Source organism: Pseudomonas sp. MF4836 (genome assembly GCF_002018875.1).
In the GTDB taxonomy this organism is placed as follows: domain Bacteria; phylum Pseudomonadota; class Gammaproteobacteria; order Pseudomonadales; family Pseudomonadaceae; genus Aquipseudomonas.
Genome location: NZ_MVOL01000027.1, coordinates 1 through 47,931 on the forward strand (window position 1 = coordinate 1; position 47,931 = coordinate 47,931).

Below are 47,931 nucleotides of genomic sequence, written 5' to 3' on the forward strand. Positions count from 1 at the left end.
GGGTAGGGTGGGCGATCTGGATCTCCAGGATCCACAGGCCGACGTTCGGGCACTCGTCGAAATCTCCCAGATCGCCCGCGCGGTAGATCGCGTGGGGAAAGTCACTGACGCGATGGCCCTTGATGTCCAGGTTCAGCACCCAGCCCATGGCGCTCGCCTGCTCTTCGGCGTAGCGGTAGAGTTCGGGGCCGGCCACCTGGTGGTTCTTCCAGTGGTCGTGCACGCGGTCGAACAGGGTTTTGGCCGCCGCCGCGCAGGCCTGCATCTCGGGGTCGTTGCCGGTGGTAAAGGTGGCACCGGAGTCGCCCTCGTGGCGATCCCAGACCACCCCCAGGTCAATAAAGAAAATATCGTTCTGCCCCAGCCGGGGATCGCCTTCGGAGCGTTGCTTGAAGGTCTTCAGGGTGTTTTCGCCAAAGCGAATCAGCAGCGGGTGCCAGATCCGCTCCATGCTCAGGTCCTTGAGAATCGCCAGTCCCAGCTCCCGGGCCTCTGATTCGAGCATGCCCGGCGTGATGCGCCTGGCCATCTCGGCTATCGCTTCCCAGGTCATGCGTTTGGCGTGGAGCATGCCTTCAAGGCTGTACGCCAGGCCCACGGCTTCTTTGCTTGTGGCGGTCATTCATCAGGTCTCGGTCGGGTGGGTCTTTTATAGTTCGTTATATATTTATCTATATAGCGATTACCTGGGTGGCGATGCAATCCCATTAGGTGTGGCCTGGGCGGAAGATCGATCTGCAACTAAAAGCCGGTGGCGCATGGCGTCTGCTTCCGGCGGCCTTATAATGGCTGCCTTTGCGTACATCAGCGGGCTGTAAGTTCTTGGCAAATATAGATAACGCGGCCGCCGAAATGGCGGCCGCAGGCTTTTTCAGAATCGCCCTGGGTGTTGAATACAAGGGTTCGCGCTATCGCGGCTGGCAGCGGCAGTCGTCCGGCGTGCCCACCGTGCAGGAAACCCTGGAGAAGGCCCTGTCCAAGGTGGCCGACTCCCCGGTAGTGCTGTCCTGCGCCGGACGTACCGATGCGGGCGTGCATGCCTGCGGGCAGGTGGTGCATTTCGACACCCAGGCCGAGCGCTCGCTCAAGGCATGGGTCATGGGCGCTAACATCAATTTGCCCCATGACGTCAGCGTCAGTTGGGCCCAGGTCATGCCGGCGCATTTTCATGCGCGCTTCAAGGCCATTGCCCGGCGTTATCGCTATGTGATCTACAACGATCAGATCCGCCCGGCCCACCTCAACGAAGAAGTCACCTGGAACCACCGCCCGTTGGATGTCGAACGCATGGCCGAGGCCGCGCGCTACCTGGTGGGCACCCATGACTTCAGCGCCTTCCGGGCCGGACAGTGCCAGGCCAAGTCGCCGATCAAGGAAATTCACCATCTGCGGGTTACCCGGCACGGCAAGATGATCGTCCTGGATATCCGTGCCAGCGCCTTTCTGCATCATATGGTGCGCAATATTGCCGGCGTGTTGATGACCATTGGCGCGGGTGAGCGTCCCGTGGAGTGGGCCGGGGAGGTGCTGGAGAGCCGCATTCGGCGTACTGGCGGGGTTACGGCGCACCCGTTCGGGCTGTATCTGGTGCAGGTCGAGTACCGGGATGAGTTCCAACTGCCGGAGCGATACATCGGGCCACATTTCCTCACCGGTTTCACCGAACTTGACGGCTGACGCTGGGAAAAGCATTTGCTACCATCCAGAACTTTTACGGATTTGCCCCGGGGTTTAAACAACATGACAGCCGTTCGCAGCAAAATTTGTGGGATTACCCGCATAGAGGATGCGCTGGCGGCGGTCGAAGCCGGGGCTGATGCCATCGGCCTGGTGTTTTACGCCAAGAGCCCAAGGGCGGTCACGGTGCAGCAGGCGCGGTCGATCATTGCCGCGTTGCCGCCGTTTGTGACCACTGTTGGGCTGTTCGTCAACGCCAGCCGTTGCGAGCTGGGGGAGATTCTCGATGCGGTGCCCCTGGATCTGCTGCAGTTTCATGGCGATGAGTCGCCGGCCGATTGTGATGGCTACCATCGGCCCTACATCAAGGCGCTGCGGGTCAAGGCCGGGGATGATATCGCCGGCCGTTGCGCGACCTATGCAAAGGCCAGCGGGATTTTGCTGGACACCTATGTCGAGGGCGTACCCGGTGGAACCGGTGAAGCCTTCGACTGGTCACTGGTACCGCAGGGCCTGAGCAAACCGATCATCCTTGCTGGCGGTTTGACTGCGCAGAATGTGGCCCGGGCGATTGCCCAGGTGCGCCCCTACGCGGTGGATGTCAGTGGTGGGGTGGAGCAGGGCAAGGGCATCAAGGACCAGGCAAAGATTCGCGCATTTATGCAGGCCGTGCGCGGCAGCAGTGAGTCGATGTGACGGCTGGCAGTCTGCCGCCGTCCATAACTCCACTGTACAAAACAGGTGGGCACTGTCTTCGGACAGGCCGAAGTCGAAGTGGCAACCGCTCTGTTGCGGGCTGTCGGGATGGCTGAGGAGCAGTTCGCTACAGGCAGGTCGAGCCTCGTGCTGACCGCGGTAGCGCACCGATCATCGCCGCACACATGAATTTAGCTCAAGGGCATACGCGGGGCTGCGAACCAGAGCGTTCGGGCCGCCGGTACTGGAGAAAGAAAGCATGAGCAACTGGTTAGTAGACAAACTGATCCCTTCGATCATGCGTTCCGAGGTGAAGAAAAGCTCGGTGCCTGAAGGTCTTTGGCACAAGTGCCCGTCCTGCGAGGCGGTGCTGTATCGGCCGGAGCTGGAAAAAACCCTGGATGTTTGCCCTAAGTGCAATCACCACATGCGTATCGGTGCTCGCGCCCGTATCGACATTTTCCTCGATGCCGAAGGCCGTGCCGAACTGGGCGCCGACCTGGAGCCGGTGGATCGCCTGAAGTTTCGCGATGGCAAGAAGTACAAGGATCGCCTGACTGCTGCACAGAAGCAGACTGGCGAGAAGGACGCGCTGATCTCCATGAGCGGCACCCTGCTGGGCATCCCGGTGGTGGTTTCGGCCTTTGAGTTCTCCTTCATGGGCGGCTCCATGGGGGCCATCGTCGGTGAGCGTTTTGTTCGTGCCGCCAACTACGCCCTGGAAAACAAATGCCCGATGATCTGCTTCGCCGCCTCCGGTGGTGCGCGGATGCAGGAAGCGCTGATCTCCCTGATGCAAATGGCCAAGACCTCTGCGGTACTGGCGCGTCTGCGCGAAGAAGGTATCCCGTTCATCTCCGTGCTGACCGACCCGGTCTACGGTGGTGTGTCGGCGAGCCTGGCGATGCTGGGTGATGTGATCGTTGCCGAGCCCAAGGCCCTGATCGGTTTCGCCGGTCCGCGGGTTATCGAGCAGACCGTGCGTGAAAAGCTGCCAGAAGGCTTCCAGCGCAGTGAGTTCCTGCTGGAACACGGCGCGATCGACATGATCATCGCCCGTCAGGAACTGCGCCCACGTCTGGGCAATCTGCTGGCGCAATTGATGGGGCTGCCGACGCCTGAGTTCGTCGCCGCGCCTGTCGAGCCGATCGTGGTTCCGCCGGCTCCAGCCAACCTATGACCCAACGTACCCTTGGCGAATGGCTCGCCTACCTCGAGCAGTTGCATCCGTCGGCCATCGACATGGGGCTCGCGCGCTCGCAAGAGGTAGCGTCCCGTATGGGATTGGGCAAGCCGGCGCCTCGGGTGATTACGGTGACCGGTACCAACGGCAAGGGTTCGACCTGTGCGTTCGTGGCGTCCCTGCTGCGAACCCAGGGTTTGCGAGTAGGGGAGTACAACTCGCCACACCTGTTGCGTTACAACGAGCGGGTGCAGATCGATGGCGTCGAAGCCAGCGATGCTGAGCTGTGCGAAGCCTTTGCCGCGGTCGATGCCGGGCGTGGCGAGATTTCCCTGACCTATTTCGAGGTGGGCACACTGGCTGCCTTCTGGCTGTTCCAGCGTGCCGGGCTTGATGCGGTGGTGCTGGAGGTCGGCCTGGGTGGGCGCCTGGACACGGTCAACCTGGTGGATGCGGATCTGGCGCTGGTGACCAGTATTGGTGTCGATCACGTTGACTATCTTGGCGATACCCGTGAGTCCGTGGCCTTCGAGAAGGCCGGGATCTTCCGCCAGGGCGCGCCGGCGCTGTGTGGGGATCTCAATCCGCCACAGCCTTTGCTGGACAAGGCGCGTGAGCTCAATTGCCCATTCTTCCTGCGTGGGCGCGATTTTGACCTGGGTATGACCGAGCAGCACTGGCAATGGCGCGGCCTCGATCTTTCGGGTGCCCCGGTGGAGCTGCACGATTTACCGTTGCTCGATCTGCCGATGGAAAACGCTGCCCTGGCCTTGCAGGCCTATTTGCTGACGGGGTTGCCTTGGCAGCCGGAGCGGATAGTGGCTGCCTTGCGCCAGACCCGGGTGGTCGGTCGCCTGGATCGTCGGCAGTTCGATTGGCAAGGCAAGCGCCTTAATCTGCTGCTGGATGTGGGCCACAACCCCCACGCCGCGCAGTATCTGGCCGAACGCCTGGGCCGTCGGCCGCTGGCTGGCAAGCGTCTGGCGGTGTTTGGTCTGCTGGCAGATAAAGACCTGGCTGGCGTGGTTGAGCATCTGCATCCGCAGGTCGAAACCTGGGCGGTGGCCCCTCTGGATTGCCCTCGGGCGCGTCCGGTTGCGGACTTGCAGGCGGCGCTGGAGAACCTTGGGGCTCGCGTAACGTCCTATGACAGCGTTGCTGCCGCTTTGGAAGGGCAGTGCGCGCTTGCAACGGCAGAGGATGAAATCCTGCTGTTCGGATCTTTTTATTGTGTTGCCGAGGCGCTTGAGTGGCTCGCCCGGCGCTCCACGGAGGAAGCTGCACATGGCTATGCTGGATAACGTCTACAAGCAGCGAATGGTTGGAGCTCTGGTTCTGGTGGCACTGGCGGTGATCTTCCTGCCCATGCTGTTTTCCCGCGAAGATGAGCAGCGTCATGTCAGCGTCGAGGCGCCTGCCGCGCCGCAAGCGCCTGTCATGCCTCAGGTGCAGGTCGAGCCGGTTGTGGTTCCCGAGCCGCAAGCGCTGCCCCAGGAGCCGATTCCGAGCGATGACGAGGTGGTGCAGCAGTCTGCACCGTCTGCGCCGATTGTGCCCAGTGCACCGGCGACCCCTGTTGCACCGCCGACAGCTGCGATCAAGCCAGCTCCAGCGCCGGTCGCGCCCAAGCCTACACCTGCTCAATCTGTTGCCAGCACACGGCCGGACACCAGCCAGAGCCGGATCGATGCCAATGGCCTGTCGGTGAGTTGGTCGGTGCAACTGGCCAGCCTGTCCAGCCGCGAAAGCGCTGAAAACCTGCAGAAAACCCTGCGCAGTCAAGGTTATAACGCCTATATCCGTTCCGCCGATGGCAAGAACCGGGTATTCGTCGGTCCGCTGATCGAGCGTGCCGAAGCTGATCGCCTGCGTGACTTGCTGGGTCGCCAGCAGAACCTCAAGGGGTTTGTGGTGCGTTTTCAGCCTGAGCGCGGTTAAGGCTATCTGCTTGATTTGAAAAGCACAGTGAATCGCAGCTTACCGACAGCCAAGCGCTCTGCTAAAATGCGCCGCCTTATCCGTCTGTAGGCTGCACTGTGCCATTTACCTGGGTTGATTGGGCGATCGTTGCAATAATCGCCATCTCCGCGTTGATCAGTCTGAGCCGCGGCTTCGTCAAAGAAGCACTGTCGCTGCTGACCTGGATTATCGCTGGAGTCGTTGCCTGGATGTTCGGTGGCTCACTGTCCGAGTACCTCGCCGGATACATCGAAACACCTTCGGCTCGCGTGATCGCGGGCTGTGCCATCATGTTTGTCGCCACCTTGCTGGTAGGCGCAATGATCAACTTTCTTATCGGCGAATTGATTCGCGTCACCGGCCTCTCCGGGACCGATCGATTTCTCGGCATGGCCTTTGGCGCCGCGCGTGGCGCGTTGCTGGTGGTCGTGGCGGTCGGGCTTTTGAGCCTGGGGCCGGTACAACAGGATTCCTGGTGGCAGCAGTCGCGACTGGTGCCACAATTTCTATTGGTTGCAGACTGGTCGAAGAACCTCATATTGGGGTGGAGCAGTCAGTGGCTGGCCAGCGGTATCAGCGTACCCGCTGATATTCCGTTCAAGGAGCACCTCTTACCGGCCAAAACGCCTCAGTAAGATGTGTTCAGTTCAGTTTCATTAAGTAGGGGTTGCGTCGCATGTGTGGCATCGTCGGTATCGTCGGTAAGTCGAACGTCAATCAGGCGCTGTATGACGCGCTAACCGTCCTCCAGCACCGCGGCCAGGACGCTGCCGGTATCGTGACCAGCCATGATGGCCGGTTATTCCTGCGCAAGGACAATGGTCTGGTCCGTGATGTATTCCATCAACGGCATATGCAGCGTCTGGTCGGCCACATGGGCATCGGCCATGTGCGCTATCCAACCGCAGGCAGCTCGACTTCGGCCGAAGCTCAACCGTTTTACGTCAACTCGCCGTACGGCATCACCCTGGCGCATAACGGTAACCTGACCAACGTTGAACAGCTGGCCAAGGAGATTTACGAATCCGACCTGCGCCACGTCAACACCAACTCCGACTCCGAAGTCCTGCTCAACGTGTTCGCTCACGAGCTGGCCCAGCGCGGCAAGTTGCAGCCGACCGAAGAAGACGTGTTCGCGGCCGTGACTGACGTGCACAACCGCTGCGTCGGTGGTTACGCAGTCGTGGCCATGGTGACCGGTTACGGCATCGTCGGTTTCCGCGACCCGCACGGCATCCGCCCGATCGTTTTCGGCCAGCGTCACACTGACGAAGGCGTCGAGTACATGATTGCCTCGGAAAGCGTTTCCCTGGACGTGCTGGGTTTCACCCTGATCCGCGACCTGGCACCGGGTGAAGCGGTCTACATCACTGAAGACGGCAAGCTGCACACCCGTCAGTGTGCGACCAACCCGCAACTGACCCCGTGCATCTTCGAGCACGTGTACCTGGCGCGCCCGGATTCGATCATCGACGGCGTCTCGGTGTACAAGGCGCGCCTGCGCATGGGCGAGAAGCTGGCCGAGAAGATCCTGCGCGAGCGTCCTGAGCATGACATCGACGTGGTTATCCCGATCCCGGATACCAGCCGTACCGCTGCGCTCGAGCTGGCTAACCACCTGGGTGTGAAGTTTCGCGAAGGCTTCGTGAAGAACCGCTACATCGGCCGTACCTTCATCATGCCGGGCCAGGCTGCGCGGAAAAAATCCGTACGCCAGAAGCTCAACGCCATCGAGCTGGAATTCCGCGGCAAGAACGTGATGCTGGTGGACGACTCGATCGTGCGCGGCACCACCTGCAAACAGATTATCCAGATGGCTCGCGAAGCCGGCGCGAAAAACGTCTACTTCTGCTCCGCAGCGCCGGCCGTGCGCTACCCGAACGTGTACGGCATCGACATGCCGAGCGCTCACGAGCTGATTGCGCACAATCGTTCGACCCAGGACGTAGCTGACCTGATCGGTGCCGATTGGCTGATCTACCAGGACCTGCCGGACCTGATCGAAGCGGTCGGCGGCGGCAAGATCAAGATCGAGCATTTCGACTGTGCAGTGTTTGACGGCAAGTACGTCACGGGCGACGTCGATGAGGCCTATCTGAACAAGATCGAAAACGCGCGTAACGATGCCTCCAAGGTCAAGACCCAGGCGGTCAGCGCGATCATCGATCTGTACAACAACTGATTCAGAGCATTTAGAAGACTTGAGGAGTAGGCGGCATGAGTCAGGATTGGGATGCCGGTCGGCTGGACAGCGACCTTGATGGCGTAGCTTTCGACACCCTGGCCGTACGTGCCGGCCAGCACCGTACGCCGGAAGGCGAGCACGGTGACCCGATGTTCTTCACCTCAAGCTATGTGTTCCGTACGGCCGCCGATGCGGCCGCGCGGTTCGCTGGCGAAGTGCCAGGCAACGTCTATTCGCGCTACACCAACCCCACCGTGCGTGCCTTCGAAGAGCGCATCGCCGCCCTGGAAGGTGCCGAGCAGGCGGTGGCCACGGCTACCGGCATGGCTGCCATTCTGTCGGTGGTGATGAGTCTGTGCAGTGCGGGCGATCATGTGCTGGTGTCGCGTAGCGTATTCGGCTCGACCATCAGTCTGTTTGAAAAGTACTTCAAGCGTTTTGGCATCGAAGTCGATTACGTGCCCCTGGCGGACCTGTCCGGCTGGGATGCGGCAATCAAGGCCAATACCAAATTGCTGTTTGTCGAATCGCCGTCCAATCCCCTGGCAGAGCTGGTGGATATCGCCGCGCTGGCCGAAGTGGCCCACGCCAAGGGTGCGATGCTGGTGGTCGACAACTGTTTCTGCACGCCTGCGTTGCAACAGCCACTGAAGCTGGGTGCCGACGTGGTGGTGCATTCGGCGACCAAGTTCATCGACGGCCAGGGCCGTTGCATGGGCGGCGTGGTGGCCGGCCGCGGTGAGCAGATGAAAGAAGTGGTGGGTTTCCTGCGTACCGCAGGGCCGACCCTGAGTCCGTTCAATGCCTGGATCTTCCTCAAGGGGCTCGAAACCCTCAGCCTGCGCATGCGTGCCCACTGTGCCAATGCCTTGGCGTTGGCGCAGTGGCTGGAGCAGCAGGATGGCATCGAGAAGGTGCACTACGCCGGCCTGCCAAGCCATCCGCAATACGAACTCGCCAAGCGTCAGCAGCGTGGATTCGGGGCGGTGGTCAGTTTTGAAGTCAAGGGTGGCAAAGACGGTGCATGGCGCTTTATCGATGCCACGCGCCTGATCTCTATTACCGCCAACCTGGGTGACAGCAAAACTACCATCACTCACCCGAGCACCACCTCCCACGGTCGCCTGGCGCCGCAGGAGCGTGAAGCGGCGGGCATTCGCGACAGTCTGATCCGGGTCGCTGTGGGTCTCGAAGACGTTGCCGACCTGCAAGCCGACCTGGCTCGCGGCCTGGCCGCCTTGTGATCGAGTTGTCCTCGCAGCAGGGCAGTGCCAATGGTCGCGTTGCGCTGGTCACCGGCGCGGCACGGGGCATTGGCCTGGGGATCGCCGCCTGGCTGATCAGCGAGGGCTGGCAAGTGGTATTGACCGACCTTGATCGCGCGCGCGGCGCCAAGGTGGTCGAGGTCATGGGGGAGAGCGCCTGCTTTATCGCCATGGATGTCTCGGATGAAAAGCAGGTGGCCCAGGGTGTGGCGCAAGTGCTTGGCCAGTTTGGTCGGCTCGATGCGCTGGTGTGCAACGCGGCGGTGGCCGATCCGCGCAATATCACCCTGGAAAGCCTCGATCTGGCGTACTGGAACCGTGTACTGGCGGTGAACCTCAGTGGGCCGATGCTGTTGGCCAAGCACTGTGCGCCTTACCTGCGCGCTCACGGCGGCGCCATCGTCAATCTGGCCTCGACCCGCGCCGGCCAGTCCGAGCCCGATACCGAGGCTTACGCGGCGAGTAAGGGTGGGTTGCTGGCCTTGACCCATGCCTTGGCTATCAGCCTGGGTCCGGAAATCCGCGTCAATGCGGTCAGTCCGGGCTGGATCGACGCACGTGACCCGGCAGCGCGCCGTGCGCAGCCGTTGAGTGATCTTGATCATGCTCAGCACCCCGCGGGCAGGGTCGGGACGGTCGAGGACGTTGCGGCGATGGTGGCCTGGCTGTTGTCGAAGAACGCCGGGTTCGTCACGGGCCAGGAGTTCGTGGTCGACGGCGGCATGACCAAGAAAATGATTTATCAGGAATAAGAGCAGCGACAAGCTTTTAGCTGCAAGCGGCAAGCAGGGGTGAGCAGTATCCCTTGTTGCTGCTTTTTCTTGCAGCTTGAAGCTAGCTGCTCTCAGCTGTTTTTGAAAAAAACTCCAACGCTGCTATTGACTTAGCTTCGGTATCTGCGTAAATTTCGCGGCCTCAACGAAGCAAAGGGTGATTAGCTCAGCTGGGAGAGCATCTGCCTTACAAGCAGAGGGTCGGCGGTTCGATCCCGTCATCACCCACCACTTCTTGAGTGTCTTTCGAAAGAAAGGCGGAAGCTTCCAAGGAAGCCTCCAACCGACGCGCAGCGGTAGTTCAGTCGGTTAGAATACCGGCCTGTCACGCCGGGGGTCGCGGGTTCGAGTCCCGTCCGCTGCGCCATATTTTCCAAGTCAGGTTCGCCTGGCTTGAGATTGAAAAGCCTCGAAGCTGATCAGTCCGACGATTTAAAAGGTTCAAATGGACGCAAGTCCAAGCGATACGCAGCGGTAGTTCAGTCGGTTAGAATACCGGCCTGTCACGCCGGGGGTCGCGGGTTCGAGTCCCGTCCGCTGCGCCATATCTGCCTCAAGGCCCACTGAACGCCTTGAAGCTACGAAGACGCCACAGGTGCTTCGGATTGATAGCAAAGACCCTGGTCGAAAGACCGGGGTTTTTTGTTTTCGATATTTGGAATGTCAGTCGCGTTTTTTGGTTCTGCCGCACACATGAAAACCCCGCCTGTTTGGCGGGGTTTTTTGTGGGAGTTTAGAAACCGTATTTGTCCCGCAGGCTGTAGTACCAGGCGCCCAGGGCGGTAAATGGAGTGCGCAGCAGCTGGCCGCCAGGGAAGGGGTAGTGCGGCAGGTCGGCAAAGGCATCAAAACGCTCTGCCTGGCCGCGCAGGGCTTCGGCCAGGACCTTGCCTGCCAGGTGGGTGTACGTCACGCCGTGGCCGCTACAGCCCTGGGAGTAATAGATGTTGTCGCCCAGGCGTCCGACTTGCGGCAGTCGCGAGAGGGTCAGCAGGAAGTTGCCGGTCCAGGCGTAATCGATCTTGACGTTTTGGAGTTGGGGGAAGGCCTTGAGCATCTTCGGTCGGATGATGGCTTCGATATTGGCCGGGTCGCGGGCGCCGTAGACCACGCCACCGCCGAAGATCAGGCGCTTGTCCGCAGAAAGGCGGTAGTAGTCCAGCAGGTAATTGCAGTCTTCGACGCAATAGTCCTGGGGCAGCAGGCTGTTCGCCAGTTCGTCGCTCAAGGGTTCGGTGGTGATGACCTGGGTGCCGCAAGGCATGGACTTTGCGGCCAGTTCCGGAATCAGGTTGCCCAGATAGGCATTGCCCGCGACGATGATGAACTTGGCCCTGACCTTGCCCTGTGGCGTGTGTACCACCGGATTGGCGCCGCGCTCGATGCGCAGGGCCGGGGATTGCTCATAAATAGTGCCGCCCAGGGACTCTACGGCTGCCGCTTCGCCCAGGGCCAGGTTCAGCGGGTGGATGTGCCCGCCACTCATGTCGAGCATGCCGCCCAGGTATTGATCACAGGCCACGACTTCGCGGATGCGGCGTTGGTCCAGCAGTTCCAGTTGGCTATGGCCGTAGCGCTCCCACAGGCGCTTCTGCGACTCCAGGTGGCCCATCTGCTTGCTGGTCAGGGCGGCAAACACGCCGCCGTCCTTCAGGTCGCACTGGATGTGGTACTTGGCCACGCGTTCGCGAATGATCCTTGCGCCCTCAAAGGCCATTTGCCCTAGCAACTGCGCCTGCTTGGGGCCGACGCTGCGTTCGATCACATCGATATCGCGGCTGTAGCTGTTGACGATCTGCCCGCCATTGCGGCCCGAGGCGCCAAAGCCGACCTTGGCCGCCTCCAGTACTGTTACGCGAAAACCGTTTTCCAGTAGAAACAACGCGCTCGACAAGCCGGTATAGCCGGCACCGATCACACAGACATCGGTTTCTACCTCGCCCTGCAGTGAAGGGCGTTCTGGCACGGCGTTGGCCGACGCTGCGTAATAGGATTCTGGGTAGGGAGTGTTCGCCATCCTGCAGCCTCTGTTTAATATATTTTACGAGTGCGCCGATCGTACCTGAGTTGAAAATCGGCTGCCAGCCGCTGATAAAGTCTTGCTCGCCACTAAAAAATTAAATAATTCGCATATTCATAGGCTTAGCTGCAAAAAAGGTGTTGACACCCCTCCGGAATTCCGTAGAATGCCGCCTCACAGCAGGCACGTAGCTCAGTTGGTTAGAGCACCACCTTGACATGGTGGGGGTCGTTGGTTCGAGTCCAATCGCGCCTACCAAACAAAATCCGCTCTGCTGGGCGGTCTAGAAGGGCTCACCGAAAGGTGGGCCCTTTTTTGTTGCCTGGGATTTGCAAAGCCCTCATTCATTGATTTCCCCATTGGCATTCACTACCAATCACCGGGATTGGAGCAGAGCCGCCTTTATGGCGGCTCTGGTCGATGGTGGTCAGTCCTGGGGGATGAATGTCGGGCCGGCAAACGACCTTACAGCGTTGCCCCGTTCGACCTTGTGGTGGGAGTCCCGGCGCTGCAGGCGCAGGGTGTTATGGGCTTCCTGCTCAAGGCCTGCGAGTCGCTGCTGAATCAGCAGCACTGCCAGGCGCTTGTTGTCGTGCTGGCTGCGCCCGGACTGGACCTTGACGCTGATCCCTGAAGCCAGGTGAGTGGCGCGCACCGCCGAGTCGGTCTTGTTCACATGCTGGCCGCCGGGTCCTGAAGAACGCATGGTTTCGAAGCGTATCTGGCTCTCCTGGTTACCTTGCGGGGCGTTGAAGACCTGGCCGGCGAAGAACCAGTTCTTGCGCTTGTGCCCGGGTCGGTAATGGCTCTTGCAGCTCCAGAGCAGGGTGCCGGTCCAGCGTCCGGCAAGCGCCGTGGCATTGTCGCCATCAAGGCCGACCAGTACCGACTTGCAGGTGCCGTTATGCCAGCCGGGTTCGCGCTCTATCACGCACAGACTGACCGCCTGGGTTTCGGCTTCGTCATGCAGCCTTTGCAGGGCCTTGGTCACGGCCAATTCACACTCGGCCGGCCCCTGTGCCGATGACAGCTGTAACAGAACCATCAGCAGCACCCTCGGCGTTTGTAGGTCAGCACCGGCTTGAGTCGCGCGATGATGTGCAGCAGGCCTGCGTCACGCAGGCTGCCGACCACGCTGTCGATGGCCTTGTAGGCTTCTGGAGCCTCTTCGTACATCAGGGCGCGATCTTCGCAGATCACTCGGCTGCCGAGGCTGGTGCGCTTGAGCTGATCGAAGCTGAAGCGCGCCGCCAGGCGACCCTTGCAGTCGCCGCGAATCCACTTCCTGCCGGCGCCATGGGCCAGGGAGTACAGGCTGCTGGCAAGCGGGATGGGCTGCACCAGGTAGCTGTAGTCACCGCGGGAGCCGGGGATGACCACCACGCCCTGATCGGACGGTGTGGCGCCCTTGCGGTGGATCCAGCCGGCTTCGCCGTCGACGCTGCCGGGCGATACCAGGTTGTGGTTGATATCCAGCGCGCTGCGGCCTTTCGCCCGCAGATTGACCAGGATGCGCTCCGCAATCAGCCGGCGGTTGGCTTCGGCAAAGCGCAGGGCTTCGTCATGGCGTTGCAGGTAGTCGACGCCGGCCGGGCTGTCGACGGCGATGCCGGCATGGCCGTGTTGTTCGACATGCCGGCGCAGAATGGCTTCGCCCAGGCCGCGCGAGCCGCTGTGGACCAGCATCAGCAGCGAGCGCCGGTCCAGGCCCAGGGTGTCCATGGCGTCGCTGTCATGGATCTCGTCGATCTGTTGCAGCTCGGCGAAATGATTGCCGCCGCCGATGGTGCCCAGGGAGTGTTCGTGGCCGGTGGCGGCCAGCGCCAACAGCGCCAGTTCCTCCTGCCATTGCTCATCCAGGGCGGTGTCGATGTTGCCGATTTTCTTTTCCAGCTTGTCCAGGTTCAACCGGGCGCTCGGGATGTCCGTCTGCCACAGCGTCATGCCGCAACCGATGTCATTGCCCACCAGTGCCGGGTAAAGGGTTTCGCTGGAAAAGAAGGCTGCACCTACCGGATAGCCGCGACCTGGGTGCAAGTCCGGCATGCCGACCACGCGGCGCATGCCGGGCAGTTGTGCAGTCGTTTGAAGTTGCTGGATCGCTTTGTCTTCGATCCAGGTGCTGTCGGAGGCGATAAGTGATACGCCGGCCGACAAATTGCGGATGCAATTGTCCATGTCCAATTCCTGATTGGAGAAAATATTCAGGTAAGTGGCAGGGCGGATCCGGAGTAAGCGAGGCGCTAGAAACTAGCGGGTATAGCGTTTAAACCAGGCACGTCCTGCAAAGAGCGATCAGGTATTTCATGGTGGATCTCCTTTGCGAAAGTGTGGGAAGGGCGCGCAGATTAATCCGCGTTCGCGAATCTGGCAATGGTTGTCGCGGATTTTTGTCGGTGGGCGGCTGTTCCGGGCGAGACCCGGGGTTGGAAAAGGGCACGTTTGGGATGGCGCAGGGTCCTAATCGTGTTGCGTCATGAATGAGGAATTCCATGGACAAGTTTGGAGAACGGTTGAAAGAGGAGCGCAAGGCGCTTGGTCTTTCCCAGCAGGAGTTCGGTGCCATTGGCGGGGTTGAGGCCAATGCCCAGGGTCGTTACGAGAGCGGCGAGCGGCTGCCCAAGTCGGATTATCTGATGGCGGTGGGGCGCAAGGGCGTGGATTTGCTGTATGTCCTGACCGGTGAGCGTTCGAAGCTGTCGGACGGCCAACTGAGTGCGGAGGAAAGCCGGATCATCGAGCATTACCGCAGCCTGGGCGAGGACGATCAGGAGGCCATTGCCCAACTGGCCTCATCCCTGGCGGAGTGCTGAGCGCGGGTCGCCAGGGGTTTTTCTGGCTGTGTGGTATCTGCCGGCTCCTGGGTGGGCGATACTCTCGGTTTTTCAGCACGAGGTAGCATCATGCGGGTGTTAATGGCGATGATCGCCGCGGCGTTGCTTGCGGGATGCGCGAGTTCGGCAATGAATGAAGCGCGCTCCAAGAGTCCTTCGCGGGTGCTCTCTTCGGCCAAGGCCGATCAACTGGTAGCGCAGTGCGTGCAGTTTGCCTGGCAGGACGAGGCGGTCTTCGGCGTCGATGCTGCTGCCTATCTGGAGCCACGCAAAGGCGGTGGGTACACGGTCTATACGCGTTCCGCGGAGTCCTTTGCCGATATCCAGGTGCAGGCTTCGGGCACCAGCGTCAGTTACTACGCGCTTCACGACGACTGGATCGCCAAGCGCAGGCTCGCGGCCCTGGGTACGTGCCTGTAACGCGTCGCAGGGCCCAAAGGCGTCTCGGTTGAGGCGCCTTTTTTATGCCTGATGCAATGGGGGGCTTCACCGCGTCATCTGTTGCGAAGTTTTAATCAGTTGTGAACATTGGTAAGCGAGGGCTGCGTAAACCGGGTCGGGGGTTGTAGGCTCGCCCCTCGAATTTACCTGAATGGACGCAGCCGATGTTTGTGATGAATGCCCTGGTTCCGGAGATGCTCGTCAGTGACTTGCAGCGGAGCCTGACGTTTTACCGCGATGTGCTGGGGTTCAAGGTCGAATACGAGCGTCCGGAGCACCTGTTTGCCTTTTTGTCGTTCCATGGCAGCCAACTGATGTTGGAGCAGGACGATGGCGAAGCGTCCCCATGGCACGTCGGCCCACTGGAGCAGCCGTTTGGGCGCGGTATGAACCTGTCGATCGAATGCCCTGACGTTGCGGTGTTGGTTCAAGCCCTGGCCGACGCCGGTTACCCATTGCGCAAGGAAATCGAGGAGCGCTGGTATCGCCACGATGCCCTGTTGCATGGGGAACTGAACTGTTTGCTGCTCGATCCTGATGGTTATCTGCTGCGCTTCACTCAGGACCTGGGGTTCAAGCCGGTGGAGGGCGGGGCTGCCTAGGAAAGCTGGCTGAAGGCTTTGCAGACCGTGTCGCGATTGGTTTTGTACTCAGCCTGCTGCACCGGAATGATGCCGAACTCATCGCTGATGATGGAGAGGGCGCGGTGCAGGAAGTCGACATTAGCCCTGGAGCGGAACGTGAAAATGCCACGCTTGACCTGGTACAGGCCTTCTGTGGAGCACGCGGCAACGGTTCTCATCGCATTCGGGTCATTGGTGATCAGCAGATAAGCGAACTCTTGCATCAAACTGCTCCTGGTTCATAAGGCATCGACTGGCGTCGTTGACGCTGGCTGACTCGCGTACGTGCGATAGCTGAAAGCTACTCCTGCGACAGTGCCATGCGTTACTGGGCATTTATACAAAGGTGGCTAATTGCCGGTGGTGCAGGCAGCCGCGTGCCTTGGGCGCAAAAGGACAGGGCCTTGCACTTTTCAGGTCGAGTTGCAGGAAGGGGGCGCTAGCGAAGCAGGGAGGGAATGAGACTGAGTCCAGCGCCAGCCATTGTGGTCAGACAAAGGGCTGGCAACTCATCAAGCTCAAGGTGTTTCGCGTTTGTCCGGAGCGGTAAGCCCGGCCTGGATCCGTTGATAGATCTCTTCACGGTGTACGGCTACGTCTTTGGGGGCGTTGATGCCGATCCGGACTTGCTGGCCGCTGACGCCCAGGATGGTGATCGTAATGTCGTCACCGATGTTTATGCTTTCACCGACTTTGCGGGTGAGTATCAGCATGAGCTTCTCCTTGATTGCGTAGTAGGGCACCTGATTTCAGACAGTGCAGATATCGGTCGTATGTATAGATTAGTGCGAAGTTCCACTGAGTGGGTGCCTCTTTTCTGACGCGCAGACGATGTATTAATTCCCAGGGTGCAACTATACAGAGGCGATAAACATGATTCTCCCTGTTTCGGCCTGTTTTTGTGGCAGTGACCTGGCAGCCGGCAGTGTTAAAATCGCCGCCTCAGAATTTTAAGGGGTAGGTTGTGCGCACAGTAGCGATGATGGTTGCGGTATTGGCCTTGGCTAGCTGCGGCGAAGGCAAGGTGGCAGACGCCGGCAATAAGCCCGCTGCGCCGGCCCAGGCCCAACAGGTACAAGAGGCGGCGACCCCGCAGTGGGACGTGCTGGTGGGTAGCGATCTGCCGCAGGCGGTGAGCGATATGACCGGCTGGCTGATCGAGCACGGCATCATCTCCAGCGTGGTGATGCAGGACGGCAAGCAATTGATTCTGGTTGGGCCGTTCAACTCCCAGGCTGAAGCCGAGGCGAAAAAGGCCGAGCTCGAGGAGAAGTTGGCCAAGGCCAAGAAGCGCAACGTCAATGCAACGGTGATCGAGCACCGGGCAACGCAGTGAGCTTGAAGGGGTTGACGACAGGCACGGTCGGCAACCTCGCCTGAAAGGTTGGATCCAGGCCTCGCAGAAGCGGCGAGGCCTTGGCGCTGAAGGCTAGCCGCAGGCTTTCAGATCCACCGGGCCAACAAAATCGTTACCGTGGCCCATCACGCAACCCACGCTTTGATTGCGCTGGCGTTCCCAGGCCTGGACCGGGTAGGTCTTGTTCCAGGCTTCATACAGCTGGCGGTCCTGCTTGGACAGGTTCAGACCGTATTGCTTGCTCATGTAGAAATAAGTACGGGCGATCATTCCGCGAATCGAAGGGCGCGGCATGACCTTCTTCGCCTTGAAATCGACCTGGGTCAGGCATGAGCCGTATTGCCCGGTTTTCTCCGGCAGCCAGCCAAAGCTGAAGTTATTGCGGTCGCCATTCACCTCGCCGATGCTCGGCACCAGGTTGTGCAGGTCTGCCTCGGCGCGCTGGTAGATCTTGTCGGTGCGGGTGCAGTTCTTGCGCCCGCCCTGTTGCCAGCATTGGCGCTGGTGGCCAATCTGCCAGGCCGGGACGATGTGCTCCCACTCGATACGGGCTGCGCGATTGGCGTTCTTGCGCGGTATGTAACCGCACGCCGCAAGGTCCACGCGATTGCCGTTGTATTTACAGCCACAGTAGAACTCGGTGGATTGCGGGGCGTAGAGCTTCCAGGCGACCTTTTTCGCTTGGCTGAACGTACTTGGCGCATCGGCCTGGGCATTGAGGGCAACGCAGAACAGCAAAAAAACCAGACAGCGGACAATCATCGACTCAATCTTCCTTCGGCACGACCCAGAAAATCTGCACGCCGCCGTCGTCCCGATAGGCCAGGGTGACATTGTCGTTTTCAGCAATTTCCTCCAATAGACGCGCCCATTCGTCCGCAGGCTCATCTTCAAGGCGGAAGATCAGTGCGGCTTTGGCCTTTTGTGCGGTAGGGGAGTTGATGATTTTTTGAACGCGTAGCCCCATCCGTTCGTAGGAGCCTGGCGGGGTATTGCTTGCAGCAGAAGACTTGGCCACGGAGTAATCCTTATTAAGCTGTACGTGCGTACAGTATTTAACTGTAGGCAATTTCGCAACTGCTTAAAATTCAAGAAAATCTTCTGACAGCACTTTTTCCGATTTGTCTGAAATCGTGGGGATTTTTTATTGCGGCGGGCGGGAGGAGGGGAGTGCCGCTTGCCCGGGCGTGCAAGCGGCAGGGTGCCCGACCAGGGAAGGTCGGGCGAGTGCTATCAGTACTCCCAGAACATCCGTTGCAGCTCTTTGCTGTCCTGAGTCTTGGTCAGGGCAACCATGGCCAGGATGCGGGCTTTCTGTGGGTTCAGATCATGGGCGACGACCCAGTCGTACTTGTCGTCAGGCTGTTCTGCGTTGCGCAGGACAAAGCCGCCGGCATTGACGTGGGACGAGCGAATGATCTGCACGCCATTCTTGCGCAGTTCCTGCAGGGCCGGCACAACCCGCGAAGACACCGAACCGTTGCCGGTGCCGGCGTGGATGATGGCTTTGGCGCCGCCTTGGGCCAGGGCTTTGTAGGCGGTGTCGCTCACGTTGCCGTAGCCGTAGGCGATTTCGACGTCAGGCAGGCTCTTGATGTTCTTGATGTCGAATTCCGAATCCATGGTGTGGCGCTTGGCTGGCAGGCGGAACCAGTAGGATTTGCCTTCGACCACCATGCCCAGTGGGCCCCATGGGCTCTTGAAGGCTTCGGTCTTGATGTTGATCATTTTGCTGACATCACGACCCGACTGGATCTCGTCGTTCATGGTGACCAGTACGCCCTTGCCGCGAGCGTTCTTGCTGCCGGCAACAGCCACGGCGTTGTACAGGTTGAGCATGCCGTCAGCCGACATGGCGGTGCCTGGGCGCATGGAGCCGACCACGACGATTGGCTTGTCGGTTTTTTCCACGAGGTTGAGGAAGTAGGCGGTTTCTTCCAGGGTGTCGGTACCGTGGGTGATCACGATGCCATCGACGTCCTTGCTATCGGCCAGTTCGGCGACGCGACGGCCCAGTTGCAGCAGGTTGTCGTTGGTGATGCTTTCGGAGGCGATCTGCATGACTTGCTCGCCACGTACGTTGGCCAGCGTGCTCAGTTCCGGAATCCCGGCGATCAGTTGTTCGATACCCACCTTGGCGGCCTGGTAAGTGGCGCTGTTGGCGGCGCTGGCGCCAGCGCCGGCAATGGTGCCGCCGGTGGCAAGGACCACGACGTTGGCCAGTTTCTGTTGGGTCTCGGCTTCTTTTGCTTGCAGTGCAGTAGGCAGGAGCAGGAGCAGGGCCAAAGCGCCCGGAACAAAGGTATTGAAGGCAGATTTCATTATTTTCTCTCTAGTGGTGAGACGGTGCTGGTGCAAGTTCATCTAGAAACACCCCGGCGGCAGATCTGAATGCCGTGGGGCGATGAGGAGGGAGCAGGATCTGTACCAGCGTCACATTGGCTCGGTAAGTATTTTAAGTTACTGATTTATATCAATTTTATTTCAGTTGTTATTTGGTCGACGTGGAACCTTGTCCGGGTTTCCGAACATTTGGCAAGTGCTTTGTTCGGCAATCCGAAAACGGCCCGTGTCCGCTAATAGCGTTTTGCCACAGGCTAAAGAATCGGCCTGGCCGGTCGATGCTGTTCAAAGGGTATTTTTTCAGGAGCTCATATGTCTTTTTCAGTCGGTTTCCCAAGTGCCGGTGCGATCACCATCAATGGCAAGTCGCCGGCCACCATCGACGCGTTGAGCAAGGCGACTGCCGATACGGCGTCACAGGTCCTGGGCACCGATGACCAGGACAAGGTCAAGGCGGGTGGGGCGTCGCAGGCCGAAGAAGGTTCTGCGCAAGGTTCCGATGGCGGTGGCAACAGCATCGCGGTGCAGATCCTGCTCAAGCGCATGCAGGAGTTGCAGGAGCAGCTCAAGCAACAACAGCAACAACTGGCAGCGGCCCAGGCGGCCAACTATCCGACCCCTGAAGCGAAGCAGACCATGGTGATGGCGGTTCAAGGTCAGATTGCCGATACCAATGGCGCGCTGCTGGACGTCTCCGGCCGTTTGGTCACGGAGCTGAGCAAAGGCTCATCCTCCGGCTCAGTGATTAGCACCACCGCCTGAAAAAGTGCCAGTGCCGACCCTCGAAAGAGGGTTTTCGGCATGTTGGAGCGGGGGTGTCGAGGATTCTCCGACGATAGGGTTATGCGTTGACAAAACGCTGTAGCGTTCGCATAGTTGATTTCCGCAAACGTTTGCGAGGTGTTCAAGGGGTGACTTTCATTCCTTGAAGCGCGCGTTGATTGCCGTTGTCAGCGGTGGCGATCGTCAAAGCTTCTAACCTTGCAGGCGCTGCTCACAATAATCATAAGATCGGAGTCAATCCATGAAGCTGCCATTTGCTGGACGTCTTCTCGCTGTCGCTATCCTGGCCGCGGCATCCGCTGCGCTTCCTTTCTCTTCGGCCTACGCCGATACCGCTCAAAAACCCAAGGTCGCCCTGGTCATGAAGTCCCTGGCCAACGAGTTCTTCCTGACCATGGAAGATGGCGCCAAGGCTTATCAGAAAGAACATCCCGCCGATTTCGACCTGGTCTCCAACGGCATCAAGGACGAAACCGACACCGCCAACCAGATCCGTATCGTCGAGCAGATGATCGTGTCCAAGGTCAACGCCCTGGTGATTGCCCCGGCTGATTCCAAGGCCATGGTGCCGGTGATCAAAAAAGCCATGGATGCCGGCATCACCGTGATCAACATCGACAACCAGCTCGATCCGGCAGTGCTCCAGAGCAAAAACATCAGCGTGCCTTTTGTCGGGCCTGATAACCGCAAGGGTGCGCGGCTGGTGGGCGAGTACCTGGCCAAACAATTGAAGGCCGGTGATGAGGTCGGGATCATCGAAGGCGTGTCCACCACCACCAACGCGCAGCAGCGTACCGCTGGCTTCAAGGACGCGATGGAGGCGGCCCAGGTCAAGGTGGTTTCCCTGCAGTCCGGTGATTGGGAAATCGACGCCGGCAACCGCGTGGCGTCGGCCATGCTCAGCGAGTACCCGAATATCAAGGCGCTGCTGGCCGGCAATGACAGCATGGCCGTCGGTGCGGTTTCGGCAGTGCGTGCAGCAGGCAAGGCGGGCAAGGTCCAGGTGGTGGGCTACGACAACATCAACGCGATCAAGCCGATGCTCAAGGACGGCCGAGTACTGGCGACAGCCGACCAGTTTGCCGCCAAGCAGGCGGTGTTCGGCATCGAGACTGCGTTGAAAATCCTCAAGGGCGAGAAGGTCGACAGCGGCACCAACGGCGTCATCGAAACTCCGGTTGAACTGGTCACCAAGTAGTCATTCTGGCGGCACAACGGCGTCCGTCCACAGGGGCGGGCGCATGGAGAGTTTCCTATGTCAGTTTCCGCTGCGAACGCTGTCCTGACGGTCAGCGGTATCGGCAAGACCTACGTCCAACCGGTCCTGACCGGCATCGATCTGACGCTGATGCGCGGTGAGGTGCTGGCACTGACCGGTGAAAACGGCGCCGGCAAAAGCACCCTGTCGAAAATCATCGGTGGCCTGGTCACGCCCACCACCGGGCAGATGCAGTTCAATGGCCAGGCGTATCGCCCTGGCAGCCGCACTCAGGCCGAAGACCTGGGTATCCGCATGGTCATGCAAGAGCTCAACCTGCTGCCGACCCTGTCGGTTGCGGAAAACCTGTTTCTCGACAACCTGCCCAGTCGCGGCGGATGGATCAGCCGCAAGCAATTGCGCAAGGCGGCGATCGAGGCCATGGCCCAGGTCGGGCTGGACGCCATCGACCCCGACACCCTGGTCGGCGAACTCGGCATCGGGCACCAGCAAATGGTGGAAATCGCCCGCAACCTGATTGGCGATTGCCATGTGCTGATTCTCGACGAACCGACCGCGATGCTCACCTCGCGGGAAGTCGAAATGCTGTTCGAGCAAATCACCCGCCTGCAAGCCCGGGGCGTGTCGATCATTTACATCTCCCATCGCTTGGAAGAACTGGCGCGGGTGGCACAGCGCATCGCGGTGTTGCGCGACGGTTGCCTGGTCTGTGTCGAGCCCATGGCCAATTACAACAGCGAGCAACTGGTCAACCTGATGGTGGGGCGCGAGTTGGGCGAACACATCGACCTGGGACCACGGCAGATTGGCGGCCCGGCGTTGACGGTGAAGGGGCTGAGCCGTTCGGACAAGGTGCATGACGTTTCCTTCAGCGTGCGCAGTGGCGAGATTTTCGGGATTTCCGGTCTGATCGGGGCCGGGCGTACCGAGCTGTTGCGTCTGATCTTCGGCGCGGATAAAGCCGACAGCGGTACGGTGGCCTTGGGAACGGCGGAGCAGGTGGTGAGCGTTCGCTCGCCTGCCGATGCGGTGGCCCATGGCATTGCCCTGATCACCGAGGACCGCAAGGGCGAGGGGCTGCTGTTGAGCCAGTCGATCGGAGCGAATATCGCCCTGGGCAACATGCCGGCTATTTCCAGTGCCGGGCTGGTCAACGGCCAGAGCGAGGCACGGCTGGCACAACGGCAGATCGATGCCATGCGTATCCGCAGCTCCGGACCGGCACAACTGGTCAGCGAGCTTTCGGGCGGCAACCAGCAGAAGGTGGTCATCGGCCGCTGGTTGGAGCGCGATTGTTCGGTGCTGCTGTTTGATGAGCCGACTCGCGGCATCGACGTCGGCGCCAAGTTCGATATCTATGCCTTGCTCGGCGAGTTGACGCGCCAGGGCAAGGCGCTGGTGGTGGTTTCCAGTGACCTGCGCGAGCTGATGTTGATCTGTGACCGCATCGGTGTGCTGTCCGCCGGGCGCCTGATCGACACCTTCGAGCGCGACAGCTGGACCCAGGATGAATTGCTTGCCGCCGCATTTGCCGGCTATCAAAAACGTGATGCGTTGCTCAATGAAGCGGCGCCTAGGAATGCACCATGAAAACTGCACCTGCAACCGGCAAGCGTGCTGGCAACTATTACGGCCTGGGGACTTACCTCGGCCTGGCGGGCGCCTTGCTGGTGATGATCATCCTGTTCTCGACCCTGAGCAGTCATTTTCTGTCCTATGACACCTTCAGCACCCTGGCCAACCAGATTCCCGACCTGATGGTGCTGGCGGTGGGCATGACCTTCGTACTGATCATCGGCGGCATCGACCTGTCGGTGGGTTCGGTGCTGGCCCTGGCGGCGTCGACCGTCAGCGTGGCGATTCTCGGCTGGGGCTGGAGCGTGCTGCCTGCCGCCTTGTTGGGCATGGCCTGCGCGGCGCTGGCCGGAACCATCACCGGTTCGATCACCGTGGCCTGGCGCATTCCGTCCTTTATCGTGTCCCTCGGCGTGCTGGAAATGGCCCGGGGCGTGGCCTACCAGATGACCGGTTCGCGAACTGCCTACATCGGCGATGCCTTTGCCTGGCTGTCGAATCCGATTGCCTTTGGCATTTCTCCCTCGTTTATCATTGCCCTGTTGATTATTTTCGTCGCCCAGGCAGTGCTGACGCGTACCGTGTTCGGTCGCTACCTGATCGGTATCGGCACCAACGAAGAAGCGGTGCGCCTGGCGGGGATCAATCCCAAGCCCTACAAGATCCTGGTGTTCAGTCTGATGGGGTTGCTGGCCGGCGTGGCGGCACTGTTCCAGATTTCACGCCTGGAGGCGGCGGACCCGAATGCGGGCTCCGGCCTGGAGTTGCAGGTCATCGCTGCGGTGGTGATTGGCGGCACCAGCCTGATGGGTGGGCGTGGTTCGGTGATCAGCACCTTCTTCGGCGTTTTGATTATCTCTGTGCTGGCTGCAGGTCTCGCGCAAATCGGCGCGTCTGAGCCGACCAAACGCATCATCACCGGCGCGGTCATCGTGATTGCCGTGGTGCTGGATACTTATCGCAGTCAGCGTGCACTTCGGCGGGTTTGATTCATGGCAACAATCAAGGATGTGGCGGCGCTCGCGGGGATTTCCTATACCACGGTGTCCCATGTAGTGAACAAGACGCGGCCGGTCAGCGAAGAGGTGCGGGTCAAGGTCGAGGCGGCAATCAAGCACCTCGATTATGTGCCCAGCGCCGTCGCGCGGTCGCTGAAGGCCAAGACCACCGCGACCATTGGTTTGCTGGTGCCCAACAGCCTCAATCCGTACTTTGCGGAACTGGCTCGGGGTATCGAGGATTACTGCGAGCGCAATGGTTACTGCGTGATCCTGTGTAATTCCGACGATAACCCGCACAAGCAGAGCAGTTACCTGCGGGTGCTGCTGGAGAAGCGCGTCGACGGGCTGATCGTCACCTCGGCTGGCGGCGACAGCGGGCTGGCGGAAGGCCTGGCTGCTGTGCGCACGCCCATGGTGATCGTCGACCGTGGGCTCGAAGGCGTGGATGCGGACCTGGTGCGCATCGATCACGAATACGGCGCGTACCTGGCCACTCGGCATTTGCTCGAACTGGGCCATCGCGATATCGCCTGCATTGGCGGCCCGGCCAATACCAGCGTGGCGCAGATGCGCCTGGCGGGGTTTCTCCGGGCATTGAAAGGGGCGGGGGTTGCGGTCCCGCCAGAGCGCATTCTGCAAAGCGATTTCACCAGTACCGGTGGGTATAGCGCTGCGGCGTTGCTGCTGCAGAACAACCCGCCAAGCGCCATTTTTGCCGGCAACGACATGATGGGCATCGGCGTGCTGCGTGCGGCGGCAGAGCGCAGTATCCGGGTGCCCAGCGAACTCTCGGTGATTGGCTTCGACGATATCCAGATGAGCCGTTACGTCTATCCCGCGCTGACCACCGTCGGCCAGTCGATCCTGCAACTGGGCGAAAAGGCCGCGGAGCTGCTGCTGCGGCGGATTGCCAAGCCAGGCCAGGCGATCGATCAGCGCATCGTTACACCCAACATTGTCTTGCGAGAGTCGACTGCACCGCTGGCCGGGGCATTCGCCGAATACCGCTGAACCGAATTGATGAGTACCGATGTATGTCAGCAAAAGTAGTGGTAGTGGGCAGCCTGAACATGGACCTGGTAACCCGGGCCGAGCGCCTGCCCCGAGGTGGTGAAACCCTGATTGGAAAATCCTTCGCCACGGTGCCCGGCGGCAAGGGAGCGAACCAGGCGGTGGCTGCGGCCCGGTTGGGCGCACAGGTGTCGATGGTCGGCTGCGTGGGCGACGATGCCTATGGCGAACAGCTGCGCGGCGCCTTGCTGGCCGAGACCATCGATTGCCAGGCGGTCAGCGTGATCGAGGGGGCCAGCGGGGTGGCGCTGATCGTGGTCGACGACAGCAGCCAGAATGCCATCGTCATCGTTGCCGGGGCCAATGCCCAGCTCGCCCCCGAGGTGGTGGCAGGGTTTGATGCAATCCTGCAGGCAGCCGATGTGATCATCTGCCAGCTTGAGGTGCCGTATTCGACTGTGGGTTTTGCCCTCAAGCGCGGGCGGGAACTGGGCAGGACCGTGATTCTCAACCCGGCGCCGGCCAGCGGGCCCTTGCCGGCTGAATGGTATGCGTCGATTGATTACCTGATTCCCAATGAGAGCGAGGCTTCGGCCCTGAGCGGCTTGCCGGTGAATTCCCGGGAGAGTGCAGAAGCGGCAGCCAGCCAGCTGATTGCCGCCGGTGCGGGGAAGGTCATCGTGACACTGGGGGCTCAGGGCTCGTTGTTCGCCGATGGCGCACGCTTTGATTACTTCCCGGCACCCAAGGTCGAGGCGATCGACACCACGGCGGCGGGTGACACCTTTGTCGGCGCATTCGCGGCGGCCTTGGCTGCCGGTAAAAGCGAAGCCGAGGCCATCAGTTTTGGCCAGGTCGCTGCGGCGTTGTCGGTGACCCGAGCCGGCGCGCAACCTTCTATCCCCACGCTGTCCGACGTCCAGGCGTTCTCTCCCTCATGAAAAAGACACCTTTGCTCAACGTCGCGCTGTCGCGTTTGGTTGCCTCCCTGGGGCATGGCGATATCGTGGTGATCGGCGATGCCGGCCTGCCGGTGCCGGCTGGCGTCGAGCTGATCGACCTGGCCTTGACCCACGGCGTCCCGGATTTCGTCACGACCCTGCGGGTGGTGCTCAGTGAAATGCAGGTCGAGAGTCATGTACTTGCCGAAGAGATCCTGCTCAAGCATCCGCCGGCCCTGCAGGCGCTGGATGAGTTGAGCACCAGTGGCGAGCTGGGCTCGCGAGAGCTGTTGAGTCATGAGGCATTCAAGGTACTCAGCCGCCGGGCACGAGCCGTGGTGCGCACCGGTGAGTGTCAGCCTTACTGCAATATCGCCTTGATCGCCGGGGTGACCTTCTAGCCAACCCGGCCTGTTATTTCTTCACGCACAAGGAGTGCGCCATGCACCGCTATGCTCAGCTACTGCACCATTGGCTTCGGAGTCTGCTGCTTTTGTCTTTGCTCACTGCTACAAGCGCCCAGGCGGCGGAAAAAATCGACCTGATCATCGACACCGATCCAGGGGCCGACGATGTGGTCGCCTTGCTATTCGCCCTGGCCTCACCCGAGGAGTTGCAGGTGCGTGCGCTGACCACGGTCGCCGGCAACGTGCGCCTGGACAAGACGTCGCGCAATGCTCGCCTGGCCCGTGAGTGGGCAGGGCGTGAAGAGGTTCCGGTCTACGCGGGGGCCCCGGGGCCATTGCTGCGGACGCCGATCTATGCCGAAAACATTCATGGCAAGGAAGGTATTTCCGGGGTCACTGTACATGAGCCCAAGGCGGCGCTGGCAAAAGGCAATGCGGTCAATTACCTGATCGATACCCTGCGTGCGGCCAAGCCTCACAGCATCACCATCGCCATGCTCGGCCCGCAGACCAACCTCGCGCTGGCCCTGATCCAGGCGCCGGATATCACCCAGGGCATCAAGGAGGTGGTGGTCATGGGCGGCGCGCACTTCAATGGCGGCAATATCACCCCAGTGGCGGAGTTCAACCTGTTTGCCGATCCACAGGCCGCCGAGGTGGTGCTCAAGAGTGGGGTGAAGCTGACGTACCTGCCGCTGGACGTCACCCATAAAGTGCTGACCAGCGAGGCGCGCCTGCGGAAGATCGCGGCCTTGAACAACCAGGCGAGCAAGATCGTGGGCGATATTCTCAACGAGTACGTCAAGGGCGATATGGAGCATTACGGCATTCCGGGCGGTCCGGTGCACGATGCCACGGTGATCGCCTACCTGCTCAAGCCCGAATTGTTCAGCGGGCGTCAGGCCAATATGGTGATCGACAGTCGTGAGGGTCCGACCTTCGGCCAGACCATTGTCGATTGGTACGACGGTTTGAAGCAGCCGAAGAACGTGTTCTGGGTTGAAAACGGCGACGCCCAGGGCTTCTTCGATCTGCTGACTGAGCGCCTGGCTCGGCTGAAATAAATCTGCGTGCTAGAGCGCGGTCAGCCTGAGGGCTGTCACTCGCGCTCCGGATCCGGGGCGCCTGGGTGGTCGGCAGGGTACTTTTCGAAGACTTGTCGGATAAACGCCTGGGCAGCCTGGGTTCCGAACTCCTTGACCAGCAGGTCGATACCGATGATTGCCAGTTCCTCCGGGCTGCCGGGGCTGTAGGAGCAATGGCCTTGTGGCCACTTGGCTTTGATGTCGGCGTCGATACTTACGATGGCCATGAAAATCTCACGATGTCTGTAGTTGAGGCGGGGCCTGAAAGGCACTGGTGCGGTATTGGCGGTGCGGCAAAGTTAAACATCTTGCCAGATTTTTAGCACTGCTACTTAGGCATGAGGGGAGGGCTATGCGACACTTGGGTTTTGTCTGTTTTCAAGGAAGCTCGCGTGCAGATCGATTTGAATAACCCTGACGCCTTGACCCTTGAGGCGGTTCGGCAGTTGCTGGCGTCGGCCAGTGACAACGTTCATACCCAATTGCGGGTTACCAAAGGCGGTATTGCCTACCTTTCCTCGGGAGTGGTGGGAGGCGTTGATATCGATGACCTGCTGTTCCGGCTCGAAACTTGGGCCGCCGGCTCTGGTTATGTAGGTCTGGTGGCGGCCAGCGATGAAGTCTGGGTCATGCAGATATTCAACGCGTTGAAACAGAACTGGCCCAAGCCGCCGTTCGACTACATCGACATTTATTGAACGCTGTTCATATTCAGTGACGATTGTGTGCTCAGGCTTGAGTCGCGTCTGAGGCAGACTTGTCCGCCACAGGGCAAATGGCCATTTTTTTGAAACCAAACGTCCCTGCCGCTGTCGCACGATCTCTGCTTATTTTTGAAAAGGAGGCTTCATGCCTTGGAAGCTTGCATCATTCGCCACCCTGCTGGCCGCGATCACCCTGGCTGGGTGCAGCACCTCGGGAGCGGAAAAGGACCCAGTGGTTGCCGATTCCGGTAACAGTCGTTGTGAGTCGAAAGCCGCCGAGTTCGCTATTGGCAAGAAGGCTTCCCCTGAACTGCTGGAGCAGGCCCGTACCCGTGCCGGGGCGCAGAATGCACGAATTCTCAAGCCGAATGACATGATCACCCTGGAATACCGTTCTGACCGCTTGAACCTCAATACCGATGCCAACCTGGTGATTACCCGGGTCAATTGCGGCTGATTGCTTCAAGACATTGTCAGCGCACATAAAAAACCCCGTCACATGGACGGGGTTTTTTTAGCTCGCGTAGATTTTACTCTGGGCGAACTTGTGCAGCTTGCATACCCTTTTGGCCTTTCTCAGCCACGAAGGAAACGGTTTGGCCTTCTTTCAGGCTTTTGAAACCGTCGCTTTCAATAGCTTTGAAGTGTACGAACAGGTCGTCACCGCCACCTTGAGGAGTGATGAAGCCGAAGCCTTTTTCATCGTTGAACCATTTTACGGTGCCGGTTTGGCGATTAGACATGGTGTATCTCCAAGAAACATATATTTTCAGTAGTGCTGTGCTGCTCAGGCCAACTGGGCACACCGGGCTATCATAGTCGAAATGTTCGACTTGGGAGCCCCCCGGCGGTGCTGTTTACCTGGTAGTTGCATGCTTTTTGTTGCTCTGATCGGCTGAAACCCCCGGTTTAAGGGGCTTTGGCAGAAAATAATCGGTTATAAAAAAAGCCGTAAAAGCTGCGTAAATTGTGAAAAAAGCCACTTTTTCAGCCTGCTTTAGCCCTGAAAAAGTGTCCCTTCACCGATAGCTTCGAGCTATTTCACTACCCGGCAAGCTGCGATTGCATCCAGCGCCTTGGTTCTGAGTTCTGCGCTGGGCGGGTTCTGCTTGCTCATCAGTTCTTTGATTTGCTCGCCGGTGAATTTTTCGTTCAGTTTGTCCGCGCCGCACGCGCAGTGCTTCTCAGCGGTCTTGGCATCGACGCTCTGGCTGGCAGCGGCGGTGCAATCCTTCATATAGTCGGCGCGCAGACCGGTGGGCCAGGCAGCTTGGGCGCTAAGAGGCAAAAGCAGGGCAAAGGGGGCGGCTAGGGCGAGTAATTTAGTGAGGCGCATGAGTCGGGCTCTCCTGAGGTCGATAGCAAGAATGGCGATTCTCCGATTATTTGAGGCCGCCGGTACACATCAAGTTCACTTTCTTGCACAAAAGCCTATTAACCAGGTGGCCGCAGCGCGATGACCGTTCATCTGTGCTAGCATGCCCGGCTTGGGTATTTGCCGGCTTTGGACGAATTCAATTGTCCTTGCCCTTTATGCCCCAATCTTTTGATTTGAATCCCAGTCACTCTGGTTCGATTTTCCGGTTGGCCGCCAAGGCCCCTGCCACTGTGCGGCAGGCGTTGTCAGACAACGGCCTGGATTGAACCGCGTACTGGCTCATCCCAACCCACGTGACCTTTGGTAGGGGTCACCACTAGGAGAGGAGGCGCCATGCCCACCATTACTCTTCCCGACGGCAGTCAACGTTCATTCGATCATCCGGTTTCCGTAGCCGAGGTCGCCGCATCCATTGGTGCAGGCTTGGCCAAGGCCACCGTGGCCGGCAAGGTCAATGGCAAGCTGGTCGACGCCTGCGATTTGATCGACGGCGACGCGACCCTGCAAATCATCACGCCAAAGGATGAAGAGGGGCTGGAGATCATTCGCCACTCTTGCGCCCACTTGGTCGGCCATGCGGTCAAGCAGTTGTATCCGACTGCGAAGATGGTTATCGGCCCGGTCATTGATGAAGGCTTCTATTACGATATCGCCTATGAGCGTCCTTTCACTCCGGACGACCTGGTGGCGATCGAACAGCGCATGCTGCAGCTGATCGAAAAAGATTACGACGTGATCAAGAAAGTCACTCCGCGCGCCGAAGTGATCGATGTGTTCAAGGCCCGTGGCGAAGACTACAAGTTGCGCCTGGTCGAAGACATGCCGAATGAACAGGCCATGGGCCTGTACTACCACGAAGAATATGTCGACATGTGCCGCGGTCCACACGTGCCGAACACACGCTTCCTGAAGTCTTTCAAGCTGACCAAGCTGTCCGGCGCCTACTGGCGTGGCGATGCCAAGAACGAGCAATTACAGCGCGTTTACGGCACCGCCTGGGCCGACAAGAAGCAACTGGCGGCTTACATCCAGCGAATCGAAGAGGCTGAAAAGCGCGACCATCGCAAGATCGGCAAGCGTCTCGGTCTGTTCCATACCCAGGAAGAAGCACCGGGCATGGTGTTCTGGCACCCTAACGGCTGGACCCTGTACCAAGTGCTCGAGCAGTACATGCGCAAGGTTCAGCGCGATAACGGCTACCTGGAGATCAAGACACCTCAGGTCGTGGATCGCAGCCTGTGGGAGAAATCCGGGCACTGGGCCAACTACGCTGAAAACATGTTCACTACTCAGTCGGAAAGCCGCGACTACGCGATCAAGCCGATGAACTGCCCGTGCCACGTGCAGGTGTTCAACCAGGGCCTGAAAAGCTACCGCGAGCTGCCGCTGCGCCTGGCCGAGTTCGGTGCTTGCCACCGTAATGAACCGTCAGGTGCGTTGCACGGCATCATGCGCGTGCGCGCATTCACTCAGGACGATGCGCACATCTTCTGTACTGAAGAGCAAATGCAGGCTGAATCCGCTGCATTCATCAAGCTGACCATGGATGTCTATGCCGACTTCGGCTTTAAAGACATCGAAATGAAGCTTTCCACTCGCCCTGAAAAGCGCGTGGGTTCCGATGAGTTGTGGGATCGGGCCGAATCGGCCTTGGCTGCGGCGCTTGATAGCGCGGGCCTGCCTTACGACTTGCAGCCGGGCGAAGGCGCGTTCTACGGTCCGAAAATTGAGTTCTCGCTGAAAGATTGCCTTGGCCGTGTCTGGCAGTGTGGTACCTTGCAGCTCGATTTCAACCTGCCGATCCGTCTGGGTGCCGAATACGTCTCCGAAGACAACAGCCGTAAACATCCGGTCATGTTGCACCGGGCGATTCTTGGTTCGTTCGAGCGCTTCGTCGGAATTCTGATCGAGCACTACGAGGGGGCTTTCCCTGCGTGGCTGGCTCCGACTCAGGCAGTGATCATGAATATCACTGATAAACAGGCAGATTTTGCCCTTGAAGTCGAAAAAACTCTCAATCAAAGCGGATTTCGTGCCAAGTCCGACTTGAGAAATGAAAAGATCGGCTTTAAAATCCGCGAGCATACTTTGCTCAAGGTTCCTTATCTCTTGGTTATCGGAGATCGGGAAGTCGAGATGCAGACTGTCGCTGTGCGTACCCGTGAAGGTGCTGACCTGGGCTCGATGCCCATCGCCCAGTTTTCGGAGTTCCTCGCACAAGCGGTTTCCCGGCGTGGTCGCCCAGATTCGGAGTAATTACTATTAAGCGTGAAATGAGACAAGATAAACGAGCTGCACCGAAAGCCCCGATCAACGAGAATATCTCGGCACGCGAGGTTCGGTTAATTGGGGCTGAAGGTGAACAGCTTGGGATTGTGTCAATTGAAGACGCGCTTCTTAAGGCTGAAGAGGCCAAGCTGGATCTGGTGGAGATTTCCGCCGATGCAGTGCCCCCTGTTTGCAAACTGATGGACTACGGCAAATCGATCTTCGAAAAGAAGAAACAGGTTGCCGCAGCGAAGAAAAACCAGAAGCAGATTCAAGTAAAAGAAATCAAGTTTCGTCCAGGGACGGAGGAAGGGGATTACCAGGTAAAACTGCGCAACCTGGTACGTTTCCTGAGTGATGGGGACAGGGCCAAGGTATCCTTGCGATTCCGCGGCCGTGAGATGGCCCACCAGGAGCTGGGGATGGAACTCCTCAAGCGGGTTGAAGCTGACCTGCTCGAGTACGGTTCGGTCGAACAGCATCCTAAGATGGAAGGACGCCAGCTGATCATGGTCATCGCCCCGAAAAAGAAGAAGTAATCAATAGGGCACGGCAGGCCTTCTGATTATGTTTATCAACTGAATGCGGAGTATCCGAACATGCCAAAGATGAAAACTAAAAGTGGTGCTGCTAAGCGGTTTCTGAAAACTGCTAACGGTATCAAGCACAAGCACGCTTTCAAGAGCCACATCCTGACTAAAATGTCGACCAAGCGTAAGCGTCAACTGCGCGGTAGCAGCTTGCTGCATCCGTCCGACGTGGCAAAAGTCGAGCGCATGCTGCGCCTTCGTTAATTTTAGTCAAGAATAGAGGAAGTAACTCATGGCTCGTGTAAAGCGTGGCGTCATTGCCCGTAAGCGTCACAAAAAAATTCTGAAACTTGCTAAAGGCTACTACGGTGCACGTTCGCGCGTATTCCGTGTTGCCAAGCAAGCGGTAATCAAGGCAGGCCAATACGCCTACCGTGACCGTCGTCAGAAAAAACGTCAGTTCCGCGCTCTGTGGATCGCTCGTATCAACGCTGGTGCACGTGTTAACGGTCTGTCCTACAGCCGTTTCATCGCTGGCCTGAAAAAAGCGTCCATCGAGATCGACCGTAAGGTTCTGGCTGATCTGGCAGTGAACGAAAAAGCGGCGTTTGCTGCGATTGTCGAGAAAGCTAAAGCCACCTTGGCTTAAGTACCCCCGACAGTTACCTGGGCTCACCTCTGTGGGCTAGGGTGTTAAACGTCATAAATAGGGGAAGAGCCTTCAAGCTCTTCCCCTATTTTGTATCTGGAGTCTGTACATGGAAAACCTGGATGCGCTGGTCTCTCAAGCACTAGAGGCTGTGCAAAGCGCTGAAGATATCAATGCCCTGGAGCAAATCCGGGTTCACTACCTTGGCAAGAAGGGCGAGTTGACTCAGGTGATGAAGACCCTGGGGAATTTGCCGGCAGAAGAGCGTCCGCAAGTCGGCGCCCTGATCAACGTTGCCAAGGAGCGTGTCACAGAGGTTCTCAATGCGCGCAAGGCGTTGTTCGAGGAGGCCGATCTTGCGGCCAAACTCGCCGCCGAATCCATTGACGTGACCCTGCCTGGCCGCGGCCAGACCTCTGGTGGTCTGCATCCGGTTACCCGGACTCTGGAACGTATCGAACAGTTCTTCACCCATATCGGCTACGGCATTGCCGAAGGCCCTGAGGTCGAAGACGACTATCACAACTTTGAGGCGCTCAACATCCCAGGCCATCACCCGGCCCGGTCGATGCATGACACCTTCTATTTCAACGCGAACATGCTGTTGCGCACCCATACCTCGCCGGTACAGGTCCGCACCATGGAGTCTACCAAGCCGCCAATTCGCATCGTCTGCCCGGGCCGTGTGTATCGCAGCGACTCCGATATCACCCATTCGCCGATGTTCCATCAGGTCGAAGGCCTGCTGGTCGATCGCGATATCAACTTTGCCGATCTGAAAGGCACCATCGAAGAGTTCCTGCGGGTGTTCTTCGAAAAAGAGCTTGCGGTACGTTTCCGTCCTTCCTACTTCCCGTTCACCGAACCTTCCGCCGAAGTCGATATGGAGTGCGTGATGTGTAGCGGTAAAGGCTGCCGCGTCTGCAAGCAGACTGGCTGGCTGGAAGTGATGGGTTGCGGCATGGTGCACCCGAACGTGCTGCGCATGTCCGGGATTGACCCGGAAGAGTTCTCGGGTTTTGCCTTCGGCATGGGCGTTGAGCGTCTGGCCATGCTGCGTTACGGCGTGAACGACTTGCGTCTGTTCTTCGACAACGACTTGCGGTTCCTCGCGCAATTTCGCTAGTCGTAACGGATCTTTAGGAGAGCAGGATGAAATTCAGTGAACAATGGCTGCGTGGCTGGGTAAGCCCGCAGGTAAGTCGCGACGAGCTGGTTGCTCGTCTGTCGATGGCCGGTCTTGAGGTCGATAGCGTAACGCCGGCCGCCGGTGATTTCAGTGGCGTGGTAGTGGCCGAGGTGCTGAGCACCGAGCAGCACCCGGATGCTGACAAGCTGCGTGTATGCCAAGTCAGCAATGGCGCGGAAACTTTTCAGGTGGTATGCGGGGCGCCCAATGTGCGTCCAGGCCTGAAAATTCCATTCGCCATGATCGGTGCCGAGCTGCCTGGCGACTTCAAGATCAAGAAGGCCAAGCTGCGCGGTGTCGAGTCCAACGGCATGTTGTGCTCCCAGGCAGAACTGCAAGTGGGCGAGGGCAACTCCGGCTTGATGGAGTTGCCTGCGGACGCGCCGGTGGGTGAAGACATTCGTACCTACCTCAACCTGAACGATGCCAGCATCGAGGTCGACCTGACCCCGAACCGTGGCGACTGCCTGTCCCTGGCGGGCTTGGCTCGCGAAGTCGGCGCCTTGTACGCCGAGCCGGTTGCACGTCCAGCTGTGGCTGCCGTTGCAGCGGTGCACGATGAAGTGCGTCCGGTTGAAGTGCTGGCGCCCGCTGCGTGCCCGCGCTACCTGGGCCGCGTCATCCGCAATGTCGACCTGTCCAAGCCTACACCGCTGTGGATGGTCGAGCGTCTGCGTCGTGGCGACGTACGCAGCATTGATGCGGTCGTGGATGTAACCAACTACGTGATGCTGGAGCTTGGCCAGCCGCTGCACGCTTTCGATCTCGCCGAAATCAATGGCGGCATCCGCGTGCGCATGGCTGACGAAGGCGAAAAACTAGTCTTGCTCGATGGCCAGGAAATTACCCTGCGTGGCGATACCCTGGTCATCGCCGATCATACTCGTGCCCTGGCGATTGCCGGTGTCATGGGGGGGGAGCACAGCGGCGTTACTGCTGGTACTCGCGATATTTTCCTTGAAAGCGCGTTCTTCGATCAGATCGCGGTAGCCGGCAAGGCGCGTTCCTACGGCCTGCACACCGATGCCTCACATCGTTACGAGCGCGGCGTGGATTGGCAATTGGCCCGTGAAGCCATGGAGCGTGCTACCGGCCTGCTGCTGGAAATCACTGGTGGTGAAGCTGGTCCGATCATCGAAACCGTTAGCGAACAGCATCTGCCTTCGGTTGCGCCTATCACCTTGCGTGCTGAGCGCGTCACCCAAATGCTTGGCCTGGAAATCGACGCTTCCGAAGTCGAGCGTCTGCTCACTGGTTTGGGTTTGAAAGTTTTCGCTGATGGGGCAGGGCAGTGGCGTGTTGAGGTGCCAAGCCATCGTTTCGATATCAGCTTGGAAGTTGATTTGATCGAAGAGTTGGCCCGCCTGTACGGCTACAACCGTCTGCCGGTTCGTTACCCGCAGGCTCGCCTGGCACCTCAAGCCAAGGCGGAAGCGCGTAGCGACCTGCCTGAGTTGCGTCGCCTTCTGGTCGCTCGTGGTTATCAGGAAGCGATTACTTATAGCTTTATCGATCCGAAGCAGTTCGAATTGTTCAGCCCTGGCGTTGAGCCGCTGTTGTTGGCCAACCCGATTTCGAATGACATGGCAGCCATGCGCGCCTCTCTGTGGCCTGGTCTGGTCAAGGCACTTCAGCACAACCTGAATCGTCAGCAGGATCGTGTCCGTCTATTCGAAAGCGGCTTGCGCTTTGTCGGTCAGTTGGAAGGTCTGAAGCAAGAGCCAATGCTGGCTGGTGTGGTTTGCGGCAGTCGCTTGCCTGAAGGCTGGGCGCAAGGTCGCGACGTCGTGGATTTCTTTGACGTCAAAGCTGATGTCGAAGCGGTATTGGGCTTTGCCGGTGCTCTGGATTCGTTCAGTTTCGTGCCTGGTAGCCACCCAGCGTTGCACCCGGGGCAAACGGCCCGCATTGAGCGTGAAGGTCGCTTGGTGGGTTATGTGGGCGCCATTCACCCCGAGCTGTCGAAAAACCTCGGTTTGGATCGCCCGGTCTTCGTCTTCGAGCTCGTTCTGGCCGAAGTTGCTCTGGGTAAAATGCCTAAATTCCAGGAGTTGTCGCGTTTTCCTGAAGTGCGTCGTGACCTTGCACTGGTGGCCGACAAAGACGTCGCAGCCAGCGCTGTGTTGGATGTAATCCGTGAAAATGCAGGTGAATGGCTGACAGACCTCAGGCTATTTGACGTGTATCAGGGTAAAGGCATTGATCCGCATAGAAAAAGCCTTGCAGTTGGCTTGACCTGGCAGCATCCATCGCGCACTCTTAATGATGATGAGGTGAATTCTGCGACACAAAATATCCTCACCTCGCTCGAACAAAGGTTGAACGCCACGTTAAGGAAGTGACGTATGGGGGCTCTGACGAAAGCTGAAATGGCCGAACGTCTCTACGAAGAGCTGGGTCTGAATAAACGTGAGGCCAAGGAATTGGTCGAACTGTTTTTTGAAGAAATCAGACACGCTCTCGAAGACAACGAACAGGTCAAATTGTCCGGTTTCGGTAACTTCGACCTTCGGGATAAACGCCAGCGTCCTGGCCGCAACCCGAAAACGGGAGAAGAAATCCCGATCACGGCTCGCCGTGTGGTCACCTTTCGTCCAGGGCAGAAGTTGAAGGCCCGAGTTGAGGCTTATGCTGGAACCAAGTCATAACGACGAGCTACCCGTCATCCCGGGTAAACGCTACTTCACCATCGGTGAGGTCAGCGAGCTCTGTGCGGTCAAACCGCATGTGCTGCGTTATTGGGAGCAGGAGTTTCCTCAACTCAACCCCGTCAAACGCCGCGGAAATCGCCGGTATTATCAGCGCCAGGATGTGCTGATGATCCGGCAGATCCGCGCGTTGCTTTACGATCAAGGGTTTACTATCGGAGGTGCGCGCCTGCGTCTTTCCGGTGATGAGGCCAAAGACGACACCACCCAATACAAGCAATTGATCCGCCAAATGATCTCCGAGCTGGAGGATGTCTTGGTGGTGCTCAAGAAGTGATTTTTTGCTTTTAAAATACTTCCATATTTCAAAAGCTTGCGATATATTCTTCATCGCTTCGTTAGAAGCGAACCCAGTATCACGCCTAGTCGGGGCGTAGCGCAGTCCGGTAGCGCACTAGCATGGGGTGCTAGGGGTCGAGTGTTCGAATCACTCCGTCCCGACCATATAATTCAAGGGGTTGCGAGATTTTATCTCGCGACCCTTTTTTACTTTTAAGGCTTTTTACCCCCCCGCAAAACTTCTGGCTCTGGGTGGAATCCTTACGACTTCCGCGCAGACAGACGCAGGCTTTAGCACTCGCGCATGGTCTCTGTACCAATGCTGTCGCTCCTTTCTCTTCCCATCCTGAGGTTTTGCGTGCCGGCCAGGCTCGAGGCCAGTTGGTTGATGCCCTTGCCGTCACTGTTGTGGCACGCCGAGCAGCTGGTCGAATAGACATTGGCGCCTTGCTGCATCAGCGAGGTGTTGGCTTTGGGCATTGCGGGGCTGCGGGTAGCCGAGCCGGGCAGCTCTTTGAGGTAGGCGGCGATGGCGTACAGGTCCTCGTCACGCATGTGCTGGGTCGAGTTGGTGACCGCTTCTGCCATGGGGCATGAGGCTACTGCGACGTAGTTGCTGCCCGTTTTCAAGTACTGCACGAGCAGCGCGTCGCTCCAGCCGCCGACGCCGACATACGGGTTGCCGGTGATTTCCGGTACATGCCAGCCCGCCAGTTCGCCGCCTTGCAGGAACGCGTCGCCCTTGTCGCCGCCGAGAAAATTCTTCGATGTGTGACACGCTGCACAGTGGCCGAGGCCCTGCACTAGGTAGTCGCCCCGGTTGATCTGCTCAGACGCGCCAGCCACCGGTTTGAACGGCGTGTTATCGAAGTACCGCAGGTTCCAGCCCATCATCAGGCGGATGTTGAACGGGAAAGGCAACTGGTTGGAGCCGACTTCGTTGTCCGCCGCCGGCACCGTTTGCATATACGCCCAGAGGTCGTGCATGTCCTGGTCGCTGACTTTCACGAAGACGTTGTAGGGCATCGCCGGGTACAGGTTTTCGCCATGCCGGCCTTTGCCTTCGCGCACCGCGCGGTTGAACTCCTGCTCGGACCAGGCGCCGATACCGGCGTTCTTGTCGGAGGTGATGTTGCTCGCCGGCATCGTGCCGAACGGCGTTTGCAGTGCATAACCGCCGGCAAAGGGTTTGCCGGGTCGAGCTTAGATCGACGCTCAAAAAAATAGATCTTTGGGTGACAGCATCTCACCGTAGGGCGAGTTTGAGTTTCGGGTGTGCTGCTTGATTACCTGTTTCAAGAGCGAGATGAAGCCGTTAGCGGCTTTGCTACGCACGGTACCGCGCCGGCTGACGGCGCCGAGGATTCTGGACTTCGACGCTTTGAACGCACTCATGGGTTCTACGGTGGTGAAAAAGAACGGCGACTTGAGCAGTACATCGGGAAGTACCGTCAGCGAGTCTGTCTGCAGCAGTATCGGCAGCAGGATTCCGGCCGAATGTACGCTGACGACGTGACTGGGCGGTGGAGACAGGCGGAATTCTCGGTTCAGGTCGTTGATGAAGTTGTTGTGCAGCGAGGGTGGGTAGTTGGCCAGCCATTTCATCGAGTTGAGTTCGTCGATGGAGCTGGAGTGTTGCAGCGGGTGGTCTTTGCGCGCGACCACATGAGCCTGGTAGGAAAATAGCGGCTCGATGGAAAACTCATTTTCGGCGGCAAAATTACTGGCCTGGATGATCGCAAAATCGAGATAGCCGTCTCGCAGTTGTGGCACGGAAATACCGTGCAGTCCCTCATACACTTCCAGGAACACGTGCGGGTGTTGTTGCTGATAAAGGCTCAGGCATTCCGGCAAAAAAGTGAAGTTGACCATCGGCGAGATGGCGATGCGCAAACGCTCCGTTTGACCGCTGCGAATCAAATTCAAGTCGGCCTTGGCTTTGTCTATCTCGCTGAGAATCAACCGTGCATGGTGCAGCAGGCTTTTGCCCGCTTCGGTAAATCGCACACCCGTGTGCGTTCGCTCCAGTAGCGCCATTCCCTGCTGCTGCTCTAGGTCACGCAATGTGCGGGTAATTGCTGCTTGCGTCAGCCCTATCGATTTGGCTGCGCTGCGGATGCTGCCGGTCTCGGCAACCGCCACCAATGCTACGAACTGATTGGTTTTCATGCCGCTCCACGATGACAACTAAAAGTTGTCATCGAGCCTAAACCTTGTCTTTTCATCCTGTCAATACGGGTCAGAATCAGGGCCATGTTCAGTCTGAGGAGACAATAAAAATGACAATACTGGCAGAAATCGAGCAGATTCAGGAGGAGATGATCGCGATCAGACACGCTATCCACGCGCATCCAGAATTGGGCTTCGAAGAGTTCGCCACCAGTGACTTGGTGGCGCAAAAACTTGAAGAGTGGGGCTATCAGGTGCATCGCGGCTTGGCGGGCACTGGCGTGGTTGGCCAGCTGTGTAATGGCAGCGGCCCGCGCATCGGCTTGCGTGCCGACATGGATGCGCTGCCGATCAACGAGGAGACCGCCCTGCAATACGCCAGCACCCAGGCCGGCAAAATGCACGCCTGCGGCCACGATGGCCACACGGCTACACTGCTGGCGGCAGCCAAAGTGCTGGCTGATACCCGACGTTTCAACGGCACCCTGAATGTGATCTTCCAGCCGGCGGAAGAGGGCTTGGGTGGCGCTCGCGAAATGGTCGAACAAGGCTTGTTTGAGCTATTTCCGTGCGATGCGATCTTCGCCATGCACAACATGCCGGGTTTTCCTCAGGGCAAGCTGGGCTTTCTGGCGGGGCCGTTCATGGCCTCATCCGACACCGCGACGATTACCTTGCACGGCGTTGGCGGCCACGGCGCAGTGCCTCATAAGACGGTGGACCCGGTAGTCATCGCGGCCACCTTGACCCTGTGCCTGCAAAGCATCGTGTCGCGCAACATCGACCCGCTGGACACCGCCATCGTCAGTGTTGGCTCGATTCATGCGGGCGCTGCTGCCAATGTGATTCCGGCCTCCGCCACGCTGCAAGTGAGCGTGCGCTCGTTGCGCGCAGAAACCCGTGACACCCTGCAAACGCGCATTACCACGCTGGCGCAGCACATCGCACAAAGTTATGGCGGCGAAGCCGAGGTGCACTACAACCGCCGCTACCCCGTACTGGTGAATGATGAGCCGCAAACCGAACTGGCCCGCAGCGCCGCGCTGGAGTGGGTCGGCGAAGAGGGTTTGATCCAAGACATGCGCCCGCTGACCGGCAGTGAAGACTTCGCCTTCATGTTGGCCAAATGCCCCGGTTCCTACTTGATCATTGGCAATGGTGACAGTGCCGAGAACGTCATGTGTCACCATCCCAAATACGACTTCAACGACCAGTGTTTGTTGGTCGGTGCCTCGTATTGGGTCAAGCTGGTGGAAAAAATGCTGAAGCCTGCTCCGTCTGTTCAATGAGGCCCGGATTCAATCATGCACACTCCTTCATCTGAAGCGTCTGCCGTGCCCGTTGACTCATCGGTGCCGGTCCGGCCCAGCCGGAAAAAGAACATCGCCGCGGTGACCATCGGCAATGGCCTGGAGTTCTACGACTTCACGGTCTACAGCTTTTTTGCCACGGTGATCGGCAAACAGTTTTTCCCCATGGAAGGTACGAACCAGTTGCTGTTGGCGTTCGCCACTTACGGCATTGGTTTTTTCATGCGGCCGCTGGGCAGCATTTTGCTCGGCCAATACGCCGACCGCGTAGGGCGCAAGGCCGCGATGGTACTGACCCTGTGGTTGATGGCCATTGGCTCGCTGATATTTGTGCTGGCGCCCACCTACGCGCAAATCGGTATCGCAGCGCCGTTACTCATCGTGTTTGCCCGGTTGCTGCAAGGCTTTGCGATTGGCGGCGAAGTGGGCGCATCCACCACCTACCTGATGGAAAAAGCCGACAGTCACGAGCGCGGTTACTTCACCAGTTGGCAGTTTTTCAGCCAAGGCTTGAGCGTCCTGCTCGGGGCGCTGGTCGGTTTGAGCGTGAACTACGCGCTGAGTGAAGAGCAGGTCATGGCCTGGGGTTGGCGACTGCCTTTCGTGATCGGGCTGCTGGTGATTCCAGTGGGTTCCTATATGCGCCGCCACCTGCAAGAAAGCGAACAGGTGAAGCACGACGTCAGCCATCGCTTGAGCTGGCGTGAACACAAGCGTGCGTTGGTCGCCGGCATCTTGATCGCAATCGGTGGCACCTCGGGCTCCTACGTGATCCTGCATTACCTCTCCAACTTTGCCGTGGCGCAGTTGCACTTGCCGCTGGCGGCAGGGATCTGGACCGGGTGCGCCGCCGGTGCCGTGCAAGTGGCCCTGGCAGTGGCCTCCGGGCGCGCCTGCGACCGTTGGGGACGCAAACGCATGATCCTGTGGTCGAGGATCGCCTTGCTGGTCTTGATCTACCCGGCGTTCGTGCTGTTGCAAGCGTCGCCGACCTTGCCGGTGCTGGTGATCGTGGCGAGCACCCTGGCAGCCCTGCTGGTGTGCAATACCGTGCCGTCGCTGGTGTTACTCGCGGAAATTTTTCCGGCGCAGGTCCGGGCCACGGGGCTTTCAGTGACTTATGCGTTGGCCAGCATCATCTTCGGTGGCTTTGCGCAGTTCTTCTGCACGCTGTTGATATCACTCACCGGCAACCCCAGTGCGCCGGCGTTCTACCTGATGGTTTGCGGGTTGGTTTCCCTGCTGGGTCTCCTGCTCGTCAAAGAACCCATTCAACGTTAACCCAGAAGTAACGGAGCTAATCATGACTAGCGTTATTACGCGGTACGGGCGCGTTCGCCCGCGACTTTTCCGACTGTCGATACTGACGGCGGCGGTGGTGTGCGCATCCTTGGCCGGTGCGGCCATGGCCAGCCAAGCTGAAGTCCGCCCTGATGCGGATACGGCGCGGGTGGATGCACTGCTGAAAAAGATGACCCTGGACGAAAAATTCAACCTGATTCGCGGCGTGACCGAGGACGACAGCACCAACCAGGGCCAGGCCGGCTACCTGCCTGGGGTGGCTCGCCTCGGTGTGCCTGCGTTGCGCCTGGCCGATGGCCCGCCCGGTATCTTGACCCGCAAAGCCTCGATCATCCCGACCTCGACCATGGGATTGGCCGCGACCTTCAGCAAGCAGGATGCCTATGACAACGGCGCGGTAATCGGCGAGGAGGCCAAGCGCCTGGGCATCGATGTCGCGCTGGAGCCCTTCATCAATATGTTCCGTGACTCGGGCTTCCGACGTGGTTGGAACACGTACGGCGAAGATCCGCTGCTGACCGGCAGCATGGGCGCCGAGGTGATCAAGGGTATCCAGGGCCAGGGCGTGATGGCCCAGGCCAAACACTTGGTCGGCTACGACATGACCGGCTATGACACGCGCATTCCCGAGCAGGCCTTGCGCGAGGTGTACCTGGCACCCTTCCAGGACGCGATCGATGCCGGTGTGGCCTCGATCATGTGCTCCTACAACAAGCTCAACGGCGAGTTCGCTTGTGGCAACGAACAGTTGCTGGAGCAGGTACTGCGCGGCCAGATGGGCTTCAAGGGTTTCATCACCTCCGACTGGGGTGGCGTGCACAGTGCCCAGTACGTCAAGAAGGGCATGGACATGGAAATGCCCGGCCGCATCGACGAGAAGCACCCGTTCTGGGACATCATGCGTTCCTACTACGACAATACCGAGCAACAACAGCCGGCGTTGCACACCTCGATGGGCAGCATGAAAAAGGTATTTGCCCGCCCCATGCCGGAAGAGTGGATGGTTGGCCAGCGGCCGAATGTGCTGCTGGGGCAGTTCCCCAACGACGAGAAGCCGAGCAACTTGTTTGAGGCCCTGCGCGACAAGACCGTGCAAGAGCAGGATATCGACAAGGCCGCCCGGCGGGTGCTTGGCCAGATCGAGCGTTTCGGCATGCTGGACAAGGGCAGTCATCAGCCGCAGTCGACGCCCATGGTTGCCGGGCTGTCGCAGATCGTGCGCCGGACCAGCGAGCATTCGGCGGTGCTCCTGAAAAACCAGGACAACGTGCTGCCGCTGTCCAAGGAGGATCTCAAGGGGCTGGCCATGATCGGTCCGGGGGCGTTGCAGCCAGTGGCGCTGGGCGTTTCCGCCGAGCACGCGATCGGTGTGCCAGCGCTGCAAGTAGGCCCGGCCAACGCGTTGCGTGCGCTGGAGCCAACCGCTAAGGTCAGTGTGGCCGTGGCCAACGACATGACCGGCGTCGCGATTCCGGCGCAGTTCGTGTCGTTTGAAGGCAAGCCGGGGTGGGTAAGGGAAGGGCTGTCCCCGCGCGACAACCAACTGGCGTTTACGCAGGCCAATGCCTTGCCGGCCAACACCTTGCCGGCCTGGAAGACGAACCTGACCATCGAGCAGGAAGGCGATTACAACCTCAACCTGCAAATGCTAGGCGCCGGCGCGGTATTGAAAGTCGACGGCAAAGTCATCGGTGAAAGCAGCTCTTTGAAAAATGCCTTGCACGGTGATGTTGTGCATCCCGGTCAAGACGCCTTGATGCCGACCACGGACGGGCTCAACAACGTGCGACGCATGGTCAAGCTCAGCCGTGGCGAGCACCTGATCGAAGTCAGCACCTACAGCGACACCTCTGGCGAGCCGGTTCAAGTGCGCCTGGCGTGGGTCACGCCGGCCATGCGCGAAGCCAATCGGGCACAGGCGTTGGTTGCGGCGCGCAGCGCGAAGAAAGTGGTGTTTTTCGCCTGGGCACGCACCGACCCGCAGTTCGGTTTGCCGGGTGACCAGGACGCGTTGATCGCAGAAATCGCCGCGATCAATCCCAACGTTGTGGTAGTGCTCAACACCAGCACGCCGGTAGCCATGCCATGGCTGGACAAGGTCAAGGGCCTGGTGCAGATGTGGTGGACCGGCGACGAAGGCGGCCCGGCTACCGCCAATATCCTCACAGGGCGTAGTAATCCGGCAGGTCGCTTGCCGTTCACCTGGGCCCACAGCCTGCAGGATTACCCGGCCACTGACCCGCGCTACCCCGAGCGTGGCCAGCAACTTGACGGCGTAGTCACTTATACCGAGGGCGTGAACATTGGCTATCGCTGGTTCGAATCGCAGCACAAAACGCCGCTGTTTGCGTTTGGCTACGGGCTGTCGTATAGCCGCTTCGACTACCGCGCCTTGCAGACGCATCGCCTGGCGAATGGCGACCTCAAGGTCGATTTCAAATTGACCAACATTGGTCGCGTAGCGGGGGATGAAGTGCCGCAACTGTACCTCGGGGCTCCCTCACAACCGGTCGAAGGTGCCGAGTTCGCACCGCAGACCCTGGTTGGGTTTGATCGGGTAAACCTCAGGGCCGGCGAAACCAAAACCGTGTCCATCGTGGTACCGCTGCGCAAGCTCCAGTATTGGGCGGTCAACAACCAAACCTGGGAACTGCCAAAGGGCGAGCGCACCTTGAAGCTAGCCAGTGCGTCGGACAATGTGAGGGTGAGCCAAGCCGTCTCGTTCTGACCGTTACACCCCATAAAAATAAAAATATCCAGGCTTTAGCACTACCTACCTCTTGAACGTCTGCGCCATTGCCTGGTGGCGCAGCGGGAGCTTCCCCCATGATTTCCTCTGTTCGTCGTGTTGGACAAGGCTTTTGCGTGCTCCATCGTTTTATCCTGGCGGCGCTCCTGGCGCTGGGTGTTGTCCAGTCAGCGCTGGCAATTGACTTGATCAAAACCGACAGTGACCGCTTGGAACTGCACGCCCAAGGCATTTTTGCCGCCAACGACAAGGTCTACATCCAGGGCCGCCACACCGGCAGCATCGGCCACCGCATCAACATGATCTACACCCACCAGCTTAGTACTGAGTGGGCCGTGGGCATGCGCCAGGAATGGGCCTACGACCCGTTTTACTACGATCACACGGCCGCCCAGATCAAACGTTTCCAGTACGTGTTTGTACGCAATGCACGCTGGGGGCAGTTGAGTTACGGGCAGCAAAAGTCCCTGACATTCGACATGGTCGGGTCCGTCACTGACTGGTACCTGGGTTATGGCACCAAGGGCCAGGGCACGTTCAACGGCTATGGCGGCAACCAGTTGCTGGGCTTTTCCCGGCCGAACAAATCGCTTTACTACCGGGTGCGTAGCGGCGATTTCGAGCTCGGGGCGATGTACGGCTTTGGCACCGGTCCGGTGCACAACTCCGTCAACCCCAGCAGTGTGGGCCCCGGCAAGTTTGTCGACAGCTCGCGGGACTCGCTGTACCAGGTCGGTACCATCTGGCGCCCGGCGCAGAATTGGTCGTTGCGCCTGGCCTATGGCGTCACCGAAATGAGCGAACGCTCGCTGGACACCAGGGCTCAACTCAACACCCGTCACCCCAACGTCGAAGGCTGGCTGTCGGGGGTGACGTATACCAATGCGCCCTGGTACCACGCGCTGGTGTACGGCGAGTACCGCAACCTCAACGCTTCAGCGCCAACGTCCAGCGGCTACCGTGAAGCGAAGGCCGTGGAGTCCTACAGCAGCTACTCATTTCCGGAAATGGGCGAATTGGGGTTTTTTAAGGCGTATGGCGGGATCAATCTGTTTTCCGACAAAAGCAGTGACGGTCGCAGCGGGTATTCGGTGGCCGGTTTTGCTCTGATCACCTTGCATGACAGCCTTGCGATTGGCCTTGAGAGAAAGTTCGATATGGCCCGGAACAAGCAGGGTGACAGTACCGGGGTTGATGAATATGAGCTGGTAGCCAAATACTACTTTTAGAACGTGTGCAGTCTTATTGTGTCGACACTAGGAACCGGGTGGAAAATCGGCGTCGGGATAGTCTTTCGCCGATTGGCTATGGGTTGAATGCGCTAGGGTAGCCGCGGCGTATGCCTGTGCCTTGGCTGTTTTCTTGTGTTCGTTGGGATTGATCTGCTCATCAATGAGCACCCTGGCCTGGTTACGCGCCTTACGGATGTCCGTCAGGGATTTGCGCGGCCAGGTTCCGCAGGCGTACTTTTTGTTCTGGTCGCCCCAGCGATAACGATTGAAAAAGCTGACCGACACACCGTCCTTACGCACTGAGATTCGCCCGGCGGATTTGCCATCCTCCCTGAGGATGCGGCCGGCATCATTGGCGGTCAGCGACTCGAGTTCTTTGATGGTGATTTTGGCCATGAAACGGGCGCTCCCTATTTTTACCCCCACAAAAACGTCGGTTCCTGATGGACGTTATCGGACTCGCGTAGAGCAGAACACCGCTGGAACTCGCGTAAATACTGGCCTGGAAAAATCCTGTACAAAATTTTGGAAGCTTTCAAGAAGTATGAAAAAGAAGATGGGGGCTCGGGGGCGAGGGTTCGAATCACTCCGTCCCGACCATATTTTTAATGACTTAGTCCAATCTTCACAGGTTGGACTTTTTCATTTCCAGAAAATACTCTCACATCCCCCCACACAGTAATTTTGCGAATTGCAGGGACACAGGGTCCTACCAGGGGGGCTTATTAGATTTCTTATCCCTACTCCGGTCTCTGCTCCAGTAGAGGCTGTGGTTTGCTTGCTTTGAGTGGTTGGTAGTCTGTGTGCTAGATATTCCTGTACACAAGCTTCTTCATTGGTTTTGTAATGTAATTACCTTACCGCGCTCGCACCCGGATGCGGAACCACTGGTGCGCGTTTGGCGGCGTCGCTGAGTGAGAGTCAGGGGAGTGGGCGAATCAAATCGTTTGATAAGCACATAGTCCACACGCGGCATAACTCAAGTTCTGGTGTTAAAAGTTTTCTCGGTGCCTGCTTTACTAGCACCTTAGTTTGAATGTCGGTAACGCTTGCTCTGCAGATGCGCTACGATCCTTGGTCCTCGGAAGGAGATCAAACGGAATGATCGGTCGTTTAGTTGTATGCAATTTACTGGCGACGCAACTATTGACAGTATTCATTGCGAGTGAAGGGGTTGGTTACCTGGGCGAGGAGGACTGGCAAGCGAAAAGACGAGGTTCAGCCTGGCAATGGGCTCCCGTAGTTTTTTGAACTCGCATTCAATTTCAAAAAGTTCAGAACGCAGTACGTACCATTTGATATGAATGTCTATCGATATGTGCGGTTCGACTAGAAGGCAAGCAAGTGCTGCCCGGCTTCCCTACGGCATTTGGTTTATGGAGAGTTATCGGTGTTACAGACGCTTTGGGTGTTGTTCCATTGGGATGCTTTTGAGTCTATCGCAATACTCGCACTCCCTTTTCAGCTCTTTTATTTGGTTTGGACTTTGGTTGCCAATATAACTATCCGTTTGCGTGGTCGTATTCCTTTATTTTGGGCCAACGCGTTGGTGGGAGTGATTGCGAGTTTGGCGGCAATGAAGGCTTGTATGGTGGCTCTGCCTTATGCGCTCGATTATCAAGAGTACCGTGAGAGTGTTCGGCAGTTGGCAGTTCAGGAACGTTTACAGCGACAACAGGACTCGCCAGATGTTGATACGGGCCCCGTCGAGTTGGCAGGCGGGATCGGGGGGCTGGAGGTAATGAAAGTTTTTATGGCGTTGACGTCCTACTGGGTTGATTCCAAGCAGCTTCGTGAGGAAGCTCAGCCGTTGGAAGGTCGGAAGAGTTCACAGCCCCAACTGATGTCGAAAGCTGTTGATGCTCAGCCTGTCAAAGCTCCTTCAAATGTTATTGAAGAAACTTCAGATTCTTCAGGGTGGTGATAAGAAATACGTCTCAAGAGCCTCGCCTTAGCGGGGCTTTTTATGTCTGGAGGTTATCCCTCATGAAATTAAATTCTGTTGTTGCCTCTTTCATGGGATAGCCGTGCACCAGCTTCCAGCAGACTGATCCGCTCCCACCTACCCAACGCCATGCCCCCTCAC

The 47,931-nt window shown here is 58.8% G+C and carries 50 protein-coding genes, 5 tRNA genes and 1 pseudogene; 41 read left to right on the forward strand and 15 right to left on the reverse strand.

Annotated features, from left to right (window positions below; genetic code table 11):
- The coding region (locus MF4836_RS33665) for a M24 family metallopeptidase (protein ID WP_078474015.1) at positions 1-622 on the reverse strand (622 nt) is incomplete at its 3' end.
- A gap of 230 nt (positions 623-852) precedes the next feature.
- Between MF4836_RS33665 and truA the strand changes: the two genes are divergently transcribed.
- The 12 genes from truA to MF4836_RS33725 all read left to right on the forward strand — a co-directional run bounded on the left by truA (position 853) and on the right by MF4836_RS33725 (position 10,283).
- The gene (gene truA / locus MF4836_RS33670; RefSeq protein ID WP_020297833.1) at positions 853-1,677 is read left to right on the forward strand and encodes a tRNA pseudouridine(38-40) synthase TruA; all 825 of its coding nucleotides are present in this window, start codon (positions 853-855) and stop codon (positions 1,675-1,677) included.
- Between the two features lie 63 nt (positions 1,678-1,740).
- Complete coding sequence (locus MF4836_RS33675) at positions 1,741-2,373, forward strand: phosphoribosylanthranilate isomerase (protein WP_078474016.1); 633 nt, start codon at positions 1,741-1,743, stop codon at positions 2,371-2,373.
- Positions 2,374-2,632: 259 nt separating this feature from the next.
- On the forward strand, positions 2,633-3,553 hold the full coding sequence (gene accD, locus MF4836_RS33680; protein WP_078474017.1) for an acetyl-CoA carboxylase, carboxyltransferase subunit beta: 921 nt from the start codon (positions 2,633-2,635) through the stop codon (positions 3,551-3,553).
- Entirely contained in the window at positions 3,550-4,857 is a 1,308-nt protein-coding gene (folC, locus tag MF4836_RS33685) for a bifunctional tetrahydrofolate synthase/dihydrofolate synthase (protein ID WP_078474018.1), read from the forward strand. Before accD ends, folC begins: the two co-directional genes overlap by 4 nt.
- Positions 4,841-5,494 carry an SPOR domain-containing protein gene (locus MF4836_RS33690; protein WP_078474019.1) on the forward strand — a complete coding sequence of 218 codons (654 nt, stop codon included), beginning with the start codon at positions 4,841-4,843 and terminating at the stop codon, positions 5,492-5,494. The genes folC and MF4836_RS33690 overlap by 17 nt, the downstream gene beginning before the upstream one ends.
- A gap of 98 nt (positions 5,495-5,592) precedes the next feature.
- Positions 5,593-6,150, forward strand: coding sequence for a CvpA family protein (locus MF4836_RS33695; RefSeq protein WP_020297838.1), 558 nt, complete (start codon positions 5,593-5,595; stop codon positions 6,148-6,150).
- A gap of 41 nt (positions 6,151-6,191) precedes the next feature.
- Positions 6,192-7,697: an amidophosphoribosyltransferase gene (gene purF, locus MF4836_RS33700; protein ID WP_078474020.1), complete on the forward strand. Its 1,506-nt coding sequence runs from the start codon at positions 6,192-6,194 to the stop codon at positions 7,695-7,697.
- A gap of 35 nt (positions 7,698-7,732) precedes the next feature.
- Positions 7,733-8,944, forward strand: a complete 1,212-nt coding sequence (locus MF4836_RS33705) for an O-succinylhomoserine sulfhydrylase (RefSeq protein WP_078474021.1) — start codon at positions 7,733-7,735, stop codon at positions 8,942-8,944.
- A 5-nt stretch (positions 8,945-8,949) separates the two neighbouring features.
- The gene (locus MF4836_RS33710) at positions 8,950-9,717 is read left to right on the forward strand and encodes an SDR family oxidoreductase (protein WP_207202425.1); all 768 of its coding nucleotides are present in this window, start codon (positions 8,950-8,952) and stop codon (positions 9,715-9,717) included.
- A 176-nt stretch (positions 9,718-9,893) separates the two neighbouring features.
- Positions 9,894-9,969: transfer RNA gene (locus tag MF4836_RS33715), tRNA-Val, on the forward strand.
- A 59-nt stretch (positions 9,970-10,028) separates the two neighbouring features.
- Positions 10,029-10,105, forward strand: a tRNA-Asp gene (locus MF4836_RS33720).
- A gap of 101 nt (positions 10,106-10,206) precedes the next feature.
- Positions 10,207-10,283 (forward strand) — tRNA-Asp (locus tag MF4836_RS33725).
- A 188-nt stretch (positions 10,284-10,471) separates the two neighbouring features.
- Here MF4836_RS33725 and MF4836_RS33730 read toward each other — a convergent pair.
- Positions 10,472-11,755 carry an NAD(P)/FAD-dependent oxidoreductase gene (locus MF4836_RS33730; RefSeq protein WP_078474022.1) on the reverse strand — a complete coding sequence of 428 codons (1,284 nt, stop codon included), beginning with the start codon at positions 11,753-11,755 and terminating at the stop codon, positions 10,472-10,474.
- 184 nt (positions 11,756-11,939) lie between these two features.
- On the opposite strand from MF4836_RS33730, the gene MF4836_RS33735 reads away from it, so the two are divergent.
- Positions 11,940-12,016 (forward strand) — tRNA-Val (locus MF4836_RS33735).
- A 169-nt stretch (positions 12,017-12,185) separates the two neighbouring features.
- Here the strand turns inward: MF4836_RS33735 and prfH are convergent.
- Entirely contained in the window at positions 12,186-12,803 is a 618-nt protein-coding gene (gene prfH / locus MF4836_RS33740) for a peptide chain release factor H (RefSeq protein ID WP_078474023.1), read from the reverse strand.
- Complete coding sequence (locus MF4836_RS33745; RefSeq protein ID WP_078474024.1) at positions 12,803-13,936, reverse strand: RNA ligase RtcB family protein; 1,134 nt, start codon at positions 13,934-13,936, stop codon at positions 12,803-12,805. The genes prfH and MF4836_RS33745 overlap by 1 nt, the downstream gene beginning before the upstream one ends.
- 314 nt (positions 13,937-14,250) lie before the next feature.
- Between MF4836_RS33745 and MF4836_RS33750 the strand changes: the two genes are divergently transcribed.
- The 3 genes from MF4836_RS33750 (at position 14,251) to MF4836_RS33760 (ending at position 15,635) form a co-directional block, all read left to right on the forward strand.
- The gene (locus tag MF4836_RS33750; RefSeq protein ID WP_020300185.1) at positions 14,251-14,571 is read left to right on the forward strand and encodes a helix-turn-helix domain-containing protein; all 321 of its coding nucleotides are present in this window, start codon (positions 14,251-14,253) and stop codon (positions 14,569-14,571) included.
- Between the two features lie 90 nt (positions 14,572-14,661).
- Positions 14,662-15,012 carry a hypothetical protein gene (locus MF4836_RS33755; protein ID WP_078474025.1) on the forward strand — a complete coding sequence of 117 codons (351 nt, stop codon included), beginning with the start codon at positions 14,662-14,664 and terminating at the stop codon, positions 15,010-15,012.
- A 185-nt stretch (positions 15,013-15,197) separates the two neighbouring features.
- Positions 15,198-15,635, forward strand: coding sequence for a bleomycin resistance protein (locus MF4836_RS33760; RefSeq protein WP_078474026.1), 438 nt, complete (start codon positions 15,198-15,200; stop codon positions 15,633-15,635).
- On the opposite strand, the gene MF4836_RS33765 is transcribed toward MF4836_RS33760, so the two are convergent.
- Together MF4836_RS33765 and csrA are read right to left on the reverse strand one after the other, a co-directional pair.
- A complete protein-coding gene (locus MF4836_RS33765) occupies positions 15,632-15,880 on the reverse strand; it encodes a hypothetical protein (RefSeq protein WP_020300182.1) in 249 nt (82 codons plus the stop codon). The genes MF4836_RS33760 and MF4836_RS33765 overlap by 4 nt on opposite strands.
- A gap of 294 nt (positions 15,881-16,174) precedes the next feature.
- Complete coding sequence (gene csrA, locus MF4836_RS33770; RefSeq protein WP_007920550.1) at positions 16,175-16,369, reverse strand: carbon storage regulator CsrA; 195 nt, start codon at positions 16,367-16,369, stop codon at positions 16,175-16,177.
- Positions 16,370-16,635: 266 nt separating this feature from the next.
- Here csrA and MF4836_RS33775 point away from each other — a divergent pair, with 266 nt between their 5' ends.
- A complete protein-coding gene (locus MF4836_RS33775) occupies positions 16,636-16,992 on the forward strand; it encodes a penicillin-binding protein activator LpoB (protein WP_078474027.1) in 357 nt (118 codons plus the stop codon).
- Between the two features lie 93 nt (positions 16,993-17,085).
- On the opposite strand, the gene MF4836_RS33780 is transcribed toward MF4836_RS33775, so the two are convergent.
- The 3 genes from MF4836_RS33780 to MF4836_RS33790 form a co-directional block, all read right to left on the reverse strand.
- Positions 17,086-17,775, reverse strand: a complete 690-nt coding sequence (locus tag MF4836_RS33780; RefSeq protein ID WP_020300180.1) for an endonuclease — start codon at positions 17,773-17,775, stop codon at positions 17,086-17,088.
- A 4-nt stretch (positions 17,776-17,779) separates the two neighbouring features.
- Positions 17,780-18,031, reverse strand: a complete 252-nt coding sequence (locus MF4836_RS33785) for a DUF1654 domain-containing protein (RefSeq protein WP_078474028.1) — start codon at positions 18,029-18,031, stop codon at positions 17,780-17,782.
- A 215-nt stretch (positions 18,032-18,246) separates the two neighbouring features.
- Positions 18,247-19,335, reverse strand: a complete 1,089-nt coding sequence (locus MF4836_RS33790) for an asparaginase (RefSeq protein ID WP_020300178.1) — start codon at positions 19,333-19,335, stop codon at positions 18,247-18,249.
- A 333-nt stretch (positions 19,336-19,668) separates the two neighbouring features.
- On the opposite strand from MF4836_RS33790, the gene MF4836_RS33795 reads away from it, so the two are divergent.
- From MF4836_RS33795 to MF4836_RS33830, 8 genes are all read left to right on the forward strand, one after another.
- Positions 19,669-20,118: a hypothetical protein gene (locus MF4836_RS33795; RefSeq protein WP_078474029.1), complete on the forward strand. Its 450-nt coding sequence runs from the start codon at positions 19,669-19,671 to the stop codon at positions 20,116-20,118.
- A 262-nt stretch (positions 20,119-20,380) separates the two neighbouring features.
- On the forward strand, positions 20,381-21,337 hold the full coding sequence (locus tag MF4836_RS33800; RefSeq protein WP_078474030.1) for a sugar ABC transporter substrate-binding protein: 957 nt from the start codon (positions 20,381-20,383) through the stop codon (positions 21,335-21,337).
- 57 nt (positions 21,338-21,394) lie between these two features.
- A complete protein-coding gene (locus MF4836_RS33805; protein ID WP_078474031.1) occupies positions 21,395-22,948 on the forward strand; it encodes a sugar ABC transporter ATP-binding protein in 1,554 nt (517 codons plus the stop codon).
- Positions 22,945-23,922 (forward strand): ABC transporter permease, encoded by a 978-nt coding sequence (locus MF4836_RS33810; RefSeq protein ID WP_078474032.1) that lies wholly within the window; start codon positions 22,945-22,947, stop codon positions 23,920-23,922. Before MF4836_RS33805 ends, MF4836_RS33810 begins: the two co-directional genes overlap by 4 nt.
- 3 nt (positions 23,923-23,925) lie before the next feature.
- Positions 23,926-24,945, forward strand: coding sequence for a LacI family DNA-binding transcriptional regulator (locus tag MF4836_RS33815; protein ID WP_078474033.1), 1,020 nt, complete (start codon positions 23,926-23,928; stop codon positions 24,943-24,945).
- A gap of 23 nt (positions 24,946-24,968) precedes the next feature.
- The gene (rbsK, locus tag MF4836_RS33820; RefSeq protein ID WP_078474034.1) at positions 24,969-25,886 is read left to right on the forward strand and encodes a ribokinase; all 918 of its coding nucleotides are present in this window, start codon (positions 24,969-24,971) and stop codon (positions 25,884-25,886) included.
- Positions 25,883-26,287 carry a D-ribose pyranase gene (rbsD, locus tag MF4836_RS33825; RefSeq protein WP_078474035.1) on the forward strand — a complete coding sequence of 135 codons (405 nt, stop codon included), beginning with the start codon at positions 25,883-25,885 and terminating at the stop codon, positions 26,285-26,287. Before rbsK ends, rbsD begins: the two co-directional genes overlap by 4 nt.
- Positions 26,288-26,328: 41 nt before the next feature.
- Entirely contained in the window at positions 26,329-27,357 is a 1,029-nt protein-coding gene (locus tag MF4836_RS33830; protein ID WP_078474036.1) for a nucleoside hydrolase, read from the forward strand.
- A 35-nt stretch (positions 27,358-27,392) separates the two neighbouring features.
- On the opposite strand, the gene MF4836_RS33835 is transcribed toward MF4836_RS33830, so the two are convergent.
- Positions 27,393-27,605, reverse strand: coding sequence for a hypothetical protein (locus tag MF4836_RS33835; protein ID WP_020300168.1), 213 nt, complete (start codon positions 27,603-27,605; stop codon positions 27,393-27,395).
- 165 nt (positions 27,606-27,770) lie between these two features.
- On the opposite strand from MF4836_RS33835, the gene MF4836_RS33840 reads away from it, so the two are divergent.
- Together MF4836_RS33840 and MF4836_RS33845 are read left to right on the forward strand one after the other, a co-directional pair.
- Entirely contained in the window at positions 27,771-28,076 is a 306-nt protein-coding gene (locus tag MF4836_RS33840; RefSeq protein WP_020300167.1) for a hypothetical protein, read from the forward strand.
- Between the two features lie 151 nt (positions 28,077-28,227).
- A complete protein-coding gene (locus tag MF4836_RS33845; RefSeq protein ID WP_078474037.1) occupies positions 28,228-28,539 on the forward strand; it encodes an I78 family peptidase inhibitor in 312 nt (103 codons plus the stop codon).
- Between the two features lie 73 nt (positions 28,540-28,612).
- Here the strand turns inward: MF4836_RS33845 and MF4836_RS33850 are convergent, their stop codons facing one another.
- Together MF4836_RS33850 and MF4836_RS33855 are read right to left on the reverse strand one after the other, a co-directional pair.
- Entirely contained in the window at positions 28,613-28,825 is a 213-nt protein-coding gene (locus tag MF4836_RS33850; protein WP_003179963.1) for a cold-shock protein, read from the reverse strand.
- A 293-nt stretch (positions 28,826-29,118) separates the two neighbouring features.
- Positions 29,119-29,418 (reverse strand): hypothetical protein, encoded by a 300-nt coding sequence (locus MF4836_RS33855; protein ID WP_020300165.1) that lies wholly within the window; start codon positions 29,416-29,418, stop codon positions 29,119-29,121.
- Positions 29,419-29,793: 375 nt separating this feature from the next.
- Between MF4836_RS33855 and thrS the strand changes: the two genes are divergently transcribed.
- From thrS to MF4836_RS33900, 9 genes are all read left to right on the forward strand, one after another.
- Positions 29,794-31,716, forward strand: coding sequence for a threonine--tRNA ligase (gene thrS / locus MF4836_RS33860; protein WP_078474038.1), 1,923 nt, complete (start codon positions 29,794-29,796; stop codon positions 31,714-31,716).
- Entirely contained in the window at positions 31,716-32,267 is a 552-nt protein-coding gene (gene infC / locus MF4836_RS33865; RefSeq protein ID WP_170827566.1) for a translation initiation factor IF-3, read from the forward strand. Before thrS ends, infC begins: the two co-directional genes overlap by 1 nt.
- A gap of 60 nt (positions 32,268-32,327) precedes the next feature.
- A complete protein-coding gene (rpmI, locus tag MF4836_RS33870; RefSeq protein WP_002553160.1) occupies positions 32,328-32,522 on the forward strand; it encodes a 50S ribosomal protein L35 in 195 nt (64 codons plus the stop codon).
- 28 nt (positions 32,523-32,550) lie between these two features.
- A complete protein-coding gene (gene rplT, locus MF4836_RS33875) occupies positions 32,551-32,907 on the forward strand; it encodes a 50S ribosomal protein L20 (RefSeq protein WP_002553161.1) in 357 nt (118 codons plus the stop codon).
- 109 nt (positions 32,908-33,016) lie between these two features.
- A complete protein-coding gene (pheS, locus tag MF4836_RS33880) occupies positions 33,017-34,033 on the forward strand; it encodes a phenylalanine--tRNA ligase subunit alpha (protein ID WP_020300163.1) in 1,017 nt (338 codons plus the stop codon).
- Positions 34,034-34,059: 26 nt separating this feature from the next.
- Positions 34,060-36,438, forward strand: coding sequence for a phenylalanine--tRNA ligase subunit beta (gene pheT / locus MF4836_RS33885; RefSeq protein WP_078474039.1), 2,379 nt, complete (start codon positions 34,060-34,062; stop codon positions 36,436-36,438).
- 3 nt (positions 36,439-36,441) lie between these two features.
- The gene (ihfA, locus tag MF4836_RS33890) at positions 36,442-36,744 is read left to right on the forward strand and encodes an integration host factor subunit alpha (RefSeq protein WP_002553164.1); all 303 of its coding nucleotides are present in this window, start codon (positions 36,442-36,444) and stop codon (positions 36,742-36,744) included.
- Positions 36,725-37,081: a MerR family transcriptional regulator gene (locus MF4836_RS33895; RefSeq protein ID WP_007920509.1), complete on the forward strand. Its 357-nt coding sequence runs from the start codon at positions 36,725-36,727 to the stop codon at positions 37,079-37,081. The genes ihfA and MF4836_RS33895 overlap by 20 nt, the downstream gene beginning before the upstream one ends.
- A 90-nt stretch (positions 37,082-37,171) precedes the next feature.
- Positions 37,172-37,248: transfer RNA gene (locus MF4836_RS33900), tRNA-Pro, on the forward strand.
- A gap of 126 nt (positions 37,249-37,374) precedes the next feature.
- Here the strand turns inward: MF4836_RS33900 and MF4836_RS33905 are convergent.
- Complete coding sequence (locus MF4836_RS33905) at positions 37,375-38,229, reverse strand: c-type cytochrome (protein ID WP_178103008.1); 855 nt, start codon at positions 38,227-38,229, stop codon at positions 37,375-37,377.
- Positions 38,230-38,298: 69 nt separating this feature from the next.
- Positions 38,299-39,252, reverse strand: a complete 954-nt coding sequence (locus MF4836_RS33910) for a LysR family transcriptional regulator (RefSeq protein ID WP_078474040.1) — start codon at positions 39,250-39,252, stop codon at positions 38,299-38,301.
- 110 nt (positions 39,253-39,362) lie between these two features.
- Between MF4836_RS33910 and MF4836_RS33915 the strand changes: the two genes are divergently transcribed.
- From MF4836_RS33915 to MF4836_RS33930, 4 genes are all read left to right on the forward strand, one after another.
- Complete coding sequence (locus MF4836_RS33915; protein ID WP_078474041.1) at positions 39,363-40,541, forward strand: M20 aminoacylase family protein; 1,179 nt, start codon at positions 39,363-39,365, stop codon at positions 40,539-40,541.
- 15 nt (positions 40,542-40,556) lie between these two features.
- The gene (locus MF4836_RS33920) at positions 40,557-41,843 is read left to right on the forward strand and encodes an MFS transporter (protein ID WP_078474042.1); all 1,287 of its coding nucleotides are present in this window, start codon (positions 40,557-40,559) and stop codon (positions 41,841-41,843) included.
- A 22-nt stretch (positions 41,844-41,865) separates the two neighbouring features.
- Positions 41,866-44,592, forward strand: a complete 2,727-nt coding sequence (locus tag MF4836_RS33925) for a beta-glucosidase (protein WP_238596256.1) — start codon at positions 41,866-41,868, stop codon at positions 44,590-44,592.
- A 98-nt stretch (positions 44,593-44,690) separates the two neighbouring features.
- Entirely contained in the window at positions 44,691-45,842 is a 1,152-nt protein-coding gene (locus tag MF4836_RS33930) for a porin (RefSeq protein ID WP_238596257.1), read from the forward strand.
- Between the two features lie 93 nt (positions 45,843-45,935).
- Here MF4836_RS33930 and MF4836_RS33935 read toward each other — a convergent pair.
- A pseudogene (locus MF4836_RS33935) lies at positions 45,936-46,241 on the reverse strand (integrase arm-type DNA-binding domain-containing protein); the annotation flags it as partial.
- Positions 46,242-47,235: 994 nt separating this feature from the next.
- Here MF4836_RS33935 and MF4836_RS33940 point away from each other — a divergent pair.
- A complete protein-coding gene (locus MF4836_RS33940) occupies positions 47,236-47,769 on the forward strand; it encodes a hypothetical protein (protein ID WP_078474045.1) in 534 nt (177 codons plus the stop codon).
- Positions 47,770-47,931: the final 162 nt, after the last annotated feature.

Bases quoted from the DNA above. Each gene is read 5' to 3' on its own strand.
- truA (WP_020297833.1), top strand. From the start codon at position 853: ATGGCGGCCGCAGGCTTTTTCAGAATCGCCCTGGGTGTTGAATACAAG.
- MF4836_RS33675 (WP_078474016.1), top strand. From the start codon at position 1,741: ATGACAGCCGTTCGCAGCAAAATTTGTGGGATTACCCGCATAGAGGAT.
- accD (WP_078474017.1), top strand. From the start codon at position 2,633: ATGAGCAACTGGTTAGTAGACAAACTGATCCCTTCGATCATGCGTTCC.
- folC (WP_078474018.1), top strand. From the start codon at position 3,550: ATGACCCAACGTACCCTTGGCGAATGGCTCGCCTACCTCGAGCAGTTG.
- MF4836_RS33690 (WP_078474019.1), top strand. From the start codon at position 4,841: ATGGCTATGCTGGATAACGTCTACAAGCAGCGAATGGTTGGAGCTCTG.
- purF (WP_078474020.1), top strand. From the start codon at position 6,192: ATGTGTGGCATCGTCGGTATCGTCGGTAAGTCGAACGTCAATCAGGCG.
- MF4836_RS33705 (WP_078474021.1), top strand. From the start codon at position 7,733: ATGAGTCAGGATTGGGATGCCGGTCGGCTGGACAGCGACCTTGATGGC.
- MF4836_RS33730 (WP_078474022.1), bottom strand. From the start codon at position 11,755: ATGGCGAACACTCCCTACCCAGAATCCTATTACGCAGCGTCGGCCAAC.
- prfH (WP_078474023.1), bottom strand. From the start codon at position 12,803: ATGGTTCTGTTACAGCTGTCATCGGCACAGGGGCCGGCCGAGTGTGAA.
- MF4836_RS33745 (WP_078474024.1), bottom strand. From the start codon at position 13,936: ATGGACAATTGCATCCGCAATTTGTCGGCCGGCGTATCACTTATCGCC.
- MF4836_RS33750 (WP_020300185.1), top strand. From the start codon at position 14,251: ATGGACAAGTTTGGAGAACGGTTGAAAGAGGAGCGCAAGGCGCTTGGT.
- MF4836_RS33755 (WP_078474025.1), top strand. From the start codon at position 14,662: ATGCGGGTGTTAATGGCGATGATCGCCGCGGCGTTGCTTGCGGGATGC.
- MF4836_RS33760 (WP_078474026.1), top strand. From the start codon at position 15,198: ATGTTTGTGATGAATGCCCTGGTTCCGGAGATGCTCGTCAGTGACTTG.
- MF4836_RS33765 (WP_020300182.1), bottom strand. From the start codon at position 15,880: ATGCAAGAGTTCGCTTATCTGCTGATCACCAATGACCCGAATGCGATG.
- csrA (WP_007920550.1), bottom strand. From the start codon at position 16,369: ATGCTGATACTCACCCGCAAAGTCGGTGAAAGCATAAACATCGGTGAC.
- MF4836_RS33775 (WP_078474027.1), top strand. From the start codon at position 16,636: ATGATGGTTGCGGTATTGGCCTTGGCTAGCTGCGGCGAAGGCAAGGTG.
- MF4836_RS33780 (WP_020300180.1), bottom strand. From the start codon at position 17,775: ATGATTGTCCGCTGTCTGGTTTTTTTGCTGTTCTGCGTTGCCCTCAAT.
- MF4836_RS33790 (WP_020300178.1), bottom strand. From the start codon at position 19,335: ATGAAATCTGCCTTCAATACCTTTGTTCCGGGCGCTTTGGCCCTGCTC.
- MF4836_RS33795 (WP_078474029.1), top strand. From the start codon at position 19,669: ATGTCTTTTTCAGTCGGTTTCCCAAGTGCCGGTGCGATCACCATCAAT.
- MF4836_RS33800 (WP_078474030.1), top strand. From the start codon at position 20,381: ATGAAGCTGCCATTTGCTGGACGTCTTCTCGCTGTCGCTATCCTGGCC.
- MF4836_RS33805 (WP_078474031.1), top strand. From the start codon at position 21,395: ATGTCAGTTTCCGCTGCGAACGCTGTCCTGACGGTCAGCGGTATCGGC.
- MF4836_RS33810 (WP_078474032.1), top strand. From the start codon at position 22,945: ATGAAAACTGCACCTGCAACCGGCAAGCGTGCTGGCAACTATTACGGC.
- MF4836_RS33815 (WP_078474033.1), top strand. From the start codon at position 23,926: ATGGCAACAATCAAGGATGTGGCGGCGCTCGCGGGGATTTCCTATACC.
- rbsK (WP_078474034.1), top strand. From the start codon at position 24,969: ATGTCAGCAAAAGTAGTGGTAGTGGGCAGCCTGAACATGGACCTGGTA.
- rbsD (WP_078474035.1), top strand. From the start codon at position 25,883: ATGAAAAAGACACCTTTGCTCAACGTCGCGCTGTCGCGTTTGGTTGCC.
- MF4836_RS33830 (WP_078474036.1), top strand. From the start codon at position 26,329: ATGCACCGCTATGCTCAGCTACTGCACCATTGGCTTCGGAGTCTGCTG.
- MF4836_RS33835 (WP_020300168.1), bottom strand. From the start codon at position 27,605: ATGGCCATCGTAAGTATCGACGCCGACATCAAAGCCAAGTGGCCACAA.
- MF4836_RS33845 (WP_078474037.1), top strand. From the start codon at position 28,228: ATGCCTTGGAAGCTTGCATCATTCGCCACCCTGCTGGCCGCGATCACC.
- MF4836_RS33850 (WP_003179963.1), bottom strand. From the start codon at position 28,825: ATGTCTAATCGCCAAACCGGCACCGTAAAATGGTTCAACGATGAAAAA.
- MF4836_RS33855 (WP_020300165.1), bottom strand. From the start codon at position 29,418: ATGCGCCTCACTAAATTACTCGCCCTAGCCGCCCCCTTTGCCCTGCTT.
- thrS (WP_078474038.1), top strand. From the start codon at position 29,794: ATGCCCACCATTACTCTTCCCGACGGCAGTCAACGTTCATTCGATCAT.
- rpmI (WP_002553160.1), top strand. From the start codon at position 32,328: ATGCCAAAGATGAAAACTAAAAGTGGTGCTGCTAAGCGGTTTCTGAAA.
- rplT (WP_002553161.1), top strand. From the start codon at position 32,551: ATGGCTCGTGTAAAGCGTGGCGTCATTGCCCGTAAGCGTCACAAAAAA.
- pheS (WP_020300163.1), top strand. From the start codon at position 33,017: ATGGAAAACCTGGATGCGCTGGTCTCTCAAGCACTAGAGGCTGTGCAA.
- pheT (WP_078474039.1), top strand. From the start codon at position 34,060: ATGAAATTCAGTGAACAATGGCTGCGTGGCTGGGTAAGCCCGCAGGTA.
- ihfA (WP_002553164.1), top strand. From the start codon at position 36,442: ATGGGGGCTCTGACGAAAGCTGAAATGGCCGAACGTCTCTACGAAGAG.
- MF4836_RS33895 (WP_007920509.1), top strand. From the start codon at position 36,725: ATGCTGGAACCAAGTCATAACGACGAGCTACCCGTCATCCCGGGTAAA.
- MF4836_RS33905 (WP_178103008.1), bottom strand. From the start codon at position 38,229: ATGCCGGCGAGCAACATCACCTCCGACAAGAACGCCGGTATCGGCGCC.
- MF4836_RS33910 (WP_078474040.1), bottom strand. From the start codon at position 39,252: ATGAAAACCAATCAGTTCGTAGCATTGGTGGCGGTTGCCGAGACCGGC.
- MF4836_RS33915 (WP_078474041.1), top strand. From the start codon at position 39,363: ATGACAATACTGGCAGAAATCGAGCAGATTCAGGAGGAGATGATCGCG.
- MF4836_RS33920 (WP_078474042.1), top strand. From the start codon at position 40,557: ATGCACACTCCTTCATCTGAAGCGTCTGCCGTGCCCGTTGACTCATCG.
- MF4836_RS33925 (WP_238596256.1), top strand. From the start codon at position 41,866: ATGACTAGCGTTATTACGCGGTACGGGCGCGTTCGCCCGCGACTTTTC.
- MF4836_RS33930 (WP_238596257.1), top strand. From the start codon at position 44,691: ATGATTTCCTCTGTTCGTCGTGTTGGACAAGGCTTTTGCGTGCTCCAT.